Annotated in this window: 51 protein-coding genes and 1 riboswitch; of the genes, 22 read left to right on the top strand and 29 right to left on the bottom strand. The window is 29.2% G+C overall.

The window, feature by feature from the left end:
- Positions 1 to 451: 451 nt before the first annotated feature.
- From ACWJJ7_RS18520 to ACWJJ7_RS18510, 3 genes are all read left to right on the top strand, one after another.
- Entirely contained in the window at positions 452 to 1219 is a 768-nt protein-coding gene (locus ACWJJ7_RS18520) for a MerR family transcriptional regulator (RefSeq protein WP_462965082.1), read from the top strand.
- A 373-nt stretch (positions 1220 to 1592) separates the two neighbouring features.
- Complete coding sequence (locus ACWJJ7_RS18515; RefSeq protein ID WP_462965081.1) at positions 1593 to 1931, top strand: PadR family transcriptional regulator; 339 nt, start codon at positions 1593 to 1595, stop codon at positions 1929 to 1931.
- A gap of 1 nt (position 1932) precedes the next feature.
- Positions 1933 to 2469, top strand: coding sequence for a DUF2812 domain-containing protein (locus tag ACWJJ7_RS18510; protein ID WP_462965080.1), 537 nt, complete (start codon positions 1933 to 1935; stop codon positions 2467 to 2469).
- 272 nt (positions 2470 to 2741) lie between these two features.
- On the opposite strand, the gene ACWJJ7_RS18505 is transcribed toward ACWJJ7_RS18510, so the two are convergent.
- From ACWJJ7_RS18505 to ACWJJ7_RS18495, 3 genes are all read right to left on the bottom strand, one after another.
- Positions 2742 to 3302, bottom strand: coding sequence for a DapH/DapD/GlmU-related protein (locus tag ACWJJ7_RS18505; protein WP_462965079.1), 561 nt, complete (start codon positions 3300 to 3302; stop codon positions 2742 to 2744).
- A 544-nt stretch (positions 3303 to 3846) separates the two neighbouring features.
- Complete coding sequence (locus ACWJJ7_RS18500) at positions 3847 to 6813, bottom strand: Tn3 family transposase (protein WP_462965078.1); 2967 nt, start codon at positions 6811 to 6813, stop codon at positions 3847 to 3849.
- Positions 6814 to 6845: 32 nt separating this feature from the next.
- The gene (locus ACWJJ7_RS18495; RefSeq protein ID WP_462965111.1) at positions 6846 to 7130 is read right to left on the bottom strand and encodes a helix-turn-helix domain-containing protein; all 285 of its coding nucleotides are present in this window, start codon (positions 7128 to 7130) and stop codon (positions 6846 to 6848) included.
- A gap of 94 nt (positions 7131 to 7224) precedes the next feature.
- On the opposite strand from ACWJJ7_RS18495, the gene istA reads away from it, so the two are divergent.
- From istA to ACWJJ7_RS18475, 4 genes are all read left to right on the top strand, one after another.
- Positions 7225 to 8655, top strand: a complete 1431-nt coding sequence (gene istA, locus ACWJJ7_RS18490; RefSeq protein WP_462965077.1) for an IS21 family transposase — start codon at positions 7225 to 7227, stop codon at positions 8653 to 8655.
- Positions 8656 to 8831: 176 nt separating this feature from the next.
- Positions 8832 to 8945: riboswitch (FMN riboswitch) on the top strand.
- Between the two features lie 318 nt (positions 8946 to 9263).
- Positions 9264 to 9902, top strand: coding sequence for a 3,4-dihydroxy-2-butanone-4-phosphate synthase (gene ribB, locus ACWJJ7_RS18485; protein ID WP_462965076.1), 639 nt, complete (start codon positions 9264 to 9266; stop codon positions 9900 to 9902).
- Positions 9903 to 10068: 166 nt separating this feature from the next.
- Positions 10069 to 10695 (top strand): HAD family hydrolase, encoded by a 627-nt coding sequence (locus ACWJJ7_RS18480; RefSeq protein ID WP_164947353.1) that lies wholly within the window; start codon positions 10069 to 10071, stop codon positions 10693 to 10695.
- A gap of 66 nt (positions 10696 to 10761) precedes the next feature.
- On the top strand, positions 10762 to 11748 hold the full coding sequence (locus ACWJJ7_RS18475; RefSeq protein ID WP_462965075.1) for a phosphotransferase enzyme family protein: 987 nt from the start codon (positions 10762 to 10764) through the stop codon (positions 11746 to 11748).
- 478 nt (positions 11749 to 12226) lie between these two features.
- Here the strand turns inward: ACWJJ7_RS18475 and ACWJJ7_RS18470 are convergent, their stop codons facing one another.
- Positions 12227 to 12601, bottom strand: coding sequence for a peptidoglycan-binding domain-containing protein (locus ACWJJ7_RS18470; protein WP_462965074.1), 375 nt, complete (start codon positions 12599 to 12601; stop codon positions 12227 to 12229).
- Positions 12602 to 13215: 614 nt separating this feature from the next.
- Here ACWJJ7_RS18470 and ACWJJ7_RS18465 point away from each other — a divergent pair.
- Positions 13216 to 13356 (top strand): transposase, encoded by a 141-nt coding sequence (locus ACWJJ7_RS18465; RefSeq protein WP_462965073.1) that lies wholly within the window; start codon positions 13216 to 13218, stop codon positions 13354 to 13356.
- Between the two features lie 248 nt (positions 13357 to 13604).
- Positions 13605 to 13997 carry a YmaF family protein gene (locus tag ACWJJ7_RS18460; RefSeq protein ID WP_462965072.1) on the top strand — a complete coding sequence of 131 codons (393 nt, stop codon included), beginning with the start codon at positions 13605 to 13607 and terminating at the stop codon, positions 13995 to 13997.
- Positions 13998 to 14217: 220 nt separating this feature from the next.
- Here the strand turns inward: ACWJJ7_RS18460 and ACWJJ7_RS18455 are convergent, their stop codons facing one another.
- Positions 14218 to 15183: a DUF2935 domain-containing protein gene (locus ACWJJ7_RS18455; RefSeq protein ID WP_462965071.1), complete on the bottom strand. Its 966-nt coding sequence runs from the start codon at positions 15181 to 15183 to the stop codon at positions 14218 to 14220.
- Between the two features lie 592 nt (positions 15184 to 15775).
- Here ACWJJ7_RS18455 and ACWJJ7_RS18450 point away from each other — a divergent pair.
- Entirely contained in the window at positions 15776 to 16117 is a 342-nt protein-coding gene (locus ACWJJ7_RS18450; protein ID WP_462965070.1) for a hypothetical protein, read from the top strand.
- A gap of 683 nt (positions 16118 to 16800) precedes the next feature.
- On the opposite strand, the gene ACWJJ7_RS18445 is transcribed toward ACWJJ7_RS18450, so the two are convergent.
- Entirely contained in the window at positions 16801 to 17877 is a 1077-nt protein-coding gene (locus tag ACWJJ7_RS18445; RefSeq protein WP_462965069.1) for a Fic family protein, read from the bottom strand.
- Positions 17878 to 18433: 556 nt separating this feature from the next.
- Positions 18434 to 18616 carry a hypothetical protein gene (locus tag ACWJJ7_RS18440; protein WP_462965068.1) on the bottom strand — a complete coding sequence of 61 codons (183 nt, stop codon included), beginning with the start codon at positions 18614 to 18616 and terminating at the stop codon, positions 18434 to 18436.
- A gap of 648 nt (positions 18617 to 19264) precedes the next feature.
- On the opposite strand from ACWJJ7_RS18440, the gene ACWJJ7_RS18435 reads away from it, so the two are divergent.
- Together ACWJJ7_RS18435 and adc are read left to right on the top strand one after the other, a co-directional pair.
- The gene (locus tag ACWJJ7_RS18435) at positions 19265 to 20692 is read left to right on the top strand and encodes an aldehyde dehydrogenase family protein (protein WP_462965067.1); all 1428 of its coding nucleotides are present in this window, start codon (positions 19265 to 19267) and stop codon (positions 20690 to 20692) included.
- Positions 20693 to 20994: 302 nt separating this feature from the next.
- Positions 20995 to 21738, top strand: a complete 744-nt coding sequence (gene adc, locus ACWJJ7_RS18430; RefSeq protein WP_462963248.1) for an acetoacetate decarboxylase — start codon at positions 20995 to 20997, stop codon at positions 21736 to 21738.
- 192 nt (positions 21739 to 21930) lie between these two features.
- On the opposite strand, the gene ACWJJ7_RS18425 is transcribed toward adc, so the two are convergent.
- The 7 genes from ACWJJ7_RS18425 to ACWJJ7_RS18395 all read right to left on the bottom strand — a co-directional run bounded on the left by ACWJJ7_RS18425 (position 21931) and on the right by ACWJJ7_RS18395 (position 29088).
- Positions 21931 to 22062, bottom strand: coding sequence for a hypothetical protein (locus ACWJJ7_RS18425; RefSeq protein ID WP_462963247.1), 132 nt, complete (start codon positions 22060 to 22062; stop codon positions 21931 to 21933).
- A gap of 450 nt (positions 22063 to 22512) precedes the next feature.
- Positions 22513 to 24087, bottom strand: a complete 1575-nt coding sequence (locus ACWJJ7_RS18420; protein WP_462965066.1) for a S8 family serine peptidase — start codon at positions 24085 to 24087, stop codon at positions 22513 to 22515.
- Complete coding sequence (locus ACWJJ7_RS18415) at positions 24088 to 24384, bottom strand: acyl carrier protein (RefSeq protein ID WP_462965065.1); 297 nt, start codon at positions 24382 to 24384, stop codon at positions 24088 to 24090. It lies immediately after the preceding gene.
- 14 nt (positions 24385 to 24398) lie between these two features.
- Positions 24399 to 25517 carry a TIGR04066 family peptide maturation system protein gene (locus ACWJJ7_RS18410; RefSeq protein ID WP_462965064.1) on the bottom strand — a complete coding sequence of 373 codons (1119 nt, stop codon included), beginning with the start codon at positions 25515 to 25517 and terminating at the stop codon, positions 24399 to 24401.
- 20 nt (positions 25518 to 25537) lie between these two features.
- Positions 25538 to 26974, bottom strand: a complete 1437-nt coding sequence (gene ccpM / locus ACWJJ7_RS18405) for a Cys-rich peptide radical SAM maturase CcpM (RefSeq protein WP_462965110.1) — start codon at positions 26972 to 26974, stop codon at positions 25538 to 25540.
- Positions 26975 to 27084: 110 nt separating this feature from the next.
- On the bottom strand, positions 27085 to 27246 hold the full coding sequence (locus ACWJJ7_RS18400; protein ID WP_462965109.1) for a CLI_3235 family bacteriocin precursor: 162 nt from the start codon (positions 27244 to 27246) through the stop codon (positions 27085 to 27087).
- A gap of 87 nt (positions 27247 to 27333) precedes the next feature.
- Positions 27334 to 29088 carry an ABC transporter ATP-binding protein gene (locus tag ACWJJ7_RS18395; RefSeq protein ID WP_462965108.1) on the bottom strand — a complete coding sequence of 585 codons (1755 nt, stop codon included), beginning with the start codon at positions 29086 to 29088 and terminating at the stop codon, positions 27334 to 27336.
- Between the two features lie 554 nt (positions 29089 to 29642).
- Here ACWJJ7_RS18395 and ACWJJ7_RS18390 point away from each other — a divergent pair.
- Positions 29643 to 30254, top strand: a complete 612-nt coding sequence (locus tag ACWJJ7_RS18390; RefSeq protein WP_462965107.1) for an accessory gene regulator B family protein — start codon at positions 29643 to 29645, stop codon at positions 30252 to 30254.
- Positions 30229 to 30378 (top strand): AgrD family cyclic lactone autoinducer peptide, encoded by a 150-nt coding sequence (locus tag ACWJJ7_RS18385; protein WP_462965106.1) that lies wholly within the window; start codon positions 30229 to 30231, stop codon positions 30376 to 30378. The genes ACWJJ7_RS18390 and ACWJJ7_RS18385 overlap by 26 nt, the downstream gene beginning before the upstream one ends.
- Positions 30379 to 30384: 6 nt before the next feature.
- Here ACWJJ7_RS18385 and ACWJJ7_RS18380 read toward each other — a convergent pair whose 3' ends face one another.
- The 7 genes from ACWJJ7_RS18380 to ACWJJ7_RS18350 form a co-directional block, all read right to left on the bottom strand.
- Entirely contained in the window at positions 30385 to 31464 is a 1080-nt protein-coding gene (locus ACWJJ7_RS18380) for a GHKL domain-containing protein (RefSeq protein ID WP_462965105.1), read from the bottom strand.
- A 188-nt stretch (positions 31465 to 31652) separates the two neighbouring features.
- Positions 31653 to 32393 (bottom strand): LytR/AlgR family response regulator transcription factor, encoded by a 741-nt coding sequence (locus ACWJJ7_RS18375; RefSeq protein WP_462965104.1) that lies wholly within the window; start codon positions 32391 to 32393, stop codon positions 31653 to 31655.
- A 205-nt stretch (positions 32394 to 32598) separates the two neighbouring features.
- Positions 32599 to 33099 (bottom strand): hypothetical protein, encoded by a 501-nt coding sequence (locus ACWJJ7_RS18370; protein ID WP_462965103.1) that lies wholly within the window; start codon positions 33097 to 33099, stop codon positions 32599 to 32601.
- An 87-nt stretch (positions 33100 to 33186) separates the two neighbouring features.
- Positions 33187 to 34641: a DNA-binding response regulator gene (locus ACWJJ7_RS18365; RefSeq protein ID WP_462965102.1), complete on the bottom strand. Its 1455-nt coding sequence runs from the start codon at positions 34639 to 34641 to the stop codon at positions 33187 to 33189.
- 472 nt (positions 34642 to 35113) lie between these two features.
- The gene (locus ACWJJ7_RS18360; RefSeq protein ID WP_462965101.1) at positions 35114 to 35302 is read right to left on the bottom strand and encodes a hypothetical protein; all 189 of its coding nucleotides are present in this window, start codon (positions 35300 to 35302) and stop codon (positions 35114 to 35116) included.
- Between the two features lie 1200 nt (positions 35303 to 36502).
- A complete protein-coding gene (locus ACWJJ7_RS18355; protein ID WP_462965100.1) occupies positions 36503 to 36805 on the bottom strand; it encodes a ribbon-helix-helix domain-containing protein in 303 nt (100 codons plus the stop codon).
- Between the two features lie 79 nt (positions 36806 to 36884).
- Entirely contained in the window at positions 36885 to 37634 is a 750-nt protein-coding gene (locus ACWJJ7_RS18350) for a ParA family protein (RefSeq protein WP_462965099.1), read from the bottom strand.
- A gap of 594 nt (positions 37635 to 38228) precedes the next feature.
- On the opposite strand from ACWJJ7_RS18350, the gene ACWJJ7_RS18345 reads away from it, so the two are divergent.
- From ACWJJ7_RS18345 to ACWJJ7_RS18325, 5 genes are all read left to right on the top strand, one after another.
- Positions 38229 to 38396, top strand: a complete 168-nt coding sequence (locus tag ACWJJ7_RS18345) for a hypothetical protein (RefSeq protein ID WP_462965098.1) — start codon at positions 38229 to 38231, stop codon at positions 38394 to 38396.
- Positions 38396 to 39151 carry a ParA family protein gene (locus tag ACWJJ7_RS18340; protein WP_462965097.1) on the top strand — a complete coding sequence of 252 codons (756 nt, stop codon included), beginning with the start codon at positions 38396 to 38398 and terminating at the stop codon, positions 39149 to 39151. Before ACWJJ7_RS18345 ends, ACWJJ7_RS18340 begins: the two co-directional genes overlap by 1 nt.
- Positions 39133 to 39582, top strand: a complete 450-nt coding sequence (locus tag ACWJJ7_RS18335; protein WP_462965096.1) for a hypothetical protein — start codon at positions 39133 to 39135, stop codon at positions 39580 to 39582. The genes ACWJJ7_RS18340 and ACWJJ7_RS18335 overlap by 19 nt, the downstream gene beginning before the upstream one ends.
- A 772-nt stretch (positions 39583 to 40354) precedes the next feature.
- Positions 40355 to 41530 carry a replication initiation protein gene (locus ACWJJ7_RS18330; protein ID WP_462965095.1) on the top strand — a complete coding sequence of 392 codons (1176 nt, stop codon included), beginning with the start codon at positions 40355 to 40357 and terminating at the stop codon, positions 41528 to 41530.
- Between the two features lie 196 nt (positions 41531 to 41726).
- On the top strand, positions 41727 to 42419 hold the full coding sequence (locus tag ACWJJ7_RS18325; RefSeq protein WP_462965094.1) for a Fic family protein: 693 nt from the start codon (positions 41727 to 41729) through the stop codon (positions 42417 to 42419).
- A gap of 237 nt (positions 42420 to 42656) precedes the next feature.
- Here ACWJJ7_RS18325 and ACWJJ7_RS18320 read toward each other — a convergent pair whose 3' ends face one another.
- The 7 genes from ACWJJ7_RS18320 to ACWJJ7_RS18290 all read right to left on the bottom strand — a co-directional run bounded on the left by ACWJJ7_RS18320 (position 42657) and on the right by ACWJJ7_RS18290 (position 47882).
- Complete coding sequence (locus ACWJJ7_RS18320) at positions 42657 to 43634, bottom strand: RepB family plasmid replication initiator protein (protein ID WP_462965093.1); 978 nt, start codon at positions 43632 to 43634, stop codon at positions 42657 to 42659.
- 440 nt (positions 43635 to 44074) lie between these two features.
- Positions 44075 to 44854, bottom strand: a complete 780-nt coding sequence (locus ACWJJ7_RS18315; protein ID WP_462965092.1) for an N-acetylmuramoyl-L-alanine amidase — start codon at positions 44852 to 44854, stop codon at positions 44075 to 44077.
- A 171-nt stretch (positions 44855 to 45025) separates the two neighbouring features.
- Positions 45026 to 45262 carry a DUF2922 domain-containing protein gene (locus tag ACWJJ7_RS18310; protein WP_462965091.1) on the bottom strand — a complete coding sequence of 79 codons (237 nt, stop codon included), beginning with the start codon at positions 45260 to 45262 and terminating at the stop codon, positions 45026 to 45028.
- A gap of 90 nt (positions 45263 to 45352) precedes the next feature.
- Entirely contained in the window at positions 45353 to 45577 is a 225-nt protein-coding gene (locus tag ACWJJ7_RS18305) for a DUF1659 domain-containing protein (RefSeq protein WP_462965090.1), read from the bottom strand.
- A 144-nt stretch (positions 45578 to 45721) separates the two neighbouring features.
- Positions 45722 to 46744 carry a replication initiation protein gene (locus tag ACWJJ7_RS18300; protein WP_462965089.1) on the bottom strand — a complete coding sequence of 341 codons (1023 nt, stop codon included), beginning with the start codon at positions 46742 to 46744 and terminating at the stop codon, positions 45722 to 45724.
- 356 nt (positions 46745 to 47100) lie between these two features.
- Positions 47101 to 47262 (bottom strand): YvrJ family protein, encoded by a 162-nt coding sequence (locus ACWJJ7_RS18295; protein ID WP_462965088.1) that lies wholly within the window; start codon positions 47260 to 47262, stop codon positions 47101 to 47103.
- A gap of 65 nt (positions 47263 to 47327) precedes the next feature.
- Positions 47328 to 47882, bottom strand: a complete 555-nt coding sequence (locus ACWJJ7_RS18290; RefSeq protein WP_462965087.1) for a sigma-70 family RNA polymerase sigma factor — start codon at positions 47880 to 47882, stop codon at positions 47328 to 47330.
- A gap of 437 nt (positions 47883 to 48319) precedes the next feature.
- Here ACWJJ7_RS18290 and ACWJJ7_RS18285 point away from each other — a divergent pair, with 437 nt between their 5' ends.
- Entirely contained in the window at positions 48320 to 48928 is a 609-nt protein-coding gene (locus tag ACWJJ7_RS18285; protein WP_462965086.1) for a tyrosine-type recombinase/integrase, read from the top strand.
- Between the two features lie 270 nt (positions 48929 to 49198).
- Complete coding sequence (locus tag ACWJJ7_RS18280; RefSeq protein ID WP_462965085.1) at positions 49199 to 49486, top strand: hypothetical protein; 288 nt, start codon at positions 49199 to 49201, stop codon at positions 49484 to 49486.
- A gap of 146 nt (positions 49487 to 49632) precedes the next feature.
- On the opposite strand, the gene ACWJJ7_RS18275 is transcribed toward ACWJJ7_RS18280, so the two are convergent.
- Positions 49633 to 50505, bottom strand: a complete 873-nt coding sequence (locus tag ACWJJ7_RS18275) for an Abi family protein (RefSeq protein ID WP_462965084.1) — start codon at positions 50503 to 50505, stop codon at positions 49633 to 49635.
- A 420-nt stretch (positions 50506 to 50925) separates the two neighbouring features.
- Between ACWJJ7_RS18275 and ACWJJ7_RS18270 the strand changes: the two genes are divergently transcribed.
- Entirely contained in the window at positions 50926 to 51786 is an 861-nt protein-coding gene (locus tag ACWJJ7_RS18270) for a hypothetical protein (protein ID WP_462965083.1), read from the top strand.
- Positions 51787 to 52094 lie beyond the last annotated feature (308 nt).

Below are 52094 nucleotides of genomic sequence, written 5' to 3'. Positions count from 1 at the left end.
TTACATTCGCACATAATAATTTAAAACCTTAAATTTATAAGAACAATTTGATTTATCATTTACAAATCAAAATAATTACATTTATGTAACTATAATTCCCTTAACGTACGAAATATCATTTTTGCTGACGATACCCCATCAATAAAAGTTTATAGGAAGTGTGCATTATAATAAAGAAGTATCTTAGTCAAATAGGATACTTCTTTCTATTTTATTTAAATAAAAATTAAATTAATATTATTAGTACTTGTCTGCCACCGCTTTTAGCGGTTTAGTTCAAATATATATTTCACGACATAATTTATTTTATGTTTAATCTACATTTAAATAGTATAATCTAGTAATTATTTTGTCCGGTTTGCACTCTTATTAAAGTTTAAAAATATTTTCAAAGACTATTGACATTGACGCTACGTAAATGTGTACAATAATCTTGTAAGGAGGTGAGCAGATGGAATACACAGTGCAAAAACTAGGCAATTTAGCAGGTGTAAGCACTAGAACACTCAGATATTATGATGAAATTGGAATTCTTAAGCCAGCAAGAATAAATTCTTCAGGATATCGAATTTATGGTGAAAAAGAAGTTAATATGTTACAGCAAATACTCTTTTTTAGAGAGCTAGACGTAAGTTTAGATAGTATAAAGGAAATATTAACTAATCCTTCTTTTAATAAAGCTAATGCACTTAGAGAACATCGTGTAAAGCTCCTTAAAAAAAGAAATCAATTGGATACTTTAATATCAAATTTAGATAAAACAATATCAATAACTGGAGGGGAAATTAAAATGAGTGATAAAGAAAAATTTGAAGGCTTTAAGAAAAACATGATTGACAATAATGAGAAAAAGTATGGTAAAGAAATAAGAGAAAAGTATGGCAAGGATACAATTGAAAAATCAAATGAAAAGGTTATGAACATGACCGAGGAACAATATGATGAGGTGACAAAGTTAGCAAAACAGGTTACAACTAGCCTTGCAAAAGCTTTTGAAAATGGAGACCCATCTAGTGATATAGCTCAAAAAACAGCTGATTTACACAAAAAGTGGCTTCTTTATTATTGGAGTGATTATAGCAAAGAGGCACACGCAGGGATTGCTCAAACGTATGTCGATGATAAAAGATTCACAGCATACTATGATAAAGATCAACCTGGTACAGCAGCTTTTTTAAGAGATGCAATTTTGATTTACACAGGTATGAAAAAGCAATAAAAAATTCAAGGGTTTAACTTGAATTTTCAAACTAAATAAAATAATTGTGATAAAGGGAGTAACGCAGTTGTTATTTCCTTTATTTACTATAATCTATAGGTAATTGGATATGAACAAATATAAGAAGGGCATTCAACATAATATATAATTATCTTGAATGCTCTTTGATCGTTTAGTATAAAGTTATACAAAAATTACGAAATAAATTCTTAAGTATGTATACAATTGTATACTTAAATGTACTGTTTGTTTTTACACTATAGTGGATTTATGTAAAATTTGGCAATACTTAAATTTCGATTGACAACTATATCATTAAATGATATGTTATTAAATAACATATCGTTTAATGATACGTGTAAGGAGGGGTAAAATGGGAAGAAATGATTTGTTAGAAATGGGAGAGCTTACAGATACTTCTTACTATATCCTATTATCTTTGATAAAGAAAAAACATGGATATCTTATTATGAAAACAATTGAGGACTTGACTGATGGTAGTTTTTTAATAGGACCGGCTTCTTTGTATACCAGTATAAAAAAGCTTTTATCAGCAGCGTTGATTGAACTTGTCGATACTGAAAATAAAAACCGGAAAACGTATATTACAACAAAAAAAGGAATTGAATTCTTAAAAAGAGAAATTCAGCGAAGACGCAAAATGATAATAATTGCTGAGAAAATATTTAAAGATAAAGGAGAGATATATTAAAATGAGGAAAACAAAGTATGTTGGCTCTAATGGATTAGCTTTTTCAGAAGATGTGGAAATGACCATGTTATCAGCATATGCAAAGAAAGGTTGGCTCTTATATAAATTTGGATTTTTAGGATATAAATCAAAAAAAAGTAAACCACAAGATATACAGTATTCTCTTGATTATACAAATGAAGCTGATGAGGAGTACTATTCCTATTTTGAAGCAGCTGGGTGGTTGCATGTTTGCTCTATTGGAAATAAAATTCATATATTCAGTGCCCCTGAAGGAATAAAACCTATTTATACTGATAAAACAACTAATATAGAAAAATATGAAAATCAATACAGTCAATTGGGGAAAGTTGCATTACCTTCATTAATATTATTCGTTTTATTCTTTTCTCTTAGTATGCTGGCCAAATACTCTTATATACCTAGAACTGTAGGAAATATTAGCATAATATTAATGATAATATCTTTAGTTCCCACTATTTTCTCTGGATTGCCATGCATGTCACATTATTTTAGAGTGAAGAAACTTAAAAAATAATCAAAAAATAAATTATGTCGTGAAATGGAAATTTTCACGACATTTTGTAAACCCCTATAACTAGCCTATACCCTCATTTTTGATTCTATGTGTGACAGTATATACTATTTTGACTGCATAAAAGGTATCTAATTGAGAAAATACCCCCCTTTTATGCATTATTTACTCATTTCTATAGTATATAAACTTCTTAGTATTTAACATATTATTACTCATCAATATAATTAAAAAGAACTGCAAACCGACAGTTCTTCACTCAAAATTTATTTTACTTATATATTTTTAATAAACTTAGCTGGAACTCCAGCATACACTGTATTACTAGGTACATCTTTAGTTACAACCGAGCCTGCTCCAATAACAGAATTTTCTCCAATTGTCACCCCCGGACAAATTGTCACTCCTGCTCCAAGCCATGCATTACGTTTAATTTTTACGCTCTTAAGAATAACACCACGTCTATTTTTAGAATCTAGTGGGTGATTAACTGATAATATTTTTACGTCAGGTCCAATAAGAACATTATCTTCTAATTCAATACCACCTAAATCAACAAACATACACGATTTATTAATAAATATGCCCTTACCTAATCTAATATTAGATCCAAAATCTGTATTAAATGGTGTTAATACTTGTACAGAACTATCAAGTTTACTACCAGTAATTTTTGATAAAATATTTCTGACTTCTTGAGGTGTTTTATATCCTGTATTTAATTCAGATGTTAACTTTAAAGTATTCTCAAGTATTTCATTAATTTCAGTAAATATTGGGTCTTCATTTGAAATAAACTCACTTGTTTGTATCTTCTCTAATAACTCTTTATTCATTGTATCCTCCTAAAAAATTCACTTTGTTGATTATTTTAACTAATCAATCCTTTTACATTCAAAACATAAATTTATTATATATCTTAGAGTTAACTCTAAGTCAAGTACTTTTATCATTAGTTTAGTAGAAATCTGTAGTAGATATCGACCCTTCCACACCAATATTAATATATTAAAGCTTTCTTATTATATAAATAAATGTTATATGGTATGGTAGTATATTTACAACCTAGGCTAACACCCTTAATATTTGCTATTCTATTTTAGAATTTCTTAAGGAAAATTATTTAGTTAAATTTAACTTGATTGCTTAACAACCCATATGAATCAACGTTTTACTCAATAAACTGAATGTACATAACAATTAGGGTTAGCGCTAATATTTTCGATGAAATCCATGTTAAGGAATTGTTAGATCTAACCCAATATAATCCGTCGCAGTCAAAGGCTAGGCCACATCGGGGTAGCGCCAACATTTCCGACAAAACCCACGCTAAGGAATTAAATGGATAAAAAGTTGACTTTTTACCCACTCTAAGCCATTTTATGGATTATTAATATTCAACGGTCTCAATTCATCCGATTCAAGAACATTTTTAACATCAAAATTATATTCGCCAAGTAGATTAATGTGTTCCCATCCTAATGGGGATATATGTTTAAGTAAACTTTCATCAAAAGTATAATTCTGTTTTAAATGCTCTATAGCCTTTTGTAAATAAGTTGTATTCCAAATGCTTATCGCATTAATTAAAATATTAAGAGCACTTGCTCTTTGAAGCTGATCCTGTAACTCTCTTTCTCTAAATTCTCCGCGCTTACCAAAGAATATAGCTCTAGCAAATGCATTCATAGCTTCTCCTTTGTTAAGTCCTCTCTGAATACGCCTTCTAAGTGATTTATTAGTTATATAGTCTAATATGAAAATAGTTTTTTCAATTCTTCCCATTTCTCGTAATGAAGTGGCTAAAGCATTTTGCCTTGAATAAGAACCTATTTTGCCCATTATGAGGGAACCTGTTACATTTCCTTCTCTTATAGAGTGTGTCATTCTTAACACGTCGTCAAAGTTTTCATCAATTATCTTAGTATTTATCCGACCATTCAAAATACTCTCAATTTTAGGATACTCACTAGCCTTTCCAGTACAATATAGTTTAATCTCCGATATATCCCTAATTCTAGGTGCAAAACGAAAGCCTAGCAAATGGCTTAATCCAAATACCTGGTCAGTGTAACCGGCAGTATCTGTATAATGTTCCTCAATATTCAAATCTGTTTCGTGATAAAGAAGTCCATCAATAACATGTACTGCATCCCTGGCATTAGTATTTATAACCTTAGTGTAAAAAGTTGAAAATTGGTCACTTACAAATCTATACATGGTAGTACCTTTGCCAGTTCCATAATGAGGATTAGTGTCAGCATGCAAAGAAGATACTCCAACCTGAACACGCATACCATCACTGGATGAAGTGCTACCATCACCCCAAAAGGCTGATAAAAATAATTTATGATGGTAATTAACAAGTGTGGATTGTGCTTTTTTCATAGCGTCATCATATAATCTCCATTGTGCTGTATTTGCCATTTGCCTATAAGATATACCAGGAGTTGAATCAGCCATTTTTGACAACCCTATATTAGTCCCCATAGCCATAAGAGCTGCCATTAGGATGGTTTTTTCTTCACCTTTAGCCATATGTCCACTTGAAGCATGAATAAAATTTTTATCGAAGTCTGTCCACTTTGACACTTCCAAAAGTAGATCAGGAAGTTTAATTCTAGGCATCATTTTATATAGCTTTTGACTTAAAAGAATAGCTTCAGGAGGAGTACTCTTTTCTAATTTATCAATATGTATCTTAGAATTTTCAATTGCTACACCCTCTAATGTATCAATATTTTCTGAGAACCACTTTAATCTACTGTCCAACGATTCAATTCTTTCTTGTAGGTATTCTCTAACATCTAGGTTTACTGCAAGTCTTGTACCTGCTTTTTTAACAGTGTTCCATTCATCATGTGATATAAGATATTCTTCAAAGTCTTTGAAATTCTTACTTCCTTCAACAGAAACATCTCCGGAACGTATTCTATTTTTAAGTTCACTAAGTGTTGCTATTTCATAATAGTGGCGGTTTATTGAACCATCTTTTTCATATAAACATTTATTCCAACGTTTAGATATAAAATTTGTTGGAGCATCTTCAGGAACTTTTCGGCTTCCATTTTCATTCATATTATTTAATATATTTACAGCTTCAATTAAGGGTTTTGATGCGGTATTGGTTGAATTAAACTTTAGATACTTAACTAAAATAGGTGTGTATTTACGAAGCTGATTATATCTACTGTCCAACAAATCAAGATAATCATAGCTTACGGGTCTTGCTAATTTTTTAGCTTCCTCAACAGAGGCTACAAGCCTACTCCATGGCATTACAGATTCTAGTGTTTCAAATGGGTCTAAATTCTCATCCCTTGCCTTTATCAAGGCAGCTCCAATATCTATATAGTGAACAATCTTTTCATTCAATGACTTACCATTTTGTTTTTGTAGCTCCTCTTGCTTCTTACGTCCTTTAGACAATAGAACATTTATCTGTCTATCATGTATCTCAATTGCCTTATCTATAAGGTTTTGACTTAATTCATATAAATACAAAGCCAATATTGCATATCTTTTTTTATCTTCAAATCTTCTTAATGAAAATGGTTCGTATTTAGACCCTAACCTAGATAATTGGCGAATTCGATTTGGATGCAAACCCACAATATTTAGTTCAAGTTGCAAGCTTCTTATCAATTCTAGTCTTTCTATTACCTCTGCAAATGCTTTTGGTGATGAATGTCCTTGATCTTCTTTCAACCAACCAAGTTTTGTCTTTGTATCCTCATTTTGAGCATTTATAAGCATATCCAGTGTATACTTCTGCTCACTTGTAATACTATTATTTACAATTTCAATAAATTCTTCATCAGCCTTTGATATCACTTCACTCACGACTTTTTCAATGGTAGTAATACCTGGTAGTATTATCTTTTGTATTTTAATTTCGTTGATTGCTAATTTCATGAGATTTATTACATTATCATTTTCAATTGCATAAGGTAGCAACGTTTGTTTTAGAGATTGATTATGTTGTTCAGTATAGGTTTTTAATCCATATATTTCTCTAATCTCCTGTAAATGTTCTAACCTCGTATTCTCCCTTTGAGCATATAATACAAGTTCTTTTGGACTAACTTGTATTTGCTTAGCAATGTAATTTAAAACACTTTCTGGAATATTATTTATACTGATCAAAGACCACCCTGGATTACGCAGTAAGGCTACTTGAACAGCGAATCCAAGACGGTTATAATCTCTTCTATGTTTATTAATAATGCCAATGTCATAGGCCGAAAAAGTATAATATTTTACAATTTCATATTCACTAATATTTTGTGGTATTTGAGTAAATTCAAGTCTTTGATCCTCAGTCAGTAAAATTTCTGCTGCTGCCACTACATATCAACTCCTTGGTTTAATTACTAGAATTATTTATTGTTATTAATATATCTGTAAAGAGTAGTTTTGCTGACGCTGGTTGCTTTTGTAATTTCAGAAATGCTGTAGTTCTTGCTATTATACATTCTAACTGCTAGCTTAATCTCTTTCTCATTTGTCTTTGGACGTCCACCTTTTTTTCCTCTTGCACGCGCTGCATTAAGACCTTCTATTGTTCTTTGGGATATAAGATCTCGTTCAAACTGACTAATACCTGCAAAGATAGTAAACATCAGTTTTCCTTGAGCTGTTGTAGTATCAACCCAAGTGTATATGTTAATCTAAAACTACCCCACAATTCTAATTGAAATATCCCCCACCTTACAGTAAACTTTCTTATGAGAGGCATCATAAGAGGGGGAAATGGAGATGATTAAATTGAGTGAAAAACAACACATCATAATATCGGCACATCTAAACGGAAAGTCTCAAAGGTCCATAGCTAGAGAGACTGGAATTGATAGAAAAACTATTAGTAAATATGTTAAAGAATACGAAGTGGCAAGACAAGAAATTTTGAATTTTAATGGAGGAATTGATGATATAAGAGAACTTCAGGACAGTATTGTTGAGAAACCTAAATACTATTGCATAAATAGAAAAAAGAAAAAATTAACCGAAGAAATTATAAATAAGATAAAGGGGTATATTGAAGAAAACCAGCAAAAACGGCATGCCGGGAGGCATAAGCAGCAAAAAAAGAAAATTGATATATATGAAGCGTTAAAAGAAGACGATTACGATATAAGTTATCCAACTGTGAGTAACTATATAAATAAATTACTTGAGAATGGAGCCGAGGCATTTATAAAATCAGAATATGAGCTTGGGGATATTTGTGAATTTGATTGGGGGGAAGTAAAGTTAACTATTAATGCTCTGGATAGAACATTTCAAATGGCTGTATTTACATCTGCAAAAGGGAATTATAGATATGCACAGTTATTTGCTAAACAAAATTCAGAGTGTTTTCAAGAAGCTCATGCTTTGTTTTTTGAACATATAGGACAAGTATATAGAACAATCGTTTATGATAACATGAGAGTTGCAGTTAAAAAATTTGTAGGACCTACTGAGAAAGAACCTACGGATGCATTGCTTAAAATGTCCATGTATTATGGCTTTGACTTTAGGTTTTGCAATACTCGAGCTGGAAATGAAAAAGGTCATGTCGAGCGAAGTGTAGAGGTAGTACGACGTAAGTCTTTTTGTAAAAATGATAGTTTTAAATCATTAGAAGAAGCTAATAAATATCTGATGGAAACATGCGATAAATTGAATAGCCAACCACAAAAAATAAAAAATATGAAAACTGCAAAAGAAATTCTTAATGAGGAAAGACAACATATGGGGCCTTATATTGCAAAACTTGACACTGCTAGGATAGAAGAACCTAGAGTGGATAAATATTCGACATTCTCAGTGAATACCTGTCGGTATTCTGTACCTGATATGTATGTTGGAAAAAGAATATTCATAAAAATATATTCCAATGACATTGTTTGCTTTAGTGAGGGTAAAAAAATAGCTTCCCATGAAAAGAAGTTAGGATTTCATGAATGGTCTATTAAGCTTGAACATTATCTTAATACCTTTAAAAGAAAGCCAGGATCATTAGCTTCAAGCACTGCAATGCTACAAGCAGACCCTAGGATTCAAAACATCTATGATACCTATTATAACAAAAAAGAGAAAGATTTTATAGAATTACTTTTATTTATAGGTAAAAGTAATATCTCTAAGGTCCTAAATGCAATAAATTTATCCTGTAAATTATCAGAATATCCTAATAATGGGTAAGTTTCTGTTGCATATTATTAGTTTTTCGTTGTAAACACGCCAGTTAGTGCCCCTAATACCAATGTCCCATTGAAAAGAAACTATTTTAACTTAAGTTTCTCTTTAATGGTTATAATTTGATTTTTTGGTTTGACAAGGAATAATGTGAATGGTATATTAATAATAAAGTTATATAAAGTATCCTTCAGGGTTGGGTGAAATTCCCTATCGGCGGTATAGCCCGCAAGCCGTAAGGCAGATTCGGTTAAATTCCGGAGCCGACAGTATAGTCTGGATGAAAGAAGGTGAATGCAATTATACGTAGTTTTTATTATATATATTTGTTGTGTTCTCAAATCCCCTTAAGGCTGCTTAAGGGGATTTTTTGTGGTGTAATTTAGGAAAATGTGTTAAAAATAAAAACTAACTTTATTACATAATGATCAGTGATCAAGCCATCATTATATAATCAAAAAAGTTAATTTGTAGATAACTGTTTAGCATATACAAAATAGACATGCTAGTGTGATATTGCAGTCATAGCCAAATTCCACAGAAAGATAATACACATACAGTATAAATCTTTAGGTACTTTATGTAAAATTTATTATAATTTGGAGGGGTTTTTAATGAATGAATCACTATTGAATCAATTTGGTAATAATTTACAACGTGTAGAAAAAGCATTGGGTATTCTTAAACAAGGTAAAGGTATAATTCTTGTTGATGATGAAAATCGTGAAAATGAAGGAGATCTTATTTTTCCTGCTGAAACACTTACTGTGCCTCAAATGGCTATGTTAATTAGAGAATGCAGCGGTATTGTTTGTCTCTGTTTAACAGAGGATAAAATTAAAGAGTTAAATTTACCTCAAATGGTTCCTAATAATACATGTAAATATGAAACTGCATTTACTATTTCAATTGAAGCTAAAGAAGGCGTAACTACAGGAGTTTCCGCTGCTGATAGAGTTACTACAATTCTTACTGCTGTAAAAGATGACTGTAAACCTGAAGATTTATGTCACCCTGGCCACGTTTTTCCGCTTTGTGCACGTACAGGAGGGATTTTAGTTAGACGTGGACATACAGAAGGTACTGTTGATCTTATGCGTTTAGCAGGACATAAACCAACAGGAATTTTGTGTGAACTTACAAATGCTGATGGAACAATGATGAAATTGCCACAGATAATTGATTTTGCTAAAAAACATGATATGACTGTTGTTTCTATAGATGATATTTTTGAATATAAACAAAATATGTAAGTTGATGAAATTAAAAACCATCATAGGTGCATTCCTGTGGTGTTTTTTACTATTTATTTTAATGTTCCATTATAACTCAAATCTATGGGATTCTGTATTTTATGCAATGCCCAAATAAATAAGTGATTTTAAAAGTATACTAAATTATTGGGGGAGGAGATAAAAAATGATTAAATTAATAATTTTTGATTACGATGGTGTAATAGTAGATTCACTTCCTACTGTTTACGATATATATAAAACTATAGGAAATAAACTTAATGTGAAAATTCCTGATTCAATTGACGAATTTAGAAAATCATATGGAGCTAATTTTAGTGAATGTTACAAAAATCTTGGCATGGACATAGATGAACAAAAAAAAGCTATGGAAATTTTTGGGGAAGAGATAGGAAATCAAAATCCAGAAATTTTTTATGGAATTAAAGATGTTTTAAGTTGGGCAAATACTTATTACAATTTAACCTTAATATCTTCAAATTATACAAAAGAAGTTATACAAAAGCTTAAAAAGTATAATATATACAAATATTTTTCTTTTATAGATGGTAATTGTACAACCGACAAATCTAAAAAATTTAAACTTATACTTGAAAAATATAATCTTAAAACTAATGAAGTGATAGTAATTGGTGATAGATTATCTGATTATAGTTCTGCAATAGAGGCTAAGATTGAACATATAATTTTAGTTGAATATGGTTGGGGATATGACAGAAGTAAATATCCTAATAATAAATTTGTAATAAATGAGCCAATTCAATTAATAGATGCTATTAAAAAAATTGGCTAGTATTTATAGTAAATATAGCACTATATTGTTCAGACGAATAATTTGTATTGGGGAGATAAAAATATAATGGAGCTTAATAATAAGATTATAAATGCGTGTTTAGACCGCTATGGAATAAGCAGAAACAGTTTAAAAAAGCTTATAAGTCATCAAAATATTGTCTACAGTTATTCTAAAGACAATAAAGAATATATTCTTAGAGTTTCAAATAGTAAAAGAAGAAATTTAAAGTTCATATATGGAGAATTAGATTGGATTAGTTTCTTATCTGATAATAAAGTTTCTGTGTCTAGTGCAATAGAATCTCTTAATGGTAACCTAATTGAAGTTGTAACTGTAGATGGCAATGACTTTTTTATAACAGCTTTTAAAAAAGCATATGGTATATATGCAAAAAAACAATATAGAAATAAAGAATTATTTGAAAATATGGGAAGACTCACAGGTGAAATGCATAACTTATCAAAACAATGCAATTTAAATAAAAAATATTTTTATAGACCTCAATGGCATAATTCAAATTTATTAAATTACATAAACATAACTGTTGACAAAAGTGAGACGATTATATATAAAGAGTTTTACAACACATTAAATGAATTAAATCAATTACCTAAGAATCATTCTTCATACGGGATTATTCATTCTGATATTCACTTTAAAAATTTTAACGTTTCTGATAATGTAATAACATATTTTGATTTTGATGATTGTGAATATGGCTGGTTTGTAAATGATATTTCTATTCAATTATTTTATTTTTATGTAGAAAACTATGATTCTAATGAAAAAGAAGAAGATGCAAGATGCTTTATAAAATATTTTTTAGAAGGTTATAACAAGGAAAATCATTTAGATAATTATTGGATTACGAAATTACCATTGTTTTTAAAATTAAGAGAAATTATAATGTATTCAATGCTATATAATTGGAAAACTTTTGATAGTTGCAGCCCATGGGTAAAGAAATATATGATTTGCAGAAAAGAATGTATAGAAAATAAAAAAACACTTATAGATTTGGATTTTTCTAAACTGTGCCATGAAAAATAATACTTTTTGGGGTAGTAACCGCAAAACGCGGATTTTATACGTTAAGACATATATTACCAAAATACCGATATATTCAAAGAATTCTTTGAATATATCGGTATTTTAATTACTCTAAAATATATTTTAAACATATTCCTTAAAAATGAAAAAGGTAGGATTTAAGTCACACTATGCGAAAGATACGACAAAAACTAAATCTAAAATTGTTCTACATCAACTTTACAAATTAGAATTTGATGAACTCCAAATTGTGATCCTTTACGTAGTTATTTTTTCTTAACAGGAATCCAAATTTCACTGTAGTAGTTTTCGTCTTGATTACCTTGCGGATAATCAGCCGTACCCCAATATACATTTTCGGGTGGGTAGGCAAAACACCCAATTTGTAAAAAAGCATCTGAATCTAAACTAAATGGTCCTAAAATACGGGACGCATCTCGGCCGTACCCGTATTTTAGGTTATATTTCTTTTTTATTATTAACTTAGTAGCTTATTCCAACTTAACGGTCCAAATATACCATCTGGAGCTAATCCATTGGATTTTTGCCAGATTTTCACACTGCTGGCTGTACTCGTTCCGAATATACCATCAATAGAAGTTCCCACTCTAAATTGAATTAATCTAGTTGGGATTGGTTCATGATAAGGTAATCCACACAATGGTTTTGTATATATTTGAGCAGTTGCATTTACACATTGTGGTCCCCATATACCATCAACTACGATATTAACAATTTTTTCAAATTGTTTTATTTTACTAGTTGTTAGTGGACCAAGTATTCCATCTGTCGCTAGTCCTGCATGTGTCATAGAATTTAATTGGAGTTGAATAATATAAATAGTTGAATTCAAATTTATTCTCCCTTATATTTTTATTTTATATCTTTTGTTTGTATATACTACGTAACTGATAAGGGATGTGTGATAGGGGTGCAGGCATCTTTTAGCGGAAAATATACTCATACTAAGAAGCTTCTACAACTTAAACTCTAGTATCTAAACATTTATTGATACTATTTTATTTTCATGCTTTGCAACATTATATGTACTATCAAATATTTTATTAAATTCATTTTTCTTTTCCATTTCTGCTGGTGTCATGGTAAAGGTCCAACCGCCAAGTCCTTGATTAGATGATAATACAGTATTTCCGCCTACAATAACATCATAATCATAACCACCTCTCGAATTACAAATTGGCGTAATAGAACCACCAGAAGAAAGGGTGGATGGCTTACCGTTTTTTAGAATACTAACGCCATCTTTTTCATTTAAATAATCAATTAAAGTCTTTTCACCCTCAGTCTTTCCTTTTTTTTGATTTTGACCTCTTATCGTTTGAGAGGCTTCTTTATATAACGTTTTTCTATCCGGTGAGACAGAAGAAAGATTGACTTGATATACTAAGGTCGTAACACTTAGTACTAATAAAACAGTATAATAAAATTAGGAGAGTGGTGTTACAAATGGCAAAGAAAATGTATGATCAAGTATTTAGAGAAAAACTGGTAAAATTAAATTTAGAAAATAGTAGAACTATCCCAAGTCTAATTAAAGAGTATGGTGTATCAAGATCAACCCTTAATGTGTGGATTAAAAGCTATTAATGCATTGGGTGATAGCTCAAAACGGAGTAATAACCATCTGACGCCAAATTCCGTATTGTTGGTAGATATAAACTGGTAGATTAATTGTCTATTTCCTTGGCGAAGAATGCCGCAGCTTTTTTTAAGAAAGCATTTTCCTTTTCTAATTCAGTAGTAAATTTCACTGTGATATTACCTTCTTATTTTTCAGTACCATTTTTAAATAGGCTACATATACTAATAATTGAATAGAGAAAGGAGTGATTTTAATGTCAAAGATTGAAGATAACTGTGGATGTGAAAAAAAACATGATGATAATTGTGGTTGTGAAAAAAAAGAACTATTTCACGACCATGAATTTTTAGGAAGCGTTAGATTAGCTGAAGTAGGTAGTGAGGATGCTCATAATCATAGATTTGCCGGAGTATCAGGTCCTGCAATACCTGTTAAAGGTGGGCATGTTCATAAAGTTAAATCAAGAACAGACTTTTTTGACCACTTTCATGAATTCGAAGCAACAACTGGTTTACCAATACCCGTTGGAAATGATGGCAAACATGTTCATTTTGTAGAAACTAAAACTAATGTCGTTGATGGCCATTTCCACGAATTAATATTTGCTACACTTATAAATGCTCCAATATTTGAAGAAGAAGCCTAGTATAAATGTAGTTGAGCTAAGGCATTGCTGCAAAATGCAGTGAATGCTAACATGCGTATTGAAAACATTGCGAATAATAAATCTGCACTTCTTTAAACATAATACTTTTAAAGAAGTGCAGACTTATTATTTTTTGTTGTATTTTATGAAAGTGAAACAATAGATATTGTGTTAAAAATCTTACTTAACAAAATTGAGGCGAACTATATGGTAAGTTCAGTTATAAGTAATATTGGCGGTTATTCTCTTCTGGCATCTTATTTTTCTTTGTGAATATTTTTAATAAGCGTAAATAATGATTTGCTTCACGTAAAGTATGGTCACCTAATAAAGGTATTATTATAGACTTGATTTTACATTCTACCAATCCTTGCGTACCTTGCGACTTAAATTTAGCTATTTCAATAGTTGATTTAAGGCTGTCCTCCGTAACTTTTGAAATTGGGATTGTCTTATCCATTGCTTCCTTTGACTCTTTTGTCAACTTATCAAACTCATTTCCAAAGTTATTTGCTGTATTTATAAGCTCACCTTCAGTTGGATCAAGAAGTCCACGAATAAATTTCGAGTGTTCGGCCATAATTCTATTCCAAAAGGATTCTTGCTCATACATATCTCTTTCCAAATTGATTTCCTCACGATTTTGCAGCCTTTGAATTAGTTGAAAATAAAATTTTGCTTCTCTTAGAATGTGTTCTATAAGTAAAGGGTAGTTACTTGTAAATATCCTACAGGATATAACTCCTGACAAGATCATAGTCTTAAACTGAGCTAAGGCTTTAACTAATTCCATTGCTCTCTGATTGAGCATAGATACTCTTTGTTCAATCATGGGATTACTTGACATTAATGCGTTGCTGCCCATTAACCCTCCTTCTGATTGCGTCAAATTAACTGGAATATTCACACCTGTAAAATATACTGAAGCCATCTCAGCTTTTAGTGTAAAAGGTGTTATCACTTCACCAGACTCTAATACACTGGGACTAACAACGCCGTTAGAAAGTGAAATAGCATCTGCTAAAAGACAATCAAACTCTGTTCGAAAATAATCCGCCTGTTGGATATAATCATAGTCCTTTGGTGTAAATCCTACTTGTAAAAAGAATGAGTGTTCCTTCATAATTCGTGCAAAAAAAAGATGTAATTCTAGTGATTGTCGTATAAATTCAGTACTAGATAGCATAGTTGTTTCTCCCTTATAAAAATATTATTCGCTATCATTGTATTAATTAGATATATAAAAGGTTACTATCCACAAAGTTCCATAAAGGGGTAGCATACGCAAAAATGATATTTCGTACGCTAAGAAAAACATCGCCCCATAAATGTAATGATTTAGGTGACTACATCGCTTATTCTAAGGCCATTCCATTTCATTTCTTCCTTTTAGGTAAGTAGATCATGTATCTCATTTTTATATTTTATATGTTCCACTATCATAAATTCACCCATGAAAAGTGTCCCAGAGGTCACCAAATCAATGTATTATATTTATGATATATCAGATAAAACAATACATTCAAATATACAATAAGAAAAAAGGCTTTAGTTAAAACGACTATAAGCCTTTATATATCAACACTTTATGCTATTTTTATGAATGTAATGTTTTACTTAAAAGATTACATTCGCACATAATAATTTAAAACCTTAAATTTATAAGAACAATTTGATTTATCATTTACAAATCAAAATAATTACATTTATGTAACTATAATTCCATTAACGTACGAAATATCATTTTTGCTGACGATACCCCTAACTGGGAGATAGTATTGTTAATAATTATATCTACTGTTTTCGCAATTACTACTAGAAAACAAAAGGAATTTAACCTACCAAAATCTATTTTCGGAAAAACTTTACCAACCGAAAAAACTAAAGCAGCTCATAAGAAGAGGGTGATATCATATTTTCTTAAATCGCTGTGCTTTGCTTGTGCTTTTAAAGTTTTTACTGTTGTTTTTTCTCTACTAGGAGTTGATGAAGTGTATTCAATTCACTTGATAGGATTACAATTTGCAGGATTATTTATTGTTTTCTTTATTTTGGATTATGTTTTGGGAGAAAATCTATGTAAAAAATATAATAAATGGCTGGAAACTATTGATGAATAAAAAAATCTTGAGTTAGTACTAACTCTTCTTATATTGTTCAACAATCCAAAAGGCAGCAATGCCTTTTTTATTTTTCATAAGATTGATGATAAACAGGTAGTAAGATTTAAAATCCATTTTTTTACATGCTTATAGCCGTTTTTGGTTCCATTACTACCTTTACCCCAAGTTCTACTATTATTTAAAAATATAATTGCTTAGTTAAATTTAACTAAATGTTTAACTAAATGCTTAACAATCCAGATAAATCAACACTTTAAGTGAAAAAACGAATGTAATGCTTTAACGACATTTTAAATTAAGTTAGAGTTAGTTTATAATAATTATTAGAGGCTTACTTTATTCCTATGACTAGTATATTTACTATACTAAGTATACTGATTTTTCATAGTCCAACCTTTTTTACTTCCCTTTGATATAAAGATGGTTTAGTAGTTCTCTCAGGTGTAGAGGTTTTATGAACCAGCTAACGATTTTCTCATAAAATAGCTAATCGTAAATTTTAGGTTTATATTTAAATTTTAAAATAGCTATTTTAATGAAAACACGAGCTTTATTATGTAGTTACCTAAGGTTTTTACCACAAGTGGTATTTGCTGGGATAGTTCTCCGGGGTCTTTTCTAGGGTCAAGTCTCACGGGTTTATGGGCGCTACTGAATTCTGCTCCATTACTGATTATACCTCACTGTACATTTGATCCTTTTACAATTTCAAATAACCTCTTGTTAAGATAAATCTTTTCCTTACCCACCATTTGAGATGATAGAAATCCTTCTTTTTCTAATGCTATTAAATAATCTGAAGCAGTTCTTCTAGAAATGTTAAGACCTTCTTCAATAAATTTAATTTTTGTATAAAACTCAAAAAAGAGTAACTCTACCAATTCCTTTGAATAAATCTTTGGCAATACCTTTTTAATATCTTCCGCAGTTCCTGAAACTTCTGTATTAATTTTTTTAACCAACTTTAATGTTTCCTCTGAAGTTTGTTCTATGCCTTCTAATATAAAAAGTACCCATTCTTCCCATTTCCCGACTGTCCTTACTTCCTGAAGCAACTTATAATAAGAAGTTTTATTTCTAATTATAAATTTGCTTAAATATAAGATTGGACTGTCTAGAAGATCCTTTAATACCAGATATAAAATATTTATAATCCTCCCGGTTCTGCCGTTACCATCATAAAAAGGATGTATAGATTCAAATTGATAATGAATTACCGCAAGTTTAACAAGGGGATCTAAATTATCGAAATCTTCATTAATATACTTTTCAAGATTTGACATTAAATTTAATATTTCTGTTTCTCCATTTGGAGGTGTATATACAATTTCTCCTGTACTTTGGTTTTTAAGTGTAGTTCCAGGTAGCTTTCTAATACCGGCATTGCTTTTTTCTATTATTTCTTGTATATCAATAATCATATTCGTTGTCAAAATCTGATTATTCTTAACAAGCCCGTAGCCTTTCCATAATGCAGTTCTATAACTTACAACCTCTTTTGCCGCAGGGTTCTTGTATCCATCTTGTGACATTGCTCTAAACAATTCATCATGTGTAGTAATTATGTTTTCAATTTCAGAGCTATCTTTTGCCTCATTAATAGTTACCGTATTTATAAGTATATTCTTATTAGGTATTGTATCTGCATAACCTTTAAGTTCCGCTAGTGCCCTGTGAGAACGTGAAAGCTGCTTTAACACTCTATTTGTCTCAAGTGTAACTTGTGGTGGTAAATATTTCACTATAGGTTCATTCATTATTACTCACCTTCCTTACCTATATTATAAAAGAGAAAATTGCTCACATCAATAGAACGTGAGCAAATTTTTAAAGAAATTGCTCACGTTAATATAACATGAGCAATTTCTTCTCATGTTATATTAATAATTTCAGTTATATTTTAATAAATTCCTTATCTTGTTTCCGCCTTTATCCACTATCATTTTAAACGGTAACAGGCACGTACACGTCACCGTAAACATGCACATGGACGTACACGTACATAGCGTATTGATTTGTTACATTGAATAATTATAAATCGGATGATTAATCTATTTTATTCCATAAAAAAAGAAGGTATTAGCCCTCTCTTATATTTCATATTTTTTGTTTATAGGTATAAATTTTATATATAGGAACAACAATGAGTCTATAGGCTATATATATTCTTTATTTACCAATAAAAGTGGCCATTCCATTATCTCCACTGTAAGGAGGTGCTCCTTTAACTGTTACATAACAAATTATTAGCATATACTCTGCTCCTCTAGGAATACTTTTTTGAAAGTTAATATAAATGTTTTTGCTGAGCCATTAGTCCATACCAATCATAGGATTTCCGTACATGTAATTCATACCTTGCATCCCCAGCGTTTGGTACATCCCTTTCATATACATCATTTTATACATGCTCTGCATGCCATTCATCTGTGACATTCCGTACATATTACTCATTTGTTGCATACCCTGCATAGGATCGTTTAAATATGTTTTCAATAATTACACCCCATTTATAATTTTTATCTACATATCTAGTGGCTCTGCTTATGTTCAATAGCTTTGCAAATTCAACCCCTGTTACTTCTCTATTTCTCCACTTACCATAATACTTCTTGAAGTCTTTAGGTAAGAAACTTTTTAAATCATTAAAAATATAATTTCCTAAAAATTTTGAATTTTTAGGAAATTAGCCATAGAATCATTCTTTACAGATCATATGATAAAAATATCTCACCTCAGCGTAGTTTGGTAACGATTAAAATGCTCGCTATTACATTTATTGTATTTATATCTTATTTTTGGTTTAATTAGTGGTATTATCCTATTTGTACAAAAATAAAATATCTTATTCACTATAACATGTTTGTTATAAAATGAAGAACTAAGTTAGTATTCTTTAGGATTAGTTGCTACGCTAATCGATTAGTAACCAGAACAACGACTTTATAAGAAGTACCACCGGAGTGGCCAACAAGGAGAAAACGAATAGCCCTACGCCAATTTTTTATTATGAATATTGATGATTAGAAGCAATTCTATACTATTATTATAATTTCCAGTTATCTTTATCATTTTGTAGTTAGTTGAAATACTGGAAATTCATTAAAAACTAAATACAAAATTAATTATTCGAGGAGGAAAACTATGATGAAAGATGTATTAGTATCACCACAAACAAAAGATTTAAATGTAATAACAAATGAAGGTATCAAATTTAAGCAAGCTAACAATGAGGGTTTATATTTAGGAGTGTTCGAAGACGTTAAAATTGCTATTTGCAAAGCAATATATGCACAAAAGGCGTTAACTATTTCTTATAATAAAGAAGATAGAGAACGGCTTATAAGAAGTATAAGAAAGGCTACATTAGAAAATAAAGAGATACTCTCAAGAATGATTTTAAAAGAAACAAAAATGGGACGATATGAAGACAAAATATTAAAACATGAATTGGCAGCTAAACATACTCCAGGTACAGAAGATCTAACTACTACAGCTTGGTCTGGAGACCACGGGCTTACCGTAGTAGAGATGTCTCCGTATGGTGTCATAGGTGCAATAACACCCTCCACAAATCCAACGGAAACTGTTATATGCAATAGTATAGGTATGATAGCTGCCGGAAATTCTGTCGTGTTTAATGGACATCCAGGGGCAAAAAAATGTGTTGCGTTTGCTGTAGATATGATAAATAGAGCCATCATTTCTTCTGGTGGTCCAGAAAATTTAGTAACTACTGTAGAAAATCCAACTATGGAATCCTTAGATGTAATTATGAAACACCCATATATAAATCTTTTATGTGGGACTGGAGGACCAGGATTAATAAAAACACTTTTAAATTCAGGCAAAAAAGCTATAGGTGCAGGTTCAGGAAATCCTCCGGTTATAGTAGATGATACTGCGGATATAAAGAAAGCCGCAAAAAGCATCATAGAAGGTTGTTCTTTTGATAACAATTTACCTTGTATTGCAGAAAAAGAAGTGTTTGTTTTTGAAAATGTAGCAAATGATTTAATAAATAATATGCTTCAAAACAATTCTGTACTTCTAAACAAAGAGCAAGTATCAAGGTTATTAGATTTAATACTAATAAAGAAAGATGAGAAAAGTTATAATTGCAACAAAAAACTAGAATATAATATAAATAAAAAATGGGTAGGAAAAGATGCAAAATTATTTTTAGATCAAATAGATGTAGAAGCCCCTACTAACGTTAAATGTATAATATGTGAGGTAGATACAAATCATCCTTTTGTAATGACAGAGCTTATGATGCCAATACTTCCAATTGTAAGAGTTAAAGATATTGATGAAGCTATAGAATGTGCAAAAATAGCGGAACAAAACAAACGACATAGTGCATATATATATTCAAAAAATATCGATAATTTAAATAGATTTGAAAAAGAAATAGATACAACTATTTTTGTAAAGAATGCTAAATCCTTTGCTGGAGTAGGTTTTGGTGCAGAAGGATTTACAACTTTCACTATTGCTGGACCTACTGGTGAAGGAATAACCTCTGCAAGAAATTTTACAAAACAAAGGAGATGTGTGCTTGCAAACTAACTTTTTAATGGAGCCAGTGTATTTACTTGCATTGATTTAGTCCACCTACATTACGCTTAAAAGATTTTACACTATTAAAAAGAAGATATTAATGTGAATAAAATAGTCTAACTGGAAGATTTAAAATCTATTTTTAAAGATGGGCAGATTGTAAATCACGGAATAAGACTTCCAACTTTGGTTGCAAGTTATGTGCCAAAGGAAATATAGATTATGGACGTATAAAAATTTACCTTTCAAAATATAAGTACTTGTAAAAAAATGTGTTGATAATAATAAATAAGAAAAGAGAGTGACCATTTATGTTAGAAAGTGAAATATCTAACCAAATTACAACACCACTTACTGCTCCATCATTTCCTAGAGGTCCCTATAGATTTCATAACCGTGAATATCTTAATATAGTATACCGTACAAGTGCTGATGCCTTACTAAAAGTTGTACCGGAACCTTTATCTTTAGATTTAGATGAACCTTTAGTTAGATTTGAAATGATGTATATGCCGGATGTAAGTGGATTAGGTGCTTATACAGAATGTGGCCAGGTTATTCCTGTAAGTTTTAATGGTATAAAAGGTGACTATTTGCATATGATGTATTTAGATAATTATCCAGCTATTGCCGTTGGTAGAGAACTTAGTGCCTACCCTAAAAAACTTGGTTATCCAAAACTATTTGTTGATTCAGATACATTAGTTGGTACATTAGATTATGGAAAATTAAGAGTATTAACTGCTACGATGGGATATAAACACCAATCTTTAGATATAAATGAAGCACGCAATGAAATTTGCCGTCCTAATTTTATGCTAAAAATTGTACCTAATTATGATGGAACTCAAAGAATTTGCGAGCTCATATCTACACAAATTACGGAGATTACTATACATGAGGCATGGACTGGTACTGCAAGATTACAATTATTCGATCATGCTATGGCGCCATTTAATGACCTACCTGTAAAAGAAATAGTATCCTGTTCTCATCTTCTTACGAGCTTAACCCTTCCTACTCCTAAAGTTATATATGATTATCTAAAAAAATAGTTATGATAAATTACTGCATAAAAAAATATCACCAGCTGACAGGCGGTATTTTTTTGTATTTTTAAATAATAGATGATCAAAATATTAATTGTTGTTAATGCACACTATTTGCAATATATTTATTAACATTTGTTCTATAAATCAATCTTGGAGTATTAATTAAATCGAATTCTTAAAACGTTTACAGTTAAGCTAACCGCTATTAAACAGTAAATCACGTAGTACTGATCTTGTTAATATACCTGTTGGTTGCTCATAATTCAATCTTTTTAGTTCAGGAGCGGCCTCAAGTCTTTTTCTCCAGCTAGTTTTAGCTCGTGCCATTTTGACTAAATTTTTAATATTAGCTTGAGTTCCATTCTTAATTTTATAATTTATTAATATCTAAACCACCTCGCTCCTCTTTTTTATATTTCTATAGGAGATATTAGTATCATTTATTTGTGGAATGAATTTAAAAGAGTACCTTATAGAGCCTTTATCTAACTTTTATAATAAAATCATATCATGAAACCTGGCATTTTCTTGTAATATTATGTTTTAATTAATGATAACTATTTTGCAAATTTCGCTAATATTATTAAATGTAGACTCTTCTATCCTCATATTAATTATACAAAAGTAACTATAGACTAGACACTTTTTTTAATGTTTAGTCTATAGGTATCAGTTTATAAGGTTTGATGCGCATTCTTTATTATTGGCTGCATATGATAATTTTCATATGCAAGTTACTTTAAACATACCTTCTTTAATACATTTTTCTCAACAAATTCAAGATTCCTCACCTTCACAAATAAACATCCCACAAATTTCCTTGTAAAACAAATCCAAATTCTTAATTGTAAATACCTTATTTTCCAAATAAGAATACTTTTCTATATCCTCTTGTGTCGTTATTATTAAAACCTCATACATATTCATTTCTTCTAAATATTTATTTATCTCTTGCGTAAAATAATCCACAAGTAAAATGGTTTTATCAGGTTCTAGCCAAATGTTAACTTCTTTAGGATTAATATCTTCTTTATTAATAACTACTCCTAAAATCATGATATCAAAATCATAAACTCTATATAATACTTCAACTTTATTTTTTATTTGTTTTAAATTTTCATCTTTTATAATAGGTATATATTCCAATCCATATAAAACTCCTATTGGTTTTGTATATGCACCTATGGAGTAATATCCATCATTTCTAAATTTGGCAATTAAGGTTTCAATTACTTTAATCATATCACTATCTGTATAACCATAAACAATTATTAATGGTACATCCATTTCTTTTCGTGGTAAGACTCCTTCATAAAAATGCTCTATTATTGAAGGATGCCAAAACTTAACATAATCATTTGTGCATTTAACTTCATAATTTTCATTTTTGTATTCATTATCTATAAAAATAATGCTTTTTTGTTCTTTCGCAAAATAATCTACAACCTCTATAATCTTTTCATACTCTTTTATTTCACTACCTAATAAAATTAAAGTATCAAATTTATTAATATTTATATTCCTTACTTGTCTAAGTTCCCCAATTTGCTTTATATAAGGTAGTTCAAGAATATTTTCTGTCTCATTCATACATAGCATCGCAGCATTATTAACCCAATCTATATCTTTATAATTATTTACTCGTATTTTATCGTGTGTATAATTAATTGAATGTTGATATAGCTTTTGTTTTATCCCTTCTAACGTTATACCTGGAAACTTATCAATTATACTGCAAACTTCGGCAGTAATCATTGGGGTTGCAAAGCTATTGCATATTTTTGTAGGTTTTGATTCTCTTACATTCTTTAATAATGTGTGCTCACTACAAGCTGTTATTTCAACACCATCTAAAGGATATAAATTAAAAGCATATTCTCCTTCTGCTAAATTACCAGCTTGGGAACATTTTACTCCAATTACATTGCTACAGGATGCAGGATATGTAAATATATTTTTGTTACTACATGCAGCCACAATTATAAGCCCTCTGTTATATGCTTTATTAATTACATATCTCATCATTTCAAAGTCTCTATAATCTGTGGTTCCAATGCTTAAATTAGCAACCTGAATTCCATTATCAATACACCACTCGATAGCCTTTACAAGTTGCTCCTTCTTACCTTTACAACTTTTATCACTAAGCACTTTTACACTAGTAAATATAGCCTCATGATAATATTTTTTTACTATAGTCGCACAAATAGTACCATGACTAGCATTGAATAACTTATATTTATCTGCATATTGTACTGTAAGATCAGGTGTTATCTCTATACTTTGTGCAATGTTACCTATGTCATAAAGTCCAATACCGATTCCATCATCAATTATTGCAACTGTTACCATTTAAATAACTTTCATCTCTTTTTGTTGTAACTCTTTATTAATAATATTAATAATATTACGTATTGTATTAAATTTAATATTATCAATATCATCTTCTGAAATGGCTATATCAAATTCTTTTTCAACGTCATATAACAAATAAATAAGATCTCTTGCTCTTAATTTAAATTTTATTTGTAATATATTATCATCAATATCTATATCAAGTTCATTATTAAATAGAGCTATGTCAAATCTATTCTTAAATATATTATTTAATTTCACATTTATATCAATATTCTCTGAAAAATTATTCATATACTTACCTCCAATCATATGCTTTGAGTTTCTCCATAGTCTGCTAGCGTATTAACTAAAAAATCCGTCATGCTATGTGCATCATCTATATCCAAAATATTATAAATAGGTGTATCGAGTTTATTATATACTTTTTTCTTTTCATTAATAAATTTCCAATCTATTATATTATATTGCAATGATCTTTCAAGTTTACTGCCTGCATAATTTACAGTTGTATTAGCAATATTATAACAATCAATATTATATCCAAACTTATATTTATAAGTATTTGACATTGATTGGAAAAAATCTGATTCATTATTTTCATATAGTGTACTTAATATAACTGCATCGGGCCTAACAGCCTGTGAAATTTCATAAGCTAAAATTCCAAACTTATTTGTAAATTCATAATTAAAAGGCATTGTTCCACCTGGTATTCCAATGACTATTACATCTGGTTTTTCTTTAGATTCTATATTCTTAATATAATAATTAAACAAAGTAACTTTTTCTGATTCTGTAATATCTTTACTGTACATAAATTTAGGGAATGAATGAAATCCCATTAACTCACAATAATGACGTGTACCTATTTGGGATACCTTATACCCCATTTTTTCTATATTTTCTCTTAAATTTAGTTGTATTTCAAACTTATGCGTTCTTTCACATGTGCCAGCTACAAAAATTATAGGGGTATTAATCTTATAAATTTTTTCAAATTCAGACCTCTTAACACTATCACATGTGTTTGTAAAATATTTAAAGAATGTATTGTTTTTATTGCAAATATGAGATACCTTGTCAAGTATTTCACTTTCGAGTTTTATAGTACATATTATATTTTTAGAATTTTCAGCTGCCTTAATAATTTTAGGATATATAAATGTGTTCAAATCCATTTTTGTACTAGAATCGCTAAAACAAACTGTATCACAATTTTCTAATGCTTTATCAAAATCACTATCTACAATTAGCCCAATAGGTTGCCCATTATCAACGCAACTCGCATCCTCCCCGCTAAACCCCCATCCATTTGGGGAAATAACATGCGTAAAATTAAGGTTATCAATAAGCTTACTATGTCTTATTAATGGTGCAGCTTCCACATCAAATGGATATATCATTGTTTTATATTCATTTTTCATCTTATCATCCTCATTTCTAATTAGTCATTAAACATAGTTATTGGCTCATTCTCATCGAAATTATGAGCAAATTCTTTTAGAAAACAATAATTCTTAAACTTTTCCTGTACAGATGCTTTAACTCCTTTGCAACATTCTTCTTTTCTTTTTGCTGAAAATTCATTTTCTTCAGTATCTAATGTAGATGCACATATAGTGCAAAAGTTTATAGCCCAACAATTTTTACAAGATTTATCATTTACTTGTCCAAGGTTTAAAAGCTTTTTCACCTTATTTATATCGAAACCAGTATCTATGTGTCCTATCTTCATAAGCTCAGAAGATTCACTAACCCTCTCGCATGGATAAAAAAATCCATCTGCATTCATAAATAGTCTGTCGACACCAGGAGTGCAGGGGCCAGAAGGGTGTGTTTTTTCAGGCAACATTTTTTGAGGTTTCAGTTTCTTTGAAAAATTTACTATTCCGTAATAGTTGTTCATTACTATTCTAGAACAATTTTTAGTCTTCTTTTCTCTTATCAAGTAATAGAAGATCCTAAATAATTCATACTCTTGTTTTATATAATTATCCTCATTGATTTTAATATCAGTTTTTTTATAATTACTAGATATTAATGTTGATGACATAGTTATATTTTTTACTATATCATTATCAAGAAAAAATTTATCTATACAAGAAAAGTCATTTTGAGGATCAATAACTGCATTAAATGAAATTTTTTCAATATAATCCGGAAATTTTTCCTTTAAATTAATAACATTATTAATTACCTTATTAAAACTTCCACTATTATTAAGAGCAAGTTTTCTATGACTATCATGTATTTCTTGAGGGCCATCAAGGCTGATTGTTAACAATACATTATGTTTGTATAAGAATTCTGTAATTTCATCAGTTAAGAGGGAACCATTTGTAGTCATAGTAAAATTTAATTTTTTACCTTCTGTTTTTTTCTCAGCATACTCTATGCATTGCTTAATAAAATCAAATTCAAGAATAGGTTCTCCACCATAAAAACCTATACAGATATTGTTATTATTTTTTGAATGTGCAATAATAAAGTCAATACCCTTAAACGCTGTTGAAATACTCATTTTTTTGCTTGAGTGACTTCTATTTAAATAGCTACCTGAATAAACACAATATTCACATCTAAAATTACACTGCTGTGTTATTTGTAGAGTAAGCATTTCCATATTATTATCCAAATAAGATGGTATCAACTCATCATAAGGATGAACTATCTCTTTTACTCTATTACTAGACAAAAAACCTTCCTTGCAAAGTTCACTTATTTCTTCTGATTTTATATATTCATTAAGATTATTTTTTATACAATTTTCTAAAAATTTATATTGATTATTACTAATATTTATAATAGTATTTTTGTTTGCATCATACATGTAATATTTCTTACTTGTTTCAAAAAGCTTAATCAACGGTTTATTATTCAAAATATATCATTCCCACCTTTAAAATATAATTTTATAATAAAACGTAGGATAAAAATTTCTTATCCTACGTTTTATTTAGCTGAAATCTATCATTTAATATACACTATATTCTAGCTCCAAAATTCTCTCCAATATTCATTATCATTTATTGAATAATAATTTTTCCTTTGTGGAGTATCAGAATCAGTACATTTACAATATCTTATGTCGGCACATCCAAATGCCTCAATAGTTTCTAAAATTTCATCATTCTTTTTTCCTAATTTTCTCATTTTAAACTCCCCTTTTTTGATTAATTTTTATTTATATACTAACATCCAATATCTTTCTCGAGAACTAAAATAAGGATGTTATTAGCGTTATATATTTGAAGTTAAAGGTAGACTAACCATTTCTCTGTAGAACTTGTTTCTTTTATATAATTCCAAATGATTACCTATCTCTTCTATTTGTCCATCATTAATAACTATAATTTTATCAACCTTTGCCAATATATCAGGCTTATGAGTTATTATAATTACAGTTTTATCTTTATAATTTTCTTTAATCACATTATTTACATAATATTCGGCTTCCATATCATAATTAGCTGTAGCCTCATCCAATATTAGTATTTTAGAATCTCTTATAAAAGCCCTAGCCATAGCTATTTTTTGTCTTTCTCCACCAGACAATTTACTACCTCTTTCTCCTACAATATTTTCATACTGATTAGGAAATTCTTCAATAAATTTATGTGCTCCACTCTTTTTAACAGCTGAATACATTTTATCATCTGATTTCTTGGAGTTAAGTATAATATTTTCCTTTATAGTCGTATTAAACAAATATACATCTTGACTTACCACAGATATTAATTGCCTATAATTTTTTAACTTTAGAGAATTAATATTTGTACCATCCAAGAGTATTCTGCCAGAATCAGGAATTAAGAATCTTAAAAGCAGATTAATAACTGTTGTTTTCCCTGAACCATTACGACCAATTATAGCAACTTTTTCTCCAGCATTTATTTTAAAACTAATATCCTTTATTACAGATTCTTTATCCTTATATGAAAATTTAACATTTTCAAATTCAATAGTTCCCAAAGCTTCATCTATATTTAATTTTTGTGCCAAACTTTTGTTGGTAATATTTTCAGTTTCTGCATCCATAAAATCAAAATATCTTTTTGCAGACGGCATTACGCTTGCAAAACTATAACCAATATTCATAATTGCAAATATAGGTGCGGTAACATATGAACTGTATGTTATAAATGCAAATAATTTTCCAACAGTAAGTGTATCACCTATAATCATATACCCACCAATAATGTATATTAATGTTGTTATTATTTGTGAAAATACTGTTTCAGAAATTTCATTTGCCTTTCTAAAATATTCCATTTTTATATTTTGTTTTATTATATTTCTTTGTTTTTTTATAAACTGACCTGTTTTTAATATTTCTAATCCCCAGATTTTAACTTCTTTGATCCCCCCAATAGTATCACCATACCAACCAGAGTAATCTTTATAACTTTCTATATATTTTTCAAATAAACTTTTTCTCTTTTTAGCAAGATATTTTACAATTAAGTATCTTATTGGAGTTACTAGAAATACTAAAACACTAAGTCTCCAATCAATAGTAATAAGACCTATAATTCCAACTACAATTCTAAAAATACTTGTTACAATATAGAATGTACTTTGATTTGCTATTTGAGATATATTGCTAACATCTGTTCTTAAATTACTTATTATCTCAGCATAATTTGTACTCGAGAAGAAACTCATTTTCATTTTTAAAGTATGTGTAAAAGCTTCTCTCTCAAGATTATATGATAATAAATTTTCTATATACGAACGATATTTAGTTTCAATTACTCCTAAACCTTGAATAATTATTATTAGAATTAAATTGTAAATAGAATATGTTATAATAACTTTCAAATTCTTTAAAATTAATCCTTCATCTATTAATCGCTGATTAACAATAGGTGTTAATATAATTAAAGCAGACGACATTATTATACTAATAATTACTATAAATATTTTCCGTTTATATGGCTTAAACAACTTTATAAGCCTATATATGGTTTGCTTGTCCTCTTTTTTTGTATTCATAATCCCATTCCCCATAAAATATTATTAAAAAACTTATAAATGAATAAACGCATGTGTTTTAAGATTCCTTTCATAAAGCCATTCACATTTCATTTTTCCCCAAAATGATTCTATTGAAGCATTCCCCCGGCAGCTAGCTTTATGTAACAAGTCTAAATAATCATATTCTTTAGGTCTTGCAACTTCTTAAGCATCATTAGCTGAATTTATAAATTCAGTCCAAGACATAACCTTTTCAATTTCTTTAAATGGATCTACATCTTTTTCTTTGGCTTCAATCAATACTTTTCGTAATTTTGCATAATGATTAATTCCTATATTTATTTCTTTCCACTTTTAATTAGGACGACCATCCTTATACAAGGATATCACTTATGTTGGTATATATGTATAATTTTAAGTATACAACGGACTAATTGCATTATTTTACACAAAATATATTTATATGTAATTCAATACAGTTTTTGTGTCAAACAATACAATTTTATTGACAATTAATTATTTGTTTGTTAAATTTGACATATAAGAATTTGTTTTATTAAGGAAGTACTTGCATGAGATTATCAGAAAAGTTTAGTATGAAAATATCTAATTATATAAAAAAAAAAGTGCCTAATAAGACAGAAGAGGACTTAGAAATTATAAGGTATGGGATAGAAGTTTTGTTCATGAATATCACAAAACTTCCTATTATTTTAGCAGTAGGATACGTATTGGATTTATTCTGGTATACGCTATACACCATAATAATTTTTGGGATTTTGCGTCGATTTGTGGGAGGAATCCATGCTAGAAAAAGTATTACATGCTTGATCTCTACAGGACTTATAATATTGGGTGCCATATATATTTCTTTAGCATCTCCACTTACCATTATTGTAAAAGTGTTTATTTTTATAGTTGTTGTATGTATATTTTTTAAATATGCACCAGCAGATACAGAGGAAAAACCTTGTTTAGATAGAAATGTTAGTCAAAATCTGAAAATAAAAAGTATACTTACAGCTATTGTGTATTTTCTTCTTTCTATATATATAAAGAACATATTTTTTTCTAATATCTTCATGTATATACTATGGATAGAAGCCATTCTTATATGTCCGATTACATATAAAATACTAAACAGGAGGTATAATAATTATGAATATTACAGAGAAAGCATCTAAAATTTTAGCAATCAAAATAAGTAAAATAGCTACTAATATAGCTCAGACATCCACTAAAGCTTGCATTGGTTATGCTTTAGAAGAACCTAAAATGCCAAAATCATTATTAAAAAAAGCTAAGTAGTCTTATCTACCTAGCTTCTATATACAAATCTTGAATAAAAAATTCTTTTTTAACAGATGTTTTTAATAAAACATTAGGATATTTGTTATTTATAATTTCTCTTACATTATTTAAACCTATTCCACGATTTTGACCTTTTGTGGAATAGTTTTTTTTGTATATCTTGCTTATATTTACATTGCTATTATAAGAATTAGCAATAGTTATATTTAAACATTCATCTTGAATGAAAGATATAGATACAAATTTCTCTTTGCTATCTTTTGCCGCTTCATATGCATTGTCTATCAATATACCTACAATTCTACATAGATCTATTATATCTATATCAAAAGTATCTATTGTATCTAAAATCTCTACTGATAGAGTTATATTATCTAATTGAAATTTTACTATTTTAGAAGTCAATAATCCCTTTAAGCCAGCGTCTTTTATTTTTTTTAGCTTAAGTATTTCATTGTTTTCACATTCATTAATTAACTCTACATTAAAAATTTTTTTTAATTCTTCAATATTATTGTCTTCTAAATATCCTCGTGTCATAAAAAAAATATTATTACAATCATGTTTAAACTTAGCTACATCATCTACTAAATTTTCTATAATACTAGTATATGTTTTTAATTGTATAAATTTTTGTTGCTTTGCTTTTAACATATAATTTTTATGGGAAAAGATCAAAATCAGAATTATGCAAACAGTAGAAATTAGAAGTACAATAACAACGGTATAATTATTGAAGGACTTATATGATAAAAAATAGATAATAATAAATACAATCATTAAATTTGTAATAAATATAGTATTTACCATAAAATCATTATCTTTAATTCTATATTTAGAAATTAAAGATATAGTAAATATTTTTTTAAAGTTAATTATAAAAACAGCAATGAAAAATATTACAATATTAAACAAAATAAATATTATTTTGTTTGTAGATAAAATTTTTAGATTAATATTTAATATATTAGTAAAAAATTGCATTGTTAAAGATTCAGATAATGTCATTATTAGGGTTATAAAAAATGTAGTTTGAATCAAAGATAAGATATTGCGTTCAAGTAATACTGCTAAAATTATCATAAGAAATATAGTGGTAATGATAACCTTATAACCATTTAAATAATTAAACTTAAGCACATAATAGTATAATATAGAGACACTTAGTATTATTATGAAATTGTTTATATTGATAGTAAATTTATATCTTTTTAATTTACAACCAATATATAATTGAACATAAAACATAATAAATAAAAGAACTATATTTATTATCCACACGCCTTGTTCACCTCTTTTAATCCTGTCCTAGAAATAGGGCACTTGTCTCCTGTAACCATTTCTACATAGGGCTTATTAGAATTTTTACATACGATTTTTATATATTTCTTATTCACTATATTTGTTTTATGGGTTTGAATAAAATTATTATCTAGTGAATTCATTAATTCTTTTAACGTGCTGTAAAATTCAACGATAGTATTGGTACTATGAAGAGTCACTTTGCGGCTATTTTTTATAGTTTCAATATAAATAATATCTTGAAGCAGTATATTAAACATTTCTGTACCTATTTTAATTACTAATTTCTTTGGCTCTTCATCTTTTTCCTTATTCAGTATTTGGGTAGCAATTAAAAGGCTTTCTTTTAACTGATTTTCAAGATGTATGCTTTTATTTATGAATGTTACCACACGTAGTTTGTATTGAAACACTTCAAAACTTAATTCAACATGATTAGTAACAAAAATCATTTCACCTGAATATTTATCTAATTTTCTAATCTCTCTTCCTAGTTTTAACCCGTTTTTTTCTTCATTCAAGTCGATATCCAATATGTATATGTTTTTTCCAACATTATTTTTAACATATGAAATAACATCAGCGGAGTTATTAAACGTTAATACATTGAAATCTTTAAAATTCATTTCTTCTTCGTAAGTTTTCACAACTATATTTTTTAGCAGATTCACTGTTTTGAGACAATCATCACATATAAGTATATTAATCATTACTTAATCCTCCTTTAAATGGGGTAGTGCTCGCAAATCCAGTTATTTATTCGATATTATTATTTGAATATTTCGACTTAGAATTAATAATTTTTAGGTAACGAAAAATACATATAACTGTTGCCATTTTAGTTCTATTGCTATACATATCTCCTTACTACCGCACTCCATTTAGGACAAAACTCATGCCCTAAACACCACTATACTACTTCCTAAAATCACTTAACTCCATAACCTCACACTCTTCATGATTTTCTTCCTGCAATTTATCTAATCTTTCCACCAGATCCCCTATTATCAAAATCAACTCATGCTTACTATATTCCTTATCATCAAAACCCTTTACTTCTCCATAAACTTTTATGTAAAGCTTCCTGGCATACTTTAATTGTTTATCTGTAGCTGGTTCCAATTTTTGATTTTTAATCATTTCCACAATATCAACTTTTTTCTTATCTATCTTTTTATTAAATCTCTCTTCAAAAACCTTCTTAATATCCTCAAAGAGCTCCTCATCTACATCAAATCTTTCATCTGTTTTAATCTTAACATACTGCCGCTTTCCTTCTACATTTTTAAATTTATCCTTAGACCAATAATCAAATACAGTAGCAAAAACATTATCTTCAGATATTCCTTTTAAAAAATTAGACATACTCCCACTAATACTAAGCTTCCATTTAGAATCTAAAGCTTTATACAACATAATAAATACCGCCCAAAAGGATTCTAAAAAAAAGAATCCAGGTAACACCCATAATTTTATCGGAACGTTTCAGTTGTACTTAAAATTTTACAGTTCTTTTAATAATTTACTAACTGATTGTTGTGTTATTTCTAGTTTTTTTGCTATTACCTTTTGCGTTAATCCTTGTAGTTTAAGTTCTTTTATAGCTTCTATTTTTTCTAATTTAGCTTTTTCTCTTTTAGTAAGTCCATTTTCATCTCTTCTATTTTCTTTGTTTTTCTTTTTATGTTGCTCATTATTTCTTCTTTTAACTTCTTTCATATTGATAATAGTCTTAAGAACCCTCATTTCTTCCTCCATAATATTTAAAAGACCTATAAGTGTTGTATTTTTATAATTGTATCCCTTATATCTATATCTTGTTCTATTTTTATTTTTCTCTTTGCCATCTTCAATCTCGATTTTCAATTGATTTATATCTTCTTTTGGACGGGAATCAAATTCATTCTCTAACCATTCTTTATATGCCCTTTCTGCCTGTCTAGTTTGACTTTTAACTTCACTTTCAGGTAGGGGGCATATAAATCCCTTGTTAAATTCTAAAGTATCCTCTAATGCCTTATTAAGGTCACTTGTAAAACAACAGGCCCAGTATCTATATAAAAAACACATAAGTTCCCTTTGGCTTTTTTCTACTAGTTCTCCATTTTCATCTCTACAATATCCTTTTCTAAATGTCTGAAGCTCTACTATGTCCATAAGTCTCGCATTATGAAGACTATAAAGATTGAATAGTTTTACAACCTTTGATTTTCTTCCACGTTTTTTTACACTTGGATTTTTAACATAATCATTTAGTTCTGGAAGATAGTTTTCTTGAATATCACGAAGCGTATATCTTTCATTACTAAAAACTACTAGTTCAGCAGCTCGTCCATTTTTTTGGTTAATAGTACTTGAAATCCTAGATACTCTAGCTGCATCAATTGATTTAGCATCAGCACCTATTTCTTTTAGCTTCTGCAAAAAGAATTTTTGCACTGCATTCCAAAGTGGAAGAGCCATATGTGGCACAGGTTCTATAAGCCAATAAATAACTATACCTTGCCCTGAAATAACTATAAAACTAGGCGGTGGAACAGATTGTTTAAAGTAATCCTTCTCGAGTAACCATATAATCTGTTCTGATGATAGTCCTTTATATTGGTCCAATGTGTAATAATCTAAATCTATAAATAGTGAATTTAATTTTCTTATATTATCTATACGTCTCACGGGTTTATAAAAGCTATTTGGACTTAAATATATATTTGCATCATCTACACGCAGAAGCTTGTCTATATTTTCTTTAAGCTGATCTACTTTGTAGTGATGCTGAATCCAACTACTTCCCTTTTTACTCGCTATAGTTATATATCCATCGTCATTTTCATGTAAAAGTTCTATTTGCATTTGTGCCTGTGACACTTGCGAACTATTAACCAAAGCTTCCATTGGCACTATGGTTAAATTTCTTATAATGTCACTTAGCTCATCAATGTCTTTTTTCTCCGCAAGCATAAAAAAGCCCTCCTATTTGGGTATACCAAATAGAAAAGCATTCTCGATGTTAAATATTTTATTAATATATATCTATTGACTATAGTTGAAATATATATTAAACTAATATACATCAAACATAAAACAGATTTATATGTTAAATTAAATATTTAAATGATAGCTTTACTATTTAGTAAGTTATTTAAAGCTCTTGAATTGTAAAGTTTCCCGACTTAATTCAAGAGTTTGTTGCTTTTTTGCTTAAATAAACATATATTGTAATTTCTTATTGTAAATATATGCAATATAATCTCATATCTTATAATATTATGTGTTTTATTTTACTATGTATTACCTAAAATTTCAAGTTTTTATCTCTTATTAACTCATCTTTTATATTTATTTACAAATTCCACTAGAGCAAGTGCTATAAGATCCTTTTGTGTTTCTTTTTTAGTCTTACAAAATTCAACGAATTCATTAAGTGCTATTTTTATGTTTTAATACTTCTGCTTATAATTTCACCTTTAAGCATTGAATTATTAAGATCTATTTCTGGAACATCTATTATATTTTCATTAGTCTTTTGCTTCCTATACCAGTTAATCATTTCTTCCATTTCCGGATATTCTATTTTTATAGTATCTCTAATAACCTCTATTACTTCTGTTTTAAGTATCACGGGGGTATTATTGCTACGGTTTTTATTTGGTGTTACTAGATGTTATTTCAGGCAAATCGTATAAAAATATGGATTTATTATATTTTATGCCTGTTCTCTTAGTTATTTCTATATATTTTTTTCTATTTATATTAAAAATATCCTTTATAAACCTATCCGTTGAAGTTCACTTGTTAAAAATACATAAATTTACATTTTTTTATCGTTTATGTCATAAAATATAGGTTTAAGGATATTTGGGTTGTGCTTTATCTTTTTATGGGTTAATATTTTGACAAAGCAAGTTACCCAAAGGTATAACCTCACTCATCTTTTTAGATTTAATTTTGTAATTAAGATAAGTGAGTTTTATATAAAATTAATAATGTATATAGTTAAGTATTGTTTTAATGAATCTTGACTATTAGTTAAAGAGAGGAGATGAAATATATGGGTTGGATTAATGATATATTAGACATAATCGGTAAAATTATCGGCATGTTTAGCTAATATTATATGTAATACCCTCAATAAAAACAAAAACACCTGGTTGAATATGAAATTTATCCAGGTGTTTTTGTTTTTTGAGTTATTGGTTTTATTAGACTATCTTATAGGGGTATGAAGAACATAGCTGTAACCAGAAGCAATAGAAAAGTTCCGGGTTTCATTTTGGAACTTGAACTTAGGTGTATTTAAAGTATTAAATTGAGTATTTTAGGTCGATATGGTAAACTAATTTCAAAAAAAGTTCCTACTCTTGACATTATAGGAACTTTTTCGAGGTGATATATGGACTTTAATAATAAATTCGTATAAAACTAAAAAAGAATAATTTTCAAAATCAAAATTACCATATTGTAAAAGAATCTCAATGTCCATTTCTCTAAGGCTTAGTATTACTCCTTCCGGACTTCCACTATTAGTAGAAGCTTTTGATTATATTCATTAATTTTATTTATGAAATTCCAAAGGTAAATCTCTCTTCACAACATTTTTTTAGTGTTGCTTAGGTAACACTTAAGCAACACTAAATTTCTAAATCATAGCATATGGCGCATGTAGCGGTAATAAACGTCATAATCACTATATATAAAAACATTATATTTTTCAGATAAATAAAAAGGGGTCTACTATTGAAAATCACTATAGTATTAACCCTATTAAACCCTAATTAAAATTTTTAATATTTTTATAATTTATTTTCCACTATTTTTACTACTACTCTTCTAATTTTAAATTATTTATACAATGTTCTATCATAACATTTACTAATTCATTTCTACTATATCCGGATTTCTTACAAGCTTTATCCAATTCTTTTAACCTATCAGCATCTATATAAACATTAAATGTCTTCTTACCCTTTTTATCATCAGTCTTCTTTTTTAATATAAATGCATTATCTATACTATCATTAGCCTTTATACCTTCATTCTTAATATTAGTATTTTCTTCTACAGCTTTATGTTCATTAGAAATATTAATGTTTCCCTTTAAATTGTTTTTAAAATTATTAGCCATTCTAAACACCCCTTATATATATGTATTATATATTAATATTATACATTAATACTATATATTAATATTTAATATTGTTATATTATTTAATACGATTAACCACTTCATAATATAACTCTGTATAGACTTTAGCATGCTTATTACTGTATTCCTGTATAGTTTTATTCATCGCTGTTGCTTCTTTATACTTAACACTATCAAGTATTATTGTATTGAATAAATTATCTTTTAAAACTTCCTCAGCTACCTCTGTAAATTGTCTGCTAAATATAGTTCTTTTCTCAAATCTATTTCTAAGTATTCCTATCAGTTTCAAATCATTTACCATTCTATTTTCTTCTAGTTCATTTACAATTTTATTTACCATATTAAGCCCTTGTAATGCACTTGGGCTATTATCAATTACCTCCATATAGTAATCGCTCATGCATAAACTATTTTGCACCATCATGCCTAAAAACGGAGAATTATCTATAATGATAAAATCATAGTCATGTGAAAAGTTTCTGTATTTAAATTTTAAAATATGTTCTGGACATTTCTTATTATAAAGTTCTCTTTCTAAGACACTACTTTCTATAGTGTTAGGTATAACATGGATATGTTCATTATACTTTACTATGCAATCGCTAAAACCTACTTTAGGGTTAGTATATAAATCATACATATTAAATTTATTTTCAATTTTTAAAATCTGTGATAAACTGCTTTGACTATCATTATCTATCAGCAATACTTTATGTTTTTGATATGCTATTGCTCCAGCCAAGTTTATCGCTGTAGCGGTCTTACCTACACCACCTTTAACATTAATCAATGAAATTACTGTCATACCCTCACCTCTTTAATTTATATTTACTGTTATTATATAGCATGAATATATACATGTAAATGCATCCTATTTTATTAATATCACAATATCATACCAATATATATTGTAATATGTATTTATAATATATTCAACTAATATTATATATTAATAGATAATATCAATATGTAATACTACATTATAATAGTATAATGTCATATTACTTATTAATACTAATATTACATACTATAGTATAATAATAATTTTTAATGCTAATATTTAAAATTCAAACTAACTCAAATAAAAAAAATGTTATGATTGTTAAAAAATAAGTTTGCATATGCAATGTATTATTCTACAAAAGAAACTGTACTAAAATGCTATAATTCGTATGTATGTTTTATTTCCTTAAGTTTAGCAAACCTAGCTTCTATAATTTTCTCAGGTCTTACTGCTATTAATTCACCTTAATAACAACGGTCATTTACTCACCTTTACATCTATTTTTTTCTAATTTAGCCGTAAACTACGCCCTAAATAAATGTACGATTTTATTTAAAATTGCAGTTGTTAACAGTTAATAACCATGTTATACTAACTCCAATTGGAGGTGTTACGATGGCAATAAATAAAGAAACTCATGTTATTGTACCTGTCGTTTTGAGTATAGAACTAGAAAAACAGCTTAAAGAATTAGCAAAAAAAAGTGAACGTAGCAGATCCGCTCAAGTGGTTACATATATTAAAGAAGGTATAAAAAAAGAATCAGGAGGTGGAAATATATAATGTCACAAATTATTGCAGTGAGCAATCAAAAGGGTGGCGTTGGCAAAACGACGTCTACATTAAATTTAGGAGTAGCACTTACGGAGCTTGGCATGAAAGTGTTAATGATAGACCTTGATCCACAAGCTAGTTTAACAATTTCAATAGGTCTTGAGCCAGAGAATTTAGGAAAAACAATTTACAATGCACTAGTTGACGATGTAGATATAAACAAACTGATTTTATTTAATGAACTTCTCTACTTTGTACCATCCACAATAGATCTTTCAGCAGCAGAGATGGAACTTGTATCTGAGGTAGGTCGCGAATTTAAACTTAAGGATGCACTTGACCCGGTGAAAGAAGATTTCGACTATATATTAATCGATTGCCCACCTTCACTTGGATTACTAACTATCAATGCATTAGCTGCCTGTGATAGCGTAATTGTACCTATGGCACCTGAGTATCTTGCATTACGTGGATTTAATTTGCTTGAAAAAACAATGACTAAGGTTAAAAAACTGAACAAAAAGCTTACCTTAATGGGAATATTAGTAACTTTATACGATAATAGAACAACACACCACAAAGATGTAGTTGCAGAGCTTCAAAAAAATTACCCTGTTTTTAATTCCATGATAAAGAAGTCAATAAGATTTCCTGATGCGGTGCTCGCTGGGCAGCCTATTATGACCTATGACCCTAAATTTGAAGGTTCTGTTTCATATCAAGAATTGGCTAAGGAGGTTATAGCATGGGAAATAGAAAAATAAGTCTTGCTGATAAGATGAAAAAGGTAAATGAAATGCAAACACAAGGAGTAAAAAAAGGACAAGGTGTAGATGCATTTTTCACAAATGAAACCGCGGGTGAAACCGTTGAAAAACCTGATAATTCTCCAGATGTGAATACACGTATGGAAACGTCTACGGGTACGTTCACGGTCACGTCATCAGACACAGACACAGCACCAACTACAGTAACGGTCACAAACCCGTTTTCGAGCACGGACTCGGTGCTAGACTCCTTACTTAGTAATAATGAACAATTCGTTAGGTGCGTGGCCTATTTAAGAAAAGATCAGGCGGATTTTGTAAAGGATCTTTCAAAAGAACTGACTAAGAAAAACAAAGGGAAAAGGATAAAGGAATCTGAAATATTTAGAATGGCTATGGATATGCTTATGAATGCTGTAAGAAAATAATTTAGAGAATTGATAGAGCAGCTCCGCAGATGATGATTTAATTGCTAGCTCTATTTTTTTATGTCCAAGCTATTACAATAGTGTTTTTAGCTACCTTATGTTGCTTGTAATGAATTTTTATGACGTAAAGGTGCAAATTAACGCGCGTTAACTAAATGAGCTTATATAGTCGTTAAACGAGATTTTTCCACTATACCTTAAATAAAGATTGACAATGTCAACTACTTATCCATAATGGGATACTTGTTAAGTGTAATTCTAAGTGCAACCTATTTACGAATAAACAATGTATTTAAAAAATATCAGTGAATTATAACCTATTTATGATCAAAAACAGTTTTTATCTAAAGATAACTCATTTACGAACAGCTTAATTCTATATAAAACCTACTTACTTTTAATCTAAACCGTCTGATACCAACAAATACAGAGAAAATGTTGTAAGGAATGACAATATAAAAATGAATTGTTACAAATTTATGTTGTCATTAATAATTTCACAACTACAGTTGTTGTTTTAGATTGTTTTAAATAAACAACAAAGTTTTAATACTTTTAGGCACCCTTTGAGTCGTTGATATGACTATGGTTGAGTATGCGAAAGGCAACCTATTTACGAATAAAGGCAACTTATTTACGAATAAAGTCACTTTGAAAGGCAACCTATTTACGAATAAAGGCAACCTATTTACGAATGTGCAACTCGATTTATAAAAAGTTGTTGACAACTCGATTATTGAAATGTTATAGTTCCTGTGGGGGTGGTTGGGAAATGATAACAGATTTGACAAAATCAAATAATAACTGGATATATCAGAGCAATAAATTGATTGAAGCGTCTTATTCATTTACAGTATTAGAACAAAAATTAATTAGATTGCTCGCAAGTATGATAACAAAAGATGATGTTGATTTAAAAGAATATCAATTCTTAGCGACAGATTTAAGTAAGACTTTAAACATCCATAAAAGAAACATTTACAGGGAATTAGATAGTGTCACAGATAAATTAATGGCAAGGTTTATAAAAATGAAAAATGATGATACTAAAGAGTTTGATAAATTCCATTTAATAAAAACAGCAAAATTACGAAATGGGATATTAATATTGAAAATTGATGAAGATATGAAGGATTTTTACTTAAAATTAAATTGGTATACAAAATATCAATTAAAAAATATAATGCAATTTAAAAGTACTTATTCGTTTAGACTTTATGAGTTATTAAAACAGTATGAGATCATAGGCAGTAGATTAATTACTGTTGAGGATTTAAGATTTGGATTAGACATCGAAAAAGAACAGTATCCAAAATATTCAAATTTAAAACAAAAGGTAATAAAGGTTGCTCAAAAGGAAATAAATTCAAAAACCGATATATCATTTGACTATGAAGAAGTAAAGACCGGTAGAAAAGTTACAAGTATTAATTTTTACATAAAGACCAATAAAGAGAACAGCATAGCGATAGACGAGGTTTGTGCTACTAAGGTGAGTAAAGCTTCCAGTGAGAAAAACAAGTACTCTACTGAGGACATAAAGGCCGTACAAAGCATATTCAAAGAGAAGATAACAGTATGCCAAGCAAAATCTTTATTAACCACTGCAAAAGGTAACTTAGAAATTATTAAAGAAAAATATGATCTACCAAGAAAAACAGATGTTGGGAATATAGTGGGTTGGATTCTTGACGCAATTACAGGCAATTATAAATCACCTAAAGGCAAGTCCAATGTTGCTCATAGTTTCAATAACTACGAGCAAAGAAAGTATGACTTTGACAAGTTGGAAAATGATTTATTAGGTAAGAATGATGATAAGTCAAATGAAAAAGATAATATGAGATGGGAAGAAGAAATTGAAGGTGGCATGAGTGTGAAGGACATGGTGGCTGATGTGAGAAAAACGATGAATTCAGAGACTTCCCCAGGCACTGTAAGCACATAGACCATGTAATTGTACAGAATTAATATAGGAATATATATTAGAGAGATTTACACGTCTACGTCTACGGATATGTTAACGTATATGTTCACGGATACGTGAACGGTCACGTCAACAGGCACGTACTCGGCGCTAGATTTAAACAAATCTTTTGCTGATTATCTCAAAATAAGTTGAATTAAAGGGAGTATGAAATATTATGCTATTTAACAGAAACAAATCCTATGAGGATATAGTTCCAGCGTTAGAAACTAGAAGATTAATAATGCTCGTTAGAAAATTATCGTCAGATGTTGTATTTAATATGGCTAATTTAGAAGGAAATCCTTTCACTTATCCTGAAGTACAAACTTTACTTGAAGGTATTACTATCGGTGGTCATAAAGTAAGCGACGAACAACAAATTTACAATATTAGAAATGGTTGGAATTATTTATTTGATACAGTGAGCCAAAACAATGCAGGACTTGACATAAATATCTTCAATAAATTTAACAATATAGTGGCTAAGGATGAAGCTTTATTTAGTGGTGCATTTAGAACTGGTCAAGTTAGAATCGCCGGCACAGATTTTATGCCTCCAATAGCTGAAGAGTTAGAATGTATTTTTAAAAGTGAATTACCAAAGTTAATAAAAAGATGTGAGAGTAAAACGGATCTAGCTTTTGAAATATTTCTATGGGGAGCTTTAAATCAATTTTTCTATGATGGAAATAAAAGAACATCCAGGCTAGTATCTAACATGGTTTTAATATCACAAGGTCAAGGTATATTTAATATAAAGGCAAAGGATAGATTGCAGTTTAATACTTTAATGGTTGAGTTCTACAATACAAGAGAAGCTGACAATATCTTTGAGTTTTTATATAATAGTTGTTTGGAAAAATATTAAGAAATGTATACTGAGTAGATAATCTTTATCATATTGAGTGGTTTTAAATAATAAAATTATTGAGAAACTAAGATCACGGTGATATGAAAAAGTATGAGTCCATTAACTAAGATAGGTATTTATACCTATTTTCTTATTTGATGTATATTAAATAAGTAATAGAAATAATAGAATTGCCGCTGTGAAATGGTTGATCAAAAGAGCGAATTTAAACACTACAGATTTTTTTCTGTAGTGTTATTTCCATCCTAAAAGTTTTTTTTCTAAAACATCAAAGTCATAGGTTCGTTGCTCATAATCGTTAAATCCAGTCTGTTTTGTTTTGGTATTATAATTATCTTTAATAGCTTTAATTACCCATCCTACTATATTCTTTATTTCACCTTGACTATTGGAAAGTTTATACTTTTCCTTTATTAATTCTATGTCACCACTAGCAACATCTAACATTTTTCTTGCTTCTATCTGTGTAATATTTTCAGAAAATATAGTTTGTACATCTGTAATCTCTGAATCTTTATCTCTATCTATAGCAATTTCTTCACATTTTGATGACTTAATTGAAAATTTAAGAGCTGTAACTTTATTTCCAGTCTTAACTTCCTCATATTTAAACTTAATGTCGGAATTATTATTTATTTCAACATGCGCTGGCTCTAATGCAAATCGCCTAAAATCAGAATATTTTTTATAACTCTTAGGGCATTGAAGTTTATCTCTAAGTGCATCAAGATTATCTATTCTCCACCCAGTGTCCTCATAGCTCTTTAAATAATAATAAAATCTTTTACTATAAATACAATTAAAATTTAATGTGTATTTGATATGATAATAAATTCTTTTTTTAACTTCGAGAAACATGTTTTTAAGTTCACTATCAATTTTTAATAAAATCTTTCCTTCTTTGTTTTTATAATGTATTTTAGAGAACCAAGGATAATATATTTCTTCATTCTTCTCTTTATCTACTATTAAAAAACCTTTACCCTCAAAGGTTTTTACTGCTTTCTTTAAATCACCGTAAATATTGTTTTTATCTTTAATATTATATAGCATTTTATATTTATTAATATCAATACTATATTCTACATTATGATCATCTTCAATTTGAGTAAATAACATATCTAAAATATCGTTTTGCCTTGATGTTAACGCAAACCTAGCTTCTATAATCTTCTCAGGTCTTACTGCTATTAATTCACCTTTTTTCTTCATATGTAGTCCCCCTGTACAAGCCTATTAACAATATTTTACCAAATACATAGGTGAAATGCAAACACTTAATTCACCTTAATAATAACGGTCATTTTCTCACCTTAACAGTCATTTACTCACCCCTCAACAGTCATTTACTCACCCCTCAACGGTCATTTACTCACCTTTCAACAGTCATTTACTCACCTTTTGTCACTGACAGCCCTTGGTATGAGCTAGTTTGGAGTACCCCTACTATACTTACTATACTGTTACTATACTATTACTATACAACAACAGTTGTTTATTTAACGGTCATTTACTCACCTTTCAACCTATTTTTCTTATTTGATGTATATTAAATAAGCTCTTCTATTTTAAATTATTAACAAAAATATTCCACTAAATTAATCTTTAATGAAATATTTTTGTTAATAATTAAATTATCTTCTGCGAAGCTATTAAACTAATTTAATATAAGCTGCGCTAACAAATCCGCCATGATTACCATAAAATATAGAATACCAATTACCTACCCTATTATCAATTTTGACCTTTTCATTTTTGTTTAGAGTCCCCAATTTACTTGAATTTACATTTGCCCTCGTCCTAACATTAAGTACGGATGCAGTAACTATCCCATACTTTCCAGAAGTTATAATTGGAGGATGCGCAGCTGCAGATTCTCCAATAAAATTTAATCCGAGGTATGAAAATATACCTTTAACAATGCATAGTGCCACTTTTTCTTGATAAGCGTTTGATAATAGTAAAGCTTCCTCATCTGCATTACTAATAAATGCAGTTTCCACTAATATAGCAGCCATTCTAGTCATTCTGAGCACCCCGAAATTAGCAGTCTTGCATCCTCTATTTGTTAGCCCAGTATCTTTTATTAATTCTGATTGTACTAGTTTAGATAATCTTTCACCACTCGAACTTGCCATGTATGAAAATGTTTCTATTCCATGAGCTGATTTATCTGAGAAACTATTTGCATGAATTGATGTAAATGTATCGCAGCCATTATCATTGGCTATATTCGACCTTTGTGCTAATGTTAAATATACATCTGTAGTTCTTGTATATATCACCTTTTGTCCTCTTTCTATAAGGATCCTACCAACTTTTTTACCTATAGCCATAACAATGCTCGCTTCATGAGAATGAGTTCCTACGGCTCCACAATCTGAACCTCCGTGACCAAAATCAACGCAATGTGTATATATTTTATTACTCATATTAAAGTTCCTCCTCTTATTTTTTAACGACATTTCATAAGGAAAGTCTCCCACCTTTATAAGTGGGAGTTACATACCCTAACAAATTGAGCAGCTCCGCAGGAGATGATTTAACTAAAAAAATTCCACCAAGTTAAGCCTTAGTGGAATCCTTTAACGTCAGGTGATGAATTACGCTACATCAAATTCATTAGTATCAGTAGTAACTACTTTAGCGTCTTTCTTGCCAATTAAGCTGCCATTCGCTGATGCAAAAATATTCTTTGCAATAACCAAATCCATAAGAGTATTTACTTCAAGGTCTGTTATAGTTGGTACTCCCTCTTCATCAGCTTTAATGTCATCTACGCTTAAAGTAAAATATTTACCTTCTATAGATGTTAAAAATCTCATAACTAATTTATGCATATGTCTTTTCCCCCTTTTAATTATTTAAGTTAAATTAACTTAATTTAACTTAATTTAACTTAATTTAACTCTAAGTTTTAAACTGAAAACCTATTCCTGAACTAAGCTAAATTGATCTTGTCTGTCTAGTGTAAATAATGGATAAGTCTTTATGTTAGATATAGCTTTTCCTATTGCAAAAACGTCCTCATCCACTGCAGTAACTTTTAAATTACCTAGTGTCCTTGTTGCAAATTTGTCATTACCGTCGATGTCCACCCCTACTTTCATAGTGAGTTTTAGTGCGCTTGCTACCTTTGTAGATACAACTGCCATATTAATCGCCCCTTTCATTTTGTTTTCACTGAATATATATGACCTTCAAAAGTTTTTGGCGGTTAATTTAAAAATAAAGACAAAAAAGGTATAGCTAATATAGCTACACCTTTGATTAATCTAAACAATTTATATCACATTTATTTATTTCCATCCAAGCAGCTGCTTCTCCAATTCATCAAAATCATAGGACCTTTGCTCGTATTCATTGAATTTATCAACTTTAACTTTGCCTTTAGCAGGCTTATAGTCTTTTTTTATTGCATCAATAATCCATCCAACCACATTATCAATTTTAGCTGCTGCCACCGAATATCTATACTTTTCTTTGATTATATGTATGTCTCCATTTGCACTATCCAATATGCTTTGTGCTTCAGCGTCTGATATTGGTTCTTGTATAATCTCTTTTACAAGTTTAATAGCGTCAATGTTTTCTTGTGGATTTGATTTAATATCTGCTAATGCAGCTGCTATTTCATTCTTACAAGTGTTTTTATTAGTGGTTATGTAAAATTTAATTGAAGTTATTTTTCTACCTGTTTTTATTTCTTCAAATTCAAATTTTATATCGCTTAATTTTTTTAATTCTTTTTGAGTTTGAAGGATTACATACCTCTTAAAATCTGCGTATAATGGATAGATATTATCAGCTCTTAAAAGCTTTCTCAACTCTTCAACCTCTATTTCTATATATCCTTGTTTCTTAAATTCATTACATTTTAAAAACTCATAGATCCTAGGTGAGTATTTACTCTTCATACTTAAAATGTTTGCCAACTTATACTGAGTAAACATACTATTAAGCTTTAACATATAGGGTTTTAGATAAGGACTAAAAATCATTTCAACCATGCCAGTACCTTTCTCATATTTAACGCCACTTAACCATGCTGTCTGGATTAAAGTCTTTCCTTCCTCTATTTCAAATACTTTTTTCATAAGTTCCTTTGTTATCTTAGGTATTTCAGTATACTTTGTTTTTGTACTAACCCCTATAAGAGCCATGAACTCATTGATTTTGAATCTATATGGTTTAAATTCTTCATCTGCTGGTTGAACCATACTGGCCAATGCAAGTATAATTTTTTGTTCTTCCAAACTTAAATCATAACTGCTATTCATAATAAAATAATTCGACTTAGTAACTAAATAATCTTTATCCATATAAGCACCCCATAATAATATATTACCTTGTAACTATGTGAATGTAAATAACTTCTCATATTTAGGTACGCAAAGCTCATAGTTAAAGTTATTTTGGGTACGGAAAACTCATAGTTAAGTACGCAAAACTCATAGTTAAAGTTAATTTGGGTATGCAAAACTCATAGTTAGGTACGGAAAACTCATAGTTAGATTTTTAAAGCTAATCATATCAATGCTTTGCGGTGTGTCTAAAACACTTAAAACAAAAAGATGTTAAAACATATAAAACAACAACAAGGAGCATACCCATAAATAAGTTATATTTGTTGTTGCTTTTAGAATATATAAAAAATAAGAATACCAATCCGGTACCCTTATTTTTCGTTTTTTCCTATAACAGTGGATATAACTATAGTTAAATCTGCGATAGATTTATTGAGATCCTCAATTTTCTTCTCAAACCTAAACAATAGATAAATACTCAAACTTATAGGGAAGCCAACTGTATTAACCAGTTTAACAAATGCATCATACATAGCGCATTCCTCCCTCACCGTTACAGTTAATATATATGCTTTTTCTAATTGTTTTTATAAATTTTTCAAATATATTTTTTTAGCTTTTTTAAAGCCTTATTTTTAATCCTCGCATAATGATGATAACTATGTTCACCATCACAAGCTATTTCGCGAAGACTATCCTCAAGAATGTAGAATCTCTCCACAACATCCCTCTCAAAAGGTTCTAATCTTTCTAAGGCATCATAGAGCCTTTTAACTTCCTCGTATGCTATTACTTCATCCTCTAAGGTGAAACTATACGCCAAAGCTACATTTGGGTTTATAGGATCTACGCTAGGGACTTCTCTATAGTGTTTTATCTTTCCTTTTAAAAGAGCTTTAAAATTAGTTTTAATAGAATTTATGCAGTAGCCATCAAAAGTATTGCTACCAAGGTTATAAAGCTTCACTGATTTTATAACAGAAAGATATCCCTGCTGCACCAGGTCCTCAAATTCATAAGAAGGTATGTGGTAAATCGAGGCTAACTTAATTATTAAAAACTTGTATCGTTCAATAATGTCCATCAAAGATTTTCTGTCTCCATTTTTTGCTTTTTCAACTAAAATTTCCAGTATAAACACCACCCTTTTCATTTCTTATATCTATTATACATATTTTTCTATAATTGTTAAATATTTTTTGAATTTTTTTTAATTATTTTAAAATTAATATTTTAAAAATAACAATACATAAAGAATAAGTTTTAAATAATAATGCCAATTAATGTAATTACATTAATTGGCATTATGTATGTTCATAAGTAAGTTGGTTCTAATCTGACACAAGCACCTTGTGTCAGATAACAAATGGCTCAAACCCTAGTGTTACAAAAAAATGTAAATTCCCATTTTTGCCTAATCTGACATATTGACTATTATTTAATTATTGTGTAATATAAAAATTGGGAATTCTATATTGCGACATGATGCCCTATAAAATCACCTTGAAAACATGATATATATAATTATATTTATCAAATTTAGTTATAATTTACTTAGTTGTTAATTTTCTAACGAAAGGATGATATAAAATGAAAACTGTAGAACCTATAAGAGAAATAAGGACCATCAGAATTATGAGGTCATATTTAAGAGATCAGAGTCTTCGCAATGAGCTGTTATTTATTCTTGGAATAAATGTTGGACTTCGAATAAGTGATATTTTAAAATTAACATTTGATGATGTCATGAACTTCAAGAACATGAGTGCCAAAGAATATGTAATTATCACAGAAAAGAAAACCTCAAAAACAAAAAAGTTTTACATAGGATCTATAGTAAGCAAATTAATTGAAGGATATGCGGCTACTTTAGAAGAAGTGCTACCAGATACGTATGTGTTTTGTAGTAAAAAATCAGAAAATAAACCAATTTCTCGTCAACATGCTTGGTATATATTAAATAATGCTGCTGAAATGATAGGTCTCGTTGAAAGGGACCATAATGGCAATATAATATCCGGAGAAATCGGCACCCACACCATGCGCAAAACTTTTGGTTACCATGCCTATACGAGTGGCACTACCATAGAGCTCTTAATGGAGATATTTAATCATTCATCCAAATTACAAACTTTAAAATATATAGGAATAACTGAAGATCAGAAAAAGGAAGTTTATTTGAGTAGCAATTTGGGGTAATTAAATCATCTCCTGCGGAGCTGCTCATCTTCTACGAAGATGCATTAACGACTTCAGAAGGAGATTTACCCCTTTGTAGACCTCTGGAGTAGATAACAATTCTCAATTGTTATCCTCCCACTGAAGTTCTCTATTTGTTAGGGCATTTAACTCCTACTTATAGAAGTGGGAGACTTTCCTTCTGAAATGTCGTTAAAAAATAGAGAATTATGTTATAATTTTCCTATATACTAAACGGTTGGCCTTAACGAATAAGAAAGGATGAGTAATATGATTCGTAAAGCTTCATTAAAGAAAACCAATGATGTGATCCAGTGGATTGTTAGCATTGCGTTGATAGGTATGGGTATTTACTACTTTTTTATCAGTAAGGATATGTTTAAAGAAATGGGTTGGCTTATTGTGTGGAGTGGTATTGGTATTTTGAATGCAGGGCGAATTATTGATTCCAAATATTTTGAAGATAATTTAAGTTGGAAAAATAATTGGCAAAACATTATACAGATGCCTATGTCTGCAGCGGTTGTTGTTTGTGAGATAAAAAGATTGTGGTTCTAAATTGATTTCTTAAATGATTTGCTAAAATGTAAGATATTCAGGGGAAATCTAATAAAAAGATAGAGAAGCAGGGCATTAGTCCTGCTTCTCTATCTTTTTCAAAATGCAATATGTTTTAACGACATTTCAGCACCGAAGGTGATGATTTAAGTAAGCAATATATCATACCAGTTAATTGGAAATCCTATTAAACTTAAATTTATTATTTCGTATTGATCTATTAACGCTTTTAAATTTATTAAAAAACTATCCCATTCACTTTTATTCTGTATACTATGTTTTATTACTAAAATGAAAGAAAATATTCTTTCGTTATCTATCTGGTAGTCCTTATAAATCTTAGGAATTACGGGCTTAATATTAAACTTTTTATTGTAAATTCTACTATAATGCGCACATACATTTCTAATATGAGATAATGACTTTAACCAGCCTGTAAGCATTGAATAATGCACGCCACACATTAACCCTATTGCTTTTTTATCCTCAACCTTTAAATTATTGAAAAACATTGAGAGAGTGCCAAATGTAGTAATCTCCATTACTACCCAAATTGGTACTTGTCCATTATATTTAATCTTATGATGTATTATAAATAACTCGTCTCTATTTCTATTAATTTCACTTTTTATCATGCTTACATATTTCTCATGAAAAGAAGCTTTAATGAAATTATTACTATCCAAATGTCCTAAAGCTCCATATTTATGTGCTATGTGATATGCAATATGTGTCCTAAATTCAATTTCTGTACTTTCTAATACACCAACTAACAAATTCCTAAGCTTTTTATCAAAGCAATAAGTATCATAGATGTCTTCTAGTGTAACATCATTTAAAAACGTATCATCAGCCTTAAATGTTAACATATAAGCACTTAATCTATAATAATTAACTCTGCTTAGTATATCCATTGCACTATTTTCATCATTAATAATAAGATTTCTGTTTTTCAATATCTTAATCTGTTCTTCAAAAGTTGTAGGGGTTTTGTTATAAATTATAATATCACTTTCCATTATATCACCCACAAATAAAATGTCCCACCTGGTGCGCATTGTAAAGAGGCGTGGTGGGTTCTATTAATAATAGTATATTCAAAAAATAAATAAATTACACCTTTATGTTTGTCTATATTCATTCATATCTGTTCATATAGTGAAATTAACATCTATATTCTATTGTTATCATACTTTTCCGCTTATATTCTCCTAATTGTTAATTTCACTATAAGTTAGCAAGCGCAGACGTGTGCCCTCACATCCGTAGAACTCCTCTGATGGCGACCAGACATATTTCAAATTCAATTTTTCATTGAACTTTGAATATTATAGAGGTATACTGTAAACAAAACTACGTAAACACAAGTAAACACACACGTATTATTGCATTTATGTTAAAATAATTGTAAACATTATTTAATTATAAGGAGGCCTGTAATGGCAGAAAATAACAACCCTTTTTCAGTAAGAATGGAATCAGATGATAAAGAGAAGCTCATGGAGCTCATTCAAGGAAGTGGCAAAAGTAGTAAAGAGTTTATGGGTATTCTCATGGGTGCTTACGAATTAAACAAGGTAAAAATTGATATACCAGAGGTAGCAGAGGACATTAATCACCTCGAAGCGTTAAGTAATCAGATCAATACTATATATGTGAATATGGCGAAACGAATACAAACTATAGATGAATCAAAGGCGCTACAGTTTAATAAAGATATGGAAATCTATAAGAGTAAAATAGAAAGTTTAAATGTTGAAAATGAAACATTAAAAATAAATAAAGAAGATATGGAAAACACATTGCAGGAGTTTTCTAATGCACGTGAAGAACTTAAAAAACAGGTAACTCAATTCAATGAAATCATGGGGAGCAATAAGGCTTTAATTCTAGAATATAAAAAGAAAAATGACACACTTGCAGGCCTTGTTACGGAATATAAAGGGTTTAAGAATGAAAATGAAACCATTAAAGCCTTACTTGCAGATAGTCAGGCAAGAAAAATAGATCTTGAGAATAAAATAATAGCTAAAGACATCGAAGTCGATACCCTAAAAACAAAACTGGAAGCTGCAGCTGTGAAAGCTCAAATGGAAGTAACGAGATTTTCAGAGTTAAAAGAATTTGAAAAGGAAAAAGCACTACTACAGCAAGAGAAGTTATTTAATAAAAATATGCAGGATCTTCAAGAGCAATCTAATAAGAAGATATTAGAATACCAGAAGCAGGCAGAAGATTATATAAGAGAGATGCAGAGACAAAGCCAAAATCAAAGTAAAAAAACAGAGTTAAATAAATAGAGTTGCAGTATTAACTAATTTCTTTATTATTGTTATACTATTATTTGAAAATATAATTGCTTAGTTAAATTTAACTAAATGCTTAACAACCTATATAAATCAACACTTCAAGTAAAAAAATGAATGTAATGCTTTAACGACATCTCAGAAGGAAAATCTCCAACTTCTATAAGTGGGAGTTACACACTATAACAAAGAAAAAACTTCAGTGGGAGTAAGGAAGGTGAATAATAATGAATGAAACTATAGTAGAATATTTACCACCACAAGTCACACTTGAAACAAATAGAACGATTTTGACTAAAACC

This window comes from Clostridium sp. CM042, from assembly GCF_055080995.1.
This window is presented reverse-complemented; position numbering and strand designations above follow the sequence as displayed.

Coding starts and splice junctions, on each gene's coding strand:
- ACWJJ7_RS18520 (WP_462965082.1), top strand. CDS start 452: ATGGAATACACAGTGCAAAAACTAGGCAATTTAGCAGGTGTAAGCACT.
- ACWJJ7_RS18515 (WP_462965081.1), top strand. CDS start 1,593: ATGGGAAGAAATGATTTGTTAGAAATGGGAGAGCTTACAGATACTTCT.
- ACWJJ7_RS18510 (WP_462965080.1), top strand. CDS start 1,933: ATGAGGAAAACAAAGTATGTTGGCTCTAATGGATTAGCTTTTTCAGAA.
- ACWJJ7_RS18505 (WP_462965079.1), bottom strand. CDS start 3,302: ATGAATAAAGAGTTATTAGAGAAGATACAAACAAGTGAGTTTATTTCA.
- istA (WP_462965077.1), top strand. CDS start 7,225: ATGATTAAATTGAGTGAAAAACAACACATCATAATATCGGCACATCTA.
- ribB (WP_462965076.1), top strand. CDS start 9,264: ATGAATGAATCACTATTGAATCAATTTGGTAATAATTTACAACGTGTA.
- ACWJJ7_RS18480 (WP_164947353.1), top strand. CDS start 10,069: ATGATTAAATTAATAATTTTTGATTACGATGGTGTAATAGTAGATTCA.
- ACWJJ7_RS18475 (WP_462965075.1), top strand. CDS start 10,762: ATGGAGCTTAATAATAAGATTATAAATGCGTGTTTAGACCGCTATGGA.
- ACWJJ7_RS18465 (WP_462965073.1), top strand. CDS start 13,216: ATGGCAAAGAAAATGTATGATCAAGTATTTAGAGAAAAACTGGTAAAA.
- ACWJJ7_RS18460 (WP_462965072.1), top strand. CDS start 13,605: ATGTCAAAGATTGAAGATAACTGTGGATGTGAAAAAAAACATGATGAT.
- ACWJJ7_RS18455 (WP_462965071.1), bottom strand. CDS start 15,183: ATGCTATCTAGTACTGAATTTATACGACAATCACTAGAATTACATCTT.
- ACWJJ7_RS18445 (WP_462965069.1), bottom strand. CDS start 17,877: ATGAATGAACCTATAGTGAAATATTTACCACCACAAGTTACACTTGAG.
- ACWJJ7_RS18435 (WP_462965067.1), top strand. CDS start 19,265: ATGATGAAAGATGTATTAGTATCACCACAAACAAAAGATTTAAATGTA.
- adc (WP_462963248.1), top strand. CDS start 20,995: ATGTTAGAAAGTGAAATATCTAACCAAATTACAACACCACTTACTGCT.
- ACWJJ7_RS18425 (WP_462963247.1), bottom strand. CDS start 22,062: ATGGCACGAGCTAAAACTAGCTGGAGAAAAAGACTTGAGGCCGCTCCT.
- ACWJJ7_RS18420 (WP_462965066.1), bottom strand. CDS start 24,087: ATGGTAACAGTTGCAATAATTGATGATGGAATCGGTATTGGACTTTAT.
- ACWJJ7_RS18415 (WP_462965065.1), bottom strand. CDS start 24,384: ATGAATAATTTTTCAGAGAATATTGATATAAATGTGAAATTAAATAAT.
- ACWJJ7_RS18410 (WP_462965064.1), bottom strand. CDS start 25,517: ATGAAAAATGAATATAAAACAATGATATATCCATTTGATGTGGAAGCT.
- ACWJJ7_RS18400 (WP_462965109.1), bottom strand. CDS start 27,246: ATGAGAAAATTAGGAAAAAAGAATGATGAAATTTTAGAAACTATTGAG.
- ACWJJ7_RS18395 (WP_462965108.1), bottom strand. CDS start 29,088: ATGAATACAAAAAAAGAGGACAAGCAAACCATATATAGGCTTATAAAG.
- ACWJJ7_RS18390 (WP_462965107.1), top strand. CDS start 29,643: ATGAGATTATCAGAAAAGTTTAGTATGAAAATATCTAATTATATAAAA.
- ACWJJ7_RS18385 (WP_462965106.1), top strand. CDS start 30,229: ATGAATATTACAGAGAAAGCATCTAAAATTTTAGCAATCAAAATAAGT.
- ACWJJ7_RS18380 (WP_462965105.1), bottom strand. CDS start 31,464: ATGATAATTTTAGCAGTATTACTTGAACGCAATATCTTATCTTTGATT.
- ACWJJ7_RS18375 (WP_462965104.1), bottom strand. CDS start 32,393: ATGATTAATATACTTATATGTGATGATTGTCTCAAAACAGTGAATCTG.
- ACWJJ7_RS18370 (WP_462965103.1), bottom strand. CDS start 33,099: ATGTTGTATAAAGCTTTAGATTCTAAATGGAAGCTTAGTATTAGTGGG.
- ACWJJ7_RS18365 (WP_462965102.1), bottom strand. CDS start 34,641: ATGCTTGCGGAGAAAAAAGACATTGATGAGCTAAGTGACATTATAAGA.
- ACWJJ7_RS18355 (WP_462965100.1), bottom strand. CDS start 36,805: ATGGCTAATAATTTTAAAAACAATTTAAAGGGAAACATTAATATTTCT.
- ACWJJ7_RS18350 (WP_462965099.1), bottom strand. CDS start 37,634: ATGACAGTAATTTCATTGATTAATGTTAAAGGTGGTGTAGGTAAGACC.
- ACWJJ7_RS18345 (WP_462965098.1), top strand. CDS start 38,229: ATGGCAATAAATAAAGAAACTCATGTTATTGTACCTGTCGTTTTGAGT.
- ACWJJ7_RS18340 (WP_462965097.1), top strand. CDS start 38,396: ATGTCACAAATTATTGCAGTGAGCAATCAAAAGGGTGGCGTTGGCAAA.
- ACWJJ7_RS18335 (WP_462965096.1), top strand. CDS start 39,133: ATGGGAAATAGAAAAATAAGTCTTGCTGATAAGATGAAAAAGGTAAAT.
- ACWJJ7_RS18330 (WP_462965095.1), top strand. CDS start 40,355: ATGATAACAGATTTGACAAAATCAAATAATAACTGGATATATCAGAGC.
- ACWJJ7_RS18325 (WP_462965094.1), top strand. CDS start 41,727: ATGCTATTTAACAGAAACAAATCCTATGAGGATATAGTTCCAGCGTTA.
- ACWJJ7_RS18320 (WP_462965093.1), bottom strand. CDS start 43,634: ATGAAGAAAAAAGGTGAATTAATAGCAGTAAGACCTGAGAAGATTATA.
- ACWJJ7_RS18315 (WP_462965092.1), bottom strand. CDS start 44,854: ATGAGTAATAAAATATATACACATTGCGTTGATTTTGGTCACGGAGGT.
- ACWJJ7_RS18310 (WP_462965091.1), bottom strand. CDS start 45,262: ATGCATAAATTAGTTATGAGATTTTTAACATCTATAGAAGGTAAATAT.
- ACWJJ7_RS18305 (WP_462965090.1), bottom strand. CDS start 45,577: ATGGCAGTTGTATCTACAAAGGTAGCAAGCGCACTAAAACTCACTATG.
- ACWJJ7_RS18300 (WP_462965089.1), bottom strand. CDS start 46,744: ATGGATAAAGATTATTTAGTTACTAAGTCGAATTATTTTATTATGAAT.
- ACWJJ7_RS18295 (WP_462965088.1), bottom strand. CDS start 47,262: ATGTATGATGCATTTGTTAAACTGGTTAATACAGTTGGCTTCCCTATA.
- ACWJJ7_RS18290 (WP_462965087.1), bottom strand. CDS start 47,882: ATGAAAAGGGTGGTGTTTATACTGGAAATTTTAGTTGAAAAAGCAAAA.
- ACWJJ7_RS18285 (WP_462965086.1), top strand. CDS start 48,320: ATGAAAACTGTAGAACCTATAAGAGAAATAAGGACCATCAGAATTATG.
- ACWJJ7_RS18280 (WP_462965085.1), top strand. CDS start 49,199: ATGATTCGTAAAGCTTCATTAAAGAAAACCAATGATGTGATCCAGTGG.
- ACWJJ7_RS18275 (WP_462965084.1), bottom strand. CDS start 50,505: ATGGAAAGTGATATTATAATTTATAACAAAACCCCTACAACTTTTGAA.
- ACWJJ7_RS18270 (WP_462965083.1), top strand. CDS start 50,926: ATGGCAGAAAATAACAACCCTTTTTCAGTAAGAATGGAATCAGATGAT.